The 57,671-nt window shown below is 54.7% G+C and carries 47 protein-coding genes (2 of these 47 only partly in view); 20 read left to right on the plus strand and 27 right to left on the minus strand.

Going from position 1 to position 57,671, the window contains the following annotated elements; translation table 11 throughout:
• The 6 genes from puuE to DS878_RS11785 form a co-directional block, all read right to left on the minus strand.
• Positions 1-150 carry the 5' portion of an allantoinase PuuE gene (gene puuE / locus DS878_RS11760; RefSeq protein ID WP_113816132.1) on the minus strand. 801 nt of this gene lie to the left of the window's left edge, so 150 of the gene's 951 nt are visible here — the first part of the coding sequence; its start codon is at positions 148-150; its stop codon lies beyond the left edge, outside the window.
• Positions 147-836: a TetR/AcrR family transcriptional regulator gene (locus DS878_RS11765; RefSeq protein ID WP_113816133.1), complete on the minus strand. Its 690-nt coding sequence runs from the start codon at positions 834-836 to the stop codon at positions 147-149. The genes puuE and DS878_RS11765 overlap by 4 nt, the downstream gene beginning before the upstream one ends.
• A gap of 69 nt (positions 837-905) precedes the next feature.
• Positions 906-1,682 (minus strand): outer membrane protein OmpK, encoded by a 777-nt coding sequence (locus DS878_RS11770; protein WP_113816134.1) that lies wholly within the window; start codon positions 1,680-1,682, stop codon positions 906-908.
• Positions 1,683-1,745: 63 nt separating this feature from the next.
• On the minus strand, positions 1,746-2,666 hold the full coding sequence (locus DS878_RS11775) for an ABC transporter permease (RefSeq protein ID WP_113816135.1): 921 nt from the start codon (positions 2,664-2,666) through the stop codon (positions 1,746-1,748).
• 1 nt (position 2,667) lies between these two features.
• On the minus strand, positions 2,668-3,774 hold the full coding sequence (locus tag DS878_RS11780) for an ABC transporter permease (RefSeq protein ID WP_113816136.1): 1,107 nt from the start codon (positions 3,772-3,774) through the stop codon (positions 2,668-2,670).
• Positions 3,761-5,296 carry an ABC transporter ATP-binding protein gene (locus DS878_RS11785; protein ID WP_113816137.1) on the minus strand — a complete coding sequence of 512 codons (1,536 nt, stop codon included), beginning with the start codon at positions 5,294-5,296 and terminating at the stop codon, positions 3,761-3,763. The genes DS878_RS11780 and DS878_RS11785 overlap by 14 nt, the downstream gene beginning before the upstream one ends.
• Before the next feature lie 236 nt (positions 5,297-5,532).
• Here DS878_RS11785 and xdhA point away from each other — a divergent pair, with 236 nt between their 5' ends.
• From xdhA to DS878_RS11820, 7 genes are read left to right on the plus strand one after another with little or no spacing between them, the layout of a single operon-like run.
• Positions 5,533-6,996 (plus strand): xanthine dehydrogenase small subunit, encoded by a 1,464-nt coding sequence (xdhA, locus tag DS878_RS11790; RefSeq protein ID WP_113816138.1) that lies wholly within the window; start codon positions 5,533-5,535, stop codon positions 6,994-6,996.
• The gene (gene xdhB / locus DS878_RS11795; protein WP_113816139.1) at positions 6,989-9,343 is read left to right on the plus strand and encodes a xanthine dehydrogenase molybdopterin binding subunit; all 2,355 of its coding nucleotides are present in this window, start codon (positions 6,989-6,991) and stop codon (positions 9,341-9,343) included. Before xdhA ends, xdhB begins: the two co-directional genes overlap by 8 nt.
• On the plus strand, positions 9,343-10,206 hold the full coding sequence (gene xdhC, locus DS878_RS11800) for a xanthine dehydrogenase accessory protein XdhC (protein WP_113816140.1): 864 nt from the start codon (positions 9,343-9,345) through the stop codon (positions 10,204-10,206). Before xdhB ends, xdhC begins: the two co-directional genes overlap by 1 nt.
• Entirely contained in the window at positions 10,203-10,703 is a 501-nt protein-coding gene (uraD, locus tag DS878_RS11805) for a 2-oxo-4-hydroxy-4-carboxy-5-ureidoimidazoline decarboxylase (protein WP_113816141.1), read from the plus strand. The genes xdhC and uraD overlap by 4 nt, the downstream gene beginning before the upstream one ends.
• Positions 10,700-11,044, plus strand: a complete 345-nt coding sequence (gene uraH / locus DS878_RS11810; protein ID WP_113816142.1) for a hydroxyisourate hydrolase — start codon at positions 10,700-10,702, stop codon at positions 11,042-11,044. Before uraD ends, uraH begins: the two co-directional genes overlap by 4 nt.
• 23 nt (positions 11,045-11,067) lie before the next feature.
• Positions 11,068-12,432, plus strand: coding sequence for a guanine deaminase (gene guaD, locus DS878_RS11815; protein WP_113816684.1), 1,365 nt, complete (start codon positions 11,068-11,070; stop codon positions 12,430-12,432).
• Positions 12,433-12,435: 3 nt separating this feature from the next.
• On the plus strand, positions 12,436-13,638 hold the full coding sequence (locus DS878_RS11820; protein WP_113816143.1) for a urate hydroxylase PuuD: 1,203 nt from the start codon (positions 12,436-12,438) through the stop codon (positions 13,636-13,638).
• A gap of 62 nt (positions 13,639-13,700) precedes the next feature.
• On the opposite strand, the gene DS878_RS11825 is transcribed toward DS878_RS11820, so the two are convergent.
• Positions 13,701-14,738: an isopenicillin N synthase family dioxygenase gene (locus tag DS878_RS11825; RefSeq protein ID WP_113816144.1), complete on the minus strand. Its 1,038-nt coding sequence runs from the start codon at positions 14,736-14,738 to the stop codon at positions 13,701-13,703.
• A gap of 552 nt (positions 14,739-15,290) precedes the next feature.
• Here DS878_RS11825 and DS878_RS11835 point away from each other — a divergent pair.
• Complete coding sequence (locus DS878_RS11835; RefSeq protein WP_113816146.1) at positions 15,291-16,652, plus strand: amidohydrolase family protein; 1,362 nt, start codon at positions 15,291-15,293, stop codon at positions 16,650-16,652.
• 60 nt (positions 16,653-16,712) lie between these two features.
• On the opposite strand, the gene DS878_RS11840 is transcribed toward DS878_RS11835, so the two are convergent.
• The gene (locus tag DS878_RS11840; protein ID WP_113816147.1) at positions 16,713-17,780 is read right to left on the minus strand and encodes a BMP family ABC transporter substrate-binding protein; all 1,068 of its coding nucleotides are present in this window, start codon (positions 17,778-17,780) and stop codon (positions 16,713-16,715) included.
• Between the two features lie 368 nt (positions 17,781-18,148).
• Between DS878_RS11840 and DS878_RS11845 the strand changes: the two genes are divergently transcribed.
• Positions 18,149-18,541: a globin gene (locus DS878_RS11845; protein WP_113816148.1), complete on the plus strand. Its 393-nt coding sequence runs from the start codon at positions 18,149-18,151 to the stop codon at positions 18,539-18,541.
• Positions 18,542-18,648: 107 nt separating this feature from the next.
• The gene (locus tag DS878_RS11850; protein WP_113816149.1) at positions 18,649-20,394 is read left to right on the plus strand and encodes a SulP family inorganic anion transporter; all 1,746 of its coding nucleotides are present in this window, start codon (positions 18,649-18,651) and stop codon (positions 20,392-20,394) included.
• Positions 20,395-20,402: 8 nt separating this feature from the next.
• On the opposite strand, the gene DS878_RS11855 is transcribed toward DS878_RS11850, so the two are convergent.
• From DS878_RS11855 to dctP, 8 genes are all read right to left on the minus strand, one after another.
• A complete protein-coding gene (locus DS878_RS11855) occupies positions 20,403-21,605 on the minus strand; it encodes a multidrug effflux MFS transporter (protein ID WP_261977794.1) in 1,203 nt (400 codons plus the stop codon).
• Between the two features lie 268 nt (positions 21,606-21,873).
• Positions 21,874-23,082, minus strand: coding sequence for a glycolate oxidase subunit GlcF (gene glcF / locus DS878_RS11860; RefSeq protein ID WP_113816151.1), 1,209 nt, complete (start codon positions 23,080-23,082; stop codon positions 21,874-21,876).
• A gap of 161 nt (positions 23,083-23,243) precedes the next feature.
• The gene (gene glcE / locus DS878_RS11865; RefSeq protein ID WP_113816152.1) at positions 23,244-24,311 is read right to left on the minus strand and encodes a glycolate oxidase subunit GlcE; all 1,068 of its coding nucleotides are present in this window, start codon (positions 24,309-24,311) and stop codon (positions 23,244-23,246) included.
• Positions 24,304-25,776, minus strand: coding sequence for an FAD-linked oxidase C-terminal domain-containing protein (locus DS878_RS11870; RefSeq protein WP_113816685.1), 1,473 nt, complete (start codon positions 25,774-25,776; stop codon positions 24,304-24,306). The genes glcE and DS878_RS11870 overlap by 8 nt, the downstream gene beginning before the upstream one ends.
• A 10-nt stretch (positions 25,777-25,786) precedes the next feature.
• Positions 25,787-26,212 carry a GlcG/HbpS family heme-binding protein gene (locus DS878_RS11875; protein ID WP_113816153.1) on the minus strand — a complete coding sequence of 142 codons (426 nt, stop codon included), beginning with the start codon at positions 26,210-26,212 and terminating at the stop codon, positions 25,787-25,789.
• 19 nt (positions 26,213-26,231) lie between these two features.
• Entirely contained in the window at positions 26,232-27,767 is a 1,536-nt protein-coding gene (locus DS878_RS11880) for a TRAP transporter large permease subunit (protein WP_113816154.1), read from the minus strand.
• Positions 27,764-28,468, minus strand: a complete 705-nt coding sequence (locus DS878_RS11885) for a TRAP transporter small permease subunit (RefSeq protein ID WP_113816155.1) — start codon at positions 28,466-28,468, stop codon at positions 27,764-27,766. The genes DS878_RS11880 and DS878_RS11885 overlap by 4 nt, the downstream gene beginning before the upstream one ends.
• 103 nt (positions 28,469-28,571) lie before the next feature.
• Positions 28,572-29,597 (minus strand): TRAP transporter substrate-binding protein DctP, encoded by a 1,026-nt coding sequence (gene dctP / locus DS878_RS11890; RefSeq protein WP_410003481.1) that lies wholly within the window; start codon positions 29,595-29,597, stop codon positions 28,572-28,574.
• Between the two features lie 377 nt (positions 29,598-29,974).
• Here dctP and DS878_RS11895 point away from each other — a divergent pair, with 377 nt between their 5' ends.
• From DS878_RS11895 to astE, 6 genes are all read left to right on the plus strand, one after another.
• The gene (locus tag DS878_RS11895; protein ID WP_113816686.1) at positions 29,975-30,733 is read left to right on the plus strand and encodes an FCD domain-containing protein; all 759 of its coding nucleotides are present in this window, start codon (positions 29,975-29,977) and stop codon (positions 30,731-30,733) included.
• Between the two features lie 155 nt (positions 30,734-30,888).
• Positions 30,889-31,659: an ABC transporter ATP-binding protein gene (locus tag DS878_RS11900; protein WP_113816157.1), complete on the plus strand. Its 771-nt coding sequence runs from the start codon at positions 30,889-30,891 to the stop codon at positions 31,657-31,659.
• 85 nt (positions 31,660-31,744) lie between these two features.
• Entirely contained in the window at positions 31,745-32,497 is a 753-nt protein-coding gene (locus tag DS878_RS11905; protein ID WP_113816158.1) for a transporter substrate-binding domain-containing protein, read from the plus strand.
• Between the two features lie 55 nt (positions 32,498-32,552).
• Positions 32,553-33,260: an ABC transporter permease gene (locus tag DS878_RS11910; protein ID WP_113816159.1), complete on the plus strand. Its 708-nt coding sequence runs from the start codon at positions 32,553-32,555 to the stop codon at positions 33,258-33,260.
• Complete coding sequence (locus tag DS878_RS11915; RefSeq protein ID WP_113816687.1) at positions 33,260-33,982, plus strand: ABC transporter permease; 723 nt, start codon at positions 33,260-33,262, stop codon at positions 33,980-33,982. Before DS878_RS11910 ends, DS878_RS11915 begins: the two co-directional genes overlap by 1 nt.
• Before the next feature lie 162 nt (positions 33,983-34,144).
• Positions 34,145-35,182: a succinylglutamate desuccinylase gene (gene astE, locus DS878_RS11920; RefSeq protein ID WP_113816160.1), complete on the plus strand. Its 1,038-nt coding sequence runs from the start codon at positions 34,145-34,147 to the stop codon at positions 35,180-35,182.
• Positions 35,183-35,206: 24 nt separating this feature from the next.
• Here astE and DS878_RS11925 read toward each other — a convergent pair whose 3' ends face one another.
• Both DS878_RS11925 and DS878_RS11930 read right to left on the minus strand, forming a co-directional pair.
• Complete coding sequence (locus tag DS878_RS11925; RefSeq protein ID WP_113816161.1) at positions 35,207-38,233, minus strand: efflux RND transporter permease subunit; 3,027 nt, start codon at positions 38,231-38,233, stop codon at positions 35,207-35,209.
• On the minus strand, positions 38,233-39,312 hold the full coding sequence (locus DS878_RS11930; RefSeq protein ID WP_113816162.1) for an efflux RND transporter periplasmic adaptor subunit: 1,080 nt from the start codon (positions 39,310-39,312) through the stop codon (positions 38,233-38,235). The genes DS878_RS11925 and DS878_RS11930 overlap by 1 nt, the downstream gene beginning before the upstream one ends.
• A 133-nt stretch (positions 39,313-39,445) precedes the next feature.
• Between DS878_RS11930 and DS878_RS11935 the strand changes: the two genes are divergently transcribed.
• Positions 39,446-40,084, plus strand: coding sequence for a TetR/AcrR family transcriptional regulator (locus DS878_RS11935; RefSeq protein ID WP_113816163.1), 639 nt, complete (start codon positions 39,446-39,448; stop codon positions 40,082-40,084).
• 16 nt (positions 40,085-40,100) lie between these two features.
• Here DS878_RS11935 and astB read toward each other — a convergent pair whose 3' ends face one another.
• The 5 genes from astB to DS878_RS11960 are packed head-to-tail and all read right to left on the minus strand — an operon-like array spanning position 40,101 to position 46,288.
• On the minus strand, positions 40,101-41,441 hold the full coding sequence (gene astB, locus DS878_RS11940; protein WP_113816688.1) for an N-succinylarginine dihydrolase: 1,341 nt from the start codon (positions 41,439-41,441) through the stop codon (positions 40,101-40,103).
• Between the two features lie 19 nt (positions 41,442-41,460).
• On the minus strand, positions 41,461-42,939 hold the full coding sequence (astD, locus tag DS878_RS11945; RefSeq protein WP_113816164.1) for a succinylglutamate-semialdehyde dehydrogenase: 1,479 nt from the start codon (positions 42,937-42,939) through the stop codon (positions 41,461-41,463).
• 36 nt (positions 42,940-42,975) lie between these two features.
• Positions 42,976-44,040, minus strand: coding sequence for an arginine N-succinyltransferase (gene astA / locus DS878_RS11950; protein WP_113816165.1), 1,065 nt, complete (start codon positions 44,038-44,040; stop codon positions 42,976-42,978).
• The gene (locus DS878_RS11955; RefSeq protein ID WP_113816166.1) at positions 44,034-45,065 is read right to left on the minus strand and encodes an arginine N-succinyltransferase; all 1,032 of its coding nucleotides are present in this window, start codon (positions 45,063-45,065) and stop codon (positions 44,034-44,036) included. The genes astA and DS878_RS11955 overlap by 7 nt, the downstream gene beginning before the upstream one ends.
• A gap of 8 nt (positions 45,066-45,073) precedes the next feature.
• The gene (locus DS878_RS11960; protein WP_113816167.1) at positions 45,074-46,288 is read right to left on the minus strand and encodes an aspartate aminotransferase family protein; all 1,215 of its coding nucleotides are present in this window, start codon (positions 46,286-46,288) and stop codon (positions 45,074-45,076) included.
• Between the two features lie 408 nt (positions 46,289-46,696).
• Here DS878_RS11960 and DS878_RS11965 point away from each other — a divergent pair, with 408 nt between their 5' ends.
• A complete protein-coding gene (locus tag DS878_RS11965) occupies positions 46,697-47,827 on the plus strand; it encodes a DcaP family trimeric outer membrane transporter (protein ID WP_113816168.1) in 1,131 nt (376 codons plus the stop codon).
• A 65-nt stretch (positions 47,828-47,892) separates the two neighbouring features.
• On the opposite strand, the gene DS878_RS11970 is transcribed toward DS878_RS11965, so the two are convergent.
• The 3 genes from DS878_RS11970 to aceE form a co-directional block, all read right to left on the minus strand.
• On the minus strand, positions 47,893-48,411 hold the full coding sequence (locus DS878_RS11970) for a DUF2478 domain-containing protein (protein ID WP_113816169.1): 519 nt from the start codon (positions 48,409-48,411) through the stop codon (positions 47,893-47,895).
• A gap of 155 nt (positions 48,412-48,566) precedes the next feature.
• Positions 48,567-50,222: a dihydrolipoyllysine-residue acetyltransferase gene (aceF, locus tag DS878_RS11975; RefSeq protein ID WP_113816170.1), complete on the minus strand. Its 1,656-nt coding sequence runs from the start codon at positions 50,220-50,222 to the stop codon at positions 48,567-48,569.
• 10 nt (positions 50,223-50,232) lie between these two features.
• A complete protein-coding gene (aceE, locus tag DS878_RS11980; RefSeq protein WP_113816171.1) occupies positions 50,233-52,893 on the minus strand; it encodes a pyruvate dehydrogenase (acetyl-transferring), homodimeric type in 2,661 nt (886 codons plus the stop codon).
• 654 nt (positions 52,894-53,547) lie between these two features.
• Between aceE and DS878_RS11985 the strand changes: the two genes are divergently transcribed.
• Positions 53,548-54,912, plus strand: coding sequence for a KamA family radical SAM protein (locus DS878_RS11985; RefSeq protein WP_113816172.1), 1,365 nt, complete (start codon positions 53,548-53,550; stop codon positions 54,910-54,912).
• Positions 54,913-55,253: 341 nt separating this feature from the next.
• Complete coding sequence (locus DS878_RS11990) at positions 55,254-57,245, plus strand: hypothetical protein (RefSeq protein ID WP_113816689.1); 1,992 nt, start codon at positions 55,254-55,256, stop codon at positions 57,243-57,245.
• Between the two features lie 76 nt (positions 57,246-57,321).
• Here DS878_RS11990 and DS878_RS11995 read toward each other — a convergent pair whose 3' ends face one another.
• Positions 57,322-57,671 carry the end of a helix-turn-helix transcriptional regulator gene (locus DS878_RS11995; RefSeq protein WP_113816173.1) on the minus strand. Its footprint extends 793 nt past the window's final position, so only the last 350 of its 1,143 coding nucleotides appear in the window; its start codon lies beyond the right edge, outside the window — the gene reads right to left on this strand; it ends in the stop codon at positions 57,322-57,324.

Below are 57,671 nucleotides of genomic sequence, written 5' to 3' on the forward strand. Positions count from 1 at the left end.
TTCGTCTCCGTGAAGCACGCAATTCTCTCCACCTTCTTCGTAATTAAGTACAAACTGAACAGCTACCCGGGCATTTCCGGGCCAACGGGCATGGGGAGGGTACTCACCATAACCACGCATATCTCTCGGATATGAGGCGTTCTCATTCATGTTGGACTCTCAAGGCCGCACCCCCGCAGGATCATGCCAGTCAGGAAGTCGGCCGCGCGGTCAAAATCACGCTTCTCATATTCGGCCTTGTTCTCAACCATCAGGATCTGCACCTGGAAGTCGGCATAATGTTGTGTGGATGACCAGATCAGGAAAATCAGCTGCACCGGATCCACTGGAGCCATCCGGCCATCGTCTATCCACGACTGCATGACTTCAGCCCTGCCCCGGACCCACTCACGCATGTTGGTGCGCAGATGGTCCACAAGAAAAGGCGCTCCCTGGATGATTTCCATGGCGAACAAGCGGGAAGACAAGGGGTACTTTCGTGACATCTCGACTTTGGTCCGGATGAAAGTGGCCAACGCCTCTGCAGGATCATCCTCCGGCCGGATATCCGTAAACACCTTGTTCCAGCGCGCCAGAATGTCATCAAACATGGCGCTATACATTCGTGTCTTGTTACTGAAGTAATACAGAACGTTGGACTTGGGAAGCCCGGCTCGTTCGGCAATGCTTTGGATCGTAGCGCCTTTGTAGCCGTTAAGTGCAAACTCTTCCTCGGCAGCAACCAGAATTTTCTCTCTGTTGCGTTCCCGGATCCTGCCCGGCCGATATTTTTTACCTTTTGCGCCCTCAACTGCTTTATCTGAAGCGACACTGTCTGCAACTGAATTTTTAGTCATGAGCCTCTCACTTGTTATCCATTTGTTCAGGAGTCCGACAGGATGATTCTGCCGGACTCCTGCACCGGATCAGAAGTGGAATTTCACCAATGCACTGACTGAGCTCTGATCGTCCATCAAAGTGTCACCCAGACCATACTTGTTGTTCCAGTACTGATACTCGACACCGGCGTAAAGAACGCCAGGCGAGCCCCAGAAGTTACCCACGTCCATTTTGACCTGTGGAGTGAACTGGAACTCGGACTTATGATCGGATTCTGCAGAGGTCCAGTCGATGTAACCATCGATGAGGAATTTGGCAGCACCAATATCGAACGGATAGGCCCAGGTTACTGTCAGCTGCTTCTCGTCAGCGACCTGCTCATTATCAACATAGTAAACGCTGGTATTGAAATACATGAAGCCAGGAATGTCCCATGCCAGACCGATACCGCCCATATAGTTATTTACCTGGGTGCCGCCGCCAAACTCGTACTGGGCCGCCAGGCGTACGTCTTTGATCGGACCAAAGCTGAGATCTTTACCAGTCAGCCAGCTGCCGCTCACGTTGGGCGCGAATTCCCCGTATACGTTATCCGCCCCTTCTACTGAACCCTGACCCTGGTCACGGTCGATGAAGAAGAAGGTGCTGCCCCAGTTGTGGGCGGTGGCATTTTCGAAGGTGAAATAAGTCGCCTCGTATTCAAAACCACCATTGCCGCCTGCGTCGAACTGGACCCCCTGATACTGGTTACTGTGCAGTATGGAGATACTGGAGCCTCCGAAGAACTTCTCAGCGTGAGCAGCAGGAGCGAAAGATGCGGCAGCCACACAGCTGGCAATCAATGTTTTACGAAGTGCATTCATGGTTAATCCTCTAGGGTTACTTTCTTCATTACGTTAGGGTTGGAACTCTTCAGATCATTATTGTTAGCATCCCGGCCGGTATGGCTGACCGAGGGAAAGTGGAGTATTGAGTCGGGTTCGGGCCGGGTTCCAGGACAGTAGAACCAGCATCAGAATGGTCACCAGATAAGGCAGCATGGCCAGCAACTCCGTGGAGCTTTTCCAGCCCAGCCCCTGAAGCACCAGGTGCAGGATACTGGCCGCACCAAACAGGTAGGCACCCAGAATCAAGCGCTCCGGCCGCCAGGTAGCGAACACCACCAGAGCCAGGGCTATCCAGCCACGGCCGGCTGTCATGTTTTCCGTCCAGAGCGGGGTATAGGCCAGGGACAGATATGCACCTGCAAGCCCGGCCATAGCACCACCAAAAGCCACTGCCAGGTATCGCACCAGCAAAACCTGAAGCCCATTGGCGTTAGCCGCCTCAGGATCCTCGCCAATAGCTCTTAAAAGCAGACCAGCCCGGCTGTAACGCAGAAACAGCGCCACGCCTGCGAAGGCAATAAAAGAGACGTAAACCAGTGGATCCTGATCGAAGAACACACGACCCAATACGGGAATATCACTCAGCAACGGAATGGCCACCCGGGAAAAGCCCTCAATGGATGAGCCCACAAACCCCGCCCCGAGAAATGCACTCAGGCCAGTGCCGAATATGGTCAGAGCCAGTCCTGCTGCGTATTGGTTTGCTGCCAGAGTGACCGCCATGAATGCAAACAGCAGGGACATACCAATACCGGCCACAATGGCTGCAACAACCCCAACCAACAGGCTCCCACTGGACAGCGCGGCTGCAAATCCAGCCACCGCGCCCATCAGCATCATGCCTTCCTGCCCCAGGTTTAGAACTCCTGAGCGCTCACAGATCAGCTCGCCCAGGGCTACCAGTAACAGCGGGGTTCCGGCAACAACAGTTGCGGCAAGGACATTAACTATCAGTTCCATTTCAAGCCTCCTGCGACGCAGTTGTGACTGCCGCACTTAGGGGTTGCAATGCCGCTTTCCTGCGCCGGATCCGGTAATGGATAAAGGCATCGCATGTGAGCAGATAAAACAGCAACAGCCCCTGAAACAACCCCGTAACAGCCTTCGGCATATGCATGGCAATCTGCAGCATTTCTCCACCTATGAAGGTCAGCGCCAGCAAGGCACTGGCCGCAACAATGCCCAGAGCATTCATCCTCCCCAGAAACACAACAATGATCGCGGTATAGCCGTAGCCAGGAGACACCTGAGGCACCAACTGACCAATAGGACCAGTTACTTCAGAAGCTCCCGCCAGCCCGGCTGTGGCGCCGCCGATCAGAAATGCAAACCAGGTCAGACGGCGAACACCAAAGCCGGCAAATTCTGCCGCCCGGTGATCCTGACCAACGACATTCAGCTGGAAGCCAATAAAACTGCGGGCAAACAGAACCCACACCGCCACCGCAGCCAGCAAGCCGAACGCCAGTCCCAGATGCAAACGGGTACCCGGAATCAGGGCCGGCAGCAGTGCCGAATCGGAAAACATGACTGACTGAGGAAAACCGAACCCGAATGGATCCTTGAGTGGTCCGTGCACGGTGAACAAGAGAAGATTCAATGCAATGTAATTGAGCATTATGGTCGTGAGGATTTCATTGCAGTGCAGATGGGTTTTCAGCCCTGCTGCAATCGCGGCCCAGACCATACCGGCGAGAACACCTGTCAGCAGTACAAGAGGCAACACCCAGAACCCACTGGATTCCGAGAGTTGTATGGCCATCACGCTGGCACCCAGAGCCCCCATCAGGAAATGGCCTTCAGCACCAATATTCCATACCCTGGCGCGGTAACACACCGTCAAACCGGCCGCGCACAACAGCAACGGCGCCATTTTCAGGCCCAGCTCCGAGAGCCCTGACAGATCACTGACCGGTGTTATAAAGAAGAATTTCAGGCCTTCCACCGGATCTTTTCCCATCACCAGAAACAGCACAAAGCCGGTAATGATGGTCAGAACCAGGGCCAGCAAAGGTGAAGCCCAACGCATCAGTGACGATGGAACAGGACGGCGCTCAAGCAACAGCATGGGCAACCTCCCCGGATTCAAATTCCCCTGCCATCCACTGTCCAAGCTGCTCAATGTTCAGCTCCGACGTGGGGGCCAACGGAGACAAACGGCCATCGCAAAGTGCGCCAAGGCGATTACACAGCTGATAAAGTTCATCCAGATCTTCAGAAATCAACAGAATGGAGGCGCCTTCATCCCTCAGCCGCACCAGGGATTCATGGATAGCAACAGCTGACCCCACATCAACACCCCAGGTAGGATGGGATGCCACCAGAAGACGGGGATTCTGAAGAGCTTCCCGACCAATAATGTACTTTTGCAGATTGCCCCCGGACAGACTTCCGGCAGTGTTGTTTTCACCAGTGCAGCGAACGCCAAACCGACGGATTACTTCACGGGAAAACTCCCGGACCCGGCCAGAACGAACCAGGCCCCGACTTACCAGACCCTCCCCGGAGGCAGTCAACAGAGCATTATCAGCGAGTGACATGTCGGGCACAGCACCTCTCCCAAGGCGCTCCTCCGGCACAATCGCCACGCCCAGTTTCCGACGCTGATCCGGAAACAGGTTAGCGATATTCACCCCGTCCAGAGTGATAGTTCCGGTTCCTGTGCGGATTTCCCCGGACAAGGCTTTGAGAAGCTCGTCCTGGCCATTACCGGCAACCCCGGCAATACCGACAATTTCCCCTTTGTGTAAATCCAGATTCACATTACTGAGACTGGTCCCAAAGGGATCCTTACTCTTCCAGCCAAGACCTCTGATCTCTATCAGAGTGGCTCCCGGTTCTGCTGCAGTAACCTGGGTAGAAATCGGAGTATCGTCACCCACCATCAGCCGCGCGATGTCGTTAGCTGATATGTCCGCAGGCTGACAATCACCACTAACCCGCCCCTGACGCAACACCGTAGCTGTGTGACAGAGGCTACGCACCTCTTCGAGTTTGTGGCTGATAAACAGAATACTGCAGCCTTCTTTCGACAGCTTTCGCAGCGTCGCAAACAGGGTGGAAACTTCCTGGGGAGTGAGGACCGATGTCGGCTCATCCAGAATCAGCAGGGTCGTTTCCTGAATCAGGCAACGAACAATTTCCACCCGCTGACGCTCCCCCACCGACAAAGTGCTCACGTAACGTCTGGGATCCAGAGCCATACCGTAGCGCTCGGAAACTTCGCGTATACGCTGGTTCAGCCTGGCGCGGTTGCGAGCTTCATCCGGAGGAAGACTGAGCGCAATGTTCTCGGCTACGGTCAGCGTCTCGAACAGTGAGAAGTGCTGAAACACCATACCAATACCCATACGACGAGCCTGGGCGGGGTTATCCACCCGCACTTCGTGGCCATTCCAGACAATCCGCCCCTGGTCCGGCTGGATCACGCCATAGATCACCTTCATCAGAGTGCTCTTGCCAGCACCGTTCTCCCCCAGAAGCGCGTGAATCTCTCCCGCGCCTACCGTGAGGTCAATGCCGTCATTGGCCCGGCACCCCGGGTATTCCTTGACGATGTTTTCCAGTTTCAGGCGTATCGCCGAAGTCATACACAGTCCCGTGTTCGTTCTAATGTACCTGGCCAGAATTCATAAACTGACCAAACAATCAACATTTGAGGTACCAGCAATATGCTTGCCAAAAATTAATAAACATCAAAAATCAACGAAACAAACCAATTGGTCAGCTTTTTGCAGAAACCTGACAGGACACATTGAGCAGCCTGCCTGTAGCCAAAGGCAGGACACCCCGAAACACCGCAAACAGACTGCTAGCGGAGAGAGCTGTGATCGAATTCCTTCTAAACGGTCAAATTGAAAAACTTGACCAGGCCGACCCAAATTTGAGCATCCTGGAATGGTTACGCACCAAAATGCGACTTACCGGCACCAAGGAGGGATGTGCCTCCGGTGATTGTGGGGCCTGTACTGTCATTACCGGTACACCTGACCAGAGCGGGAGCATCCGCTATCAGGCAATAAACAGTTGCATCACCTTGCTGGGCAGCCTTCACGGCAAGGAACTCATCACTATTGAAGCCTTCCAGCAGGAGCCGGGGCACCCAGTACAGAGCAACATGGTAGAAATGCACGGAGCCCAGTGCGGCTTCTGTACACCAGGTATTGTTATGTCCCTGGCCGCACTGCACGCCAACCGTAAAGAAAGTGAGACCAGCAACGGCCAGATTCTTGAGGCCTTGTCCGGCAACCTGTGCAGATGCACCGGCTACCGGCCCATTATTGAGGCAAGCCACCAGGCAATGGTGGAGGAATGGAAGCCGGATTCGGATCATCCAGCCGTGGGAATGGCCAGCAGGCTCCCGGCACCAGAACTGGGGGGCATTCACCAGGACAGCTTTACCCTGAGCTCACCCCAAGGTGCACGCTATGACTCACCTGTAAGTCTGGAAGAGCTTCGCACCCTGCGCCGCGAAGCCCCTGACGCTCGGCTGGTAGCAGGCGGCACAGACCTGACGCTGGAGATTACCCAGCAGCTCAGAACCCTGGACCACCTGATAAGCCTGGAGCGCATACCCGAACTGCAAGGTTGCACCCTGGACGGAAAGGAACTGGTGATCGGCGCTGCCACAACTTACCAGCAGTTCCGGGAACCCCTGTGCGCACTCTGGCCGGCTTTTGACTCAATGCTGGACCGTCTGGGATCACTTCAGATCCGTAACAGGGGCACGCTGGGTGGCAACATCGCCAATGCATCGCCGATTGGTGACATGCCCCCTCCACTGATCGCACTCGGCGCGACACTGGTACTGGATGGCCCCGAAGGCGAACGTCGCCTGCCGTTGGAAACGTTCTTCCAGGGTTATAAACAGACCGCTCTCCAGCCTGGCGAGTTCATTCGCTCTGTGCGTGTGCCCGTACCCGAAGCCAACGAAAGTCTCTACATCTACAAGGTATCCAAACGCCTGGATGATGATATCTCGGCGGTTCTGGGAGCCTTCCGGCTGACGATCGACAAGGGCGTTGTCCGTGACTGCCGCCTGGCCTTCGGTGGCATGGCAGCCACCCCTGCGCGGGCTGTTCAGGCAGAGGCCGCCCTGACCGGCCAGCCCTGGAGTGAAGAAACCCTGGAGACCGCAATTGCAGCCCTGGACAGTGATTTCTCGCCTCTGAGCGATGTTCGTGCCTCCTCCGGCTATAGACTGCAGGTTGCTGGAAACCTGTTAAGACGCGCCATGCTGGCGTCTACCTCTCTGCCCGGCGAACAACTGATGGTGACCGACTATGCGTAAACTCCCCCTGAACACACCGGCTCCGGCGCATAGCGCCCGCGGGCTGGCTGGCCATAGCGTGAAGCACGACAGCGCCTGGAAGCATGTCAGTGGCCAGGCACGCTATATTGATGACTTGCCCACCCCCGAGGGCATGCTCCACGCAGCTGTGGGCCATAGCGAACAGGCTCATGCCCGCATAGTGTCCATGGATCTGGACGCAGTTCGCCAGTACCCCGGTGTTATTGCCGTGCTTACCGCAAAAGACGTACCCGGACACCTGGATATAGGGCCGGTTTTTCCAGGCGATCTGGTACTGGCTGACGATATCGTTGAATACATCGGGCAGCCGGTCTTCGCCGTTGCCGCAACCTCCCATGAAGCGGCTCGCAAGGCAGCAAAGCTGGCGAAGGTTGAGTACGAGGCCCTGGATGCTGTCGTTACCGTTACCCAGGCACTCGACAAAGAATTCTTTGTTCGTCCCAGCCAGACACAACAACGAGGCCAACCGGAGCAGGCGCTGACACAGGCACCCAATCGCCTCAGCGGAGAACAGTTCGTGGGTGGGCAGGAGCACTTCTACCTGGAGGGCCAGGCGTCGCTGGCCGAGCCAACCGAAGACAGAGGCATGTTCGTTCATACCTCCAGCCAGCACCCTTCTGAAGTTCAGAAACTGGTGGCTGAGGTACTGGGACTGCCCATCCACGAAGTTCATGCAGAAGTTCGCAGAATGGGCGGAGGCTTTGGCGGCAAGGAAACCCAGGCGGCCCCCGTAGCCTGCATCGCAGCGTTGCTGGCCAACGCAACCAACCGGCCGGTGAAATACCGACTGTCCCGCGCAGATGACATGATCCAGACCGGCAAACGACACGACTTTTACAACACCTACGACATAGGCTTTGATGACGATGGCCTGATCCTTGGTGCTGACCTTATGGTTGCCGGGCGTTGCGGAAATTCCCCCGACCTGTCCGACGCCATCGTTGACAGAGCCATGTTCCACGCCGACAACGCCTACTACCTGGATCAGGCAAGGGTCACCGGTCACCGCTGCAAAACCCACACGGTTTCCAATACGGCGTTCCGGGGTTTCGGCGGCCCTCAGGGCATGATGATCATCGAACACGCCATGGACGACATTGCCCGCCATCTCGGCCGGGACCCACTCGACATCCGCAAACTCAACCTTTACCGGCCGGGGCGGGATACGACCCACTACGGCCAGACAATTGAACAGCACGTACTCCCGGAACTTGTCGAAAAACTCGAAGCAAGCTCCGACTATCGCAAAAGGCGCAGCGATATCAAGGCTTTCAATCAGTCCAGCCCGGTACTCAAGCGCGGCCTGGCTCTGACACCGGTTAAATTCGGGATATCTTTCACCGCCAAACATCTCAACCAGGCGGGCGCCCTGGTAAACATTTACACCGATGGCAGCATCCAGGTAAACCACGGTGGTACCGAGATGGGACAAGGCGTGTACATCAAGGTGGCGCAAGTGGTGGCATCAGCCTTTCAGGTCGATATTGAACGTGTAAAGGTATCCGCAACCCGCACCGACAAGGTGCCCAATACCTCGCCCACGGCTGCATCGTCAGGTTCTGACCTGAACGGCATGGCAGCGCTGGATGCCTGCGAAAAGCTTATGGCGGGCCTGACAGAGTTTGCGGCCAGCCACTGGTCCGTAGCGCCAGAGGAGGTGACTTTCACTGATAACCAGGTGCAGATCAACGACCTGAGGATGCCCTGGGCAAACTTCATCCAGACGGCATATATGAACCGGGTCCCCTTGTCCTCATCCGGTTTCTACGCCACACCGAAGATTCACTACGATCCCGAAACAGGCACGGGGCACCCGTTTCTGTACTACTCGAACTGTGCAGCCTGCTCCGAAGTAGTGGTGGATACATTGACCGGGGAATACCGGGTCATGCGCACCGATATCCTTTTCGATGCCGGGCGTTCGCTGAATCCGGAGATCGATATTGGCCAGATTGAAGGCGGTTTCGTTCAGGGTATGGGCTGGCTCACCACCGAAGAACTGGTTTACAACGATGACGGCAAGCTGCTGACCACAGGCCCCGCCAGTTACAAAATCCCTGCGGTATCCGACTGTCCGCCGGATCTGCGCGTCGAGTTGCTGCCAGACAGCCCGAACCGTGAAGCTACGATATTTCATTCCAAGGCTGTGGGCGAACCCCCGCTGATGCTGGGCATCGCCGTATGGAGCGCGCTTCGCGACGCGGTTTCCAGCCTTACCGGCTACCGCTTCAGCCCACCGCTGGATACCCCTGCAACACCAGAACGGGTTCTGGCTGCAATCACCGCGTGCAAGGCATGGCAGGAACAGCATAGGGAGAGCGCCTGATGGATCGCCGGCTTAACTGGTACCAGGCCGTTGCCCTGTGTGAAGACCAGGGCGAACCCTATGTTCTGGTGACGGTACTTGGAGTTACAGGTTCGGTACCCCGTGAGCCCGCCAGCAAGATGGTGGTCACGGGCACGCAGAGCTACGACACCATTGGCGGCGGACACCTGGAATACCGGATCTGCCAACAAGCAAGGGAACGTCTGGCCAGGAAGGAATTCATCAGCGAAATGGCCAACTTCCCTCTGGGCGCGAGCCTTGGCCAGTGCTGTGGAGGAAGTGTTTCGGTTCTTCTGGAAGCTCACCCGGGATGCGAACAGGAACTGGTCATTTTTGGTGCCGGTCATGTAGCAAAAGCCCTGGTGACCATTCTTGGCGGGTTACCCTGGAGAATAACCTGGGTAGATGAACGTGCCGAGCAGTTTCCGGCTGATTGCCCGGGGAATATCCGCATTCACCACACAGATGATCCTGTCGGTGATGCTCCTGCATTGTGTGCCGGCAAACAGGTGCTGATTCTGACCCACAACCACCAACTGGACTTTGACCTCTGCCGCACCCTGCTGACCAGCGGAGACTGCGCAGGTATTGGCCTGATCGGCTCGGACACCAAGGCCGGGCGGTTCCGCAAACGACTGGATCACCGGGGCTTCAGTGCTGCCGACATTAACAGCATTCGCTGCCCGGTGGGGCGCGCCGATGTACCCGGAAAACGCCCCATGGAGGTCGCCGTTTCCATCAGTGCCGAACTCCTCAGCCTGACCGCCTCTCATGCTCAGACAACACCAGCACGCAGGGGCCTGGCCTGGAAGGAGCTCAAGGGATTGATCAAAAATACTGAGACAGGAGATATCTCGGAATGACCACAGAGACACTCAACACAATGTCCCGGGATGAAGCAGAAGCTCAGCTGCGCAACTGCTGCGCCGCTGAAACCTGGGTAAAGGGTATGCTGGAAGGCCTGCCCTATCGTGACAAAAGCGCCCTGATCACCCAAAGCCGTGACCTGTGGCCGAAGCTGACTGAACAGGACTGGCTCCAGGCCTTCAGCGCACACCCGAAAATAGGTGATATCGACAGCCTGCGAGCGAAATACGCCAGTACGCGGGCAATGGCCAGTGGCGAACAGGCAGGTGCCCGCCAGGCCCCGGAGGAAATTCTGCAGCGCCTTAAGGCCGGTAACGATGCCTATCAGGAGAAATTCGGCTTTATCTTCATTGTGTGTGCCACAGGTAAATCCGCCGGGGAAATGCTGGAGCTTCTGGAATCACGCCTGACACAAACCCGGGCTCAGGAACTTGCGACGGCGGCAGACGAACAGGCAAAAATTACCGAACTACGACTGGAGAAACTGCTATGAGCCAGAAGAGCCCCGTGACCACGCACATTCTGGACCTGGGGAGTGGTACTCCCGCAGCCGGCGTGAACGTTTCACTGTATCGGATCATAGGCCAGACCGAGACTCCCATCGCCCAGGGCACTACCGACGCTGACGGACGCGTGATGAACTGGTTCGACACCCCCATTGAACCCGGCCACTACCGGCTCCGGTTCGCCACCGGCGACTGGTATCAGTCACGTGGTCTGGACACTTTCTTCCCCGAGGTCTGTCTGGATTTCCAGGTCAGTGACCCGGACACCCACTACCACGTCCCTCTGCTGCTGAACCAGTGGGGCTTCTCAACCTACCGGGGAAGCTGATGAGTATATTCTCCGACACAACACTGCCTATTGGCTGCGAAGTGCATCGTGGAGCCTTGCTCCATTTCCTGGATAATCCCGGCAATAACCCGGAACCCAGCCCGAACAGCATGGAGTACTTTGAGGACGGCGTGCTTGTTGTGCATCAGGGCAAGGTGCTTGCCGCAGGCGCAGCCAGCGAATGGCTCCCACGGTTACCCGCCTCCACCCAGGTTACCTGCTGGCCTCACGGCCTGATTGTTCCCGGTTTTATCGACACACACGTCCATATGCCACAACTTGGCGTTATGGCCAGCTATGGAACACAACTGCTCGATTGGCTGGAAACCTATACCTTCCCCCACGAGGCACGTTTCAGCGATGCCGACTGGGCCAGGGTCGAAGCCCGCCGGTTCACCGACCTGCTTTTGTCTCACGGCACTACATCGGCACTGGTGTTCTGTACCTCACACCCGGAGTCGGTCGACGCCTTGTTCGAGGCGGCCGAAGAGCGTGGCATGGGACTGACCGCCGGTAAGGTCATGATGGATCGGCATGCACCGGAAAACCTGAAAGACACAACCTCCGGCAGCTACACCGACAGCCTGGAATTGCTGGAAAAGTGGCATCACCGTGGCCGCCAGCGTTATGCCATTACGCCCCGCTTTGCCGCCACGTCAACTCCGGAGCAACTTACCCTGGCCGGTCGACTGGCATCGGAATACCCGGATGCCATGGTGCAGACCCACTGGGCCGAGAACATCGGGGAGATCAAATGGGTCGGCGAACTCTTCCCCGAACGCACAAGCTATCTCAACGTCTACGACCACTATGGACTGCTCGGTGATCATACGGTGCTGGCCCACGGAATTCACATCAACGATGAGGATCGCCAGCGACTGGCAGATACCGGCAGCAGGATTGCCTTCTGCCCTACATCCAACACCTTTCTTGGTAGTGGCCTGTTCGATTTCAGGGCCGCCTGTGAAGCCGATGTATCCGTTGGTCTCGCCTCTGATGTTGGCGGAGGCACCAGCCTTTCGATGCTTGCCACCATGGCCGAAGCCTACAAGGTCTGCCGCATGCGCGGGCAGACCATGACGCCCTGGCAAGCCTTTTACCTGGCCACTCTGGGTAATGCCAGGGTTCTGCACCGGGATAAAGAATGCGGCAACTTCGAGCCAGGAAAAACTGCTGATTTTGTCGTACTGGATCACCACGCCTCGCCGATGCTCTCCATGAAAAACCTGTTTATCAACAACCTTTCAGAAACACTCTTCAACCTGATGATCCTGGGAGATGACCGGGCCATCGCCGCTACCGTTGTGACCGGACAACTTCAGTATCAACGAGCCGCCCTGCCTCAGTCCGGAACTTCGCCCACCCATTCTCACACGCAAGGAGCCTGACCCATGGAAGCATATCTGAGCGAATGGCTATCTCTTCTCGTTCGCTGGTTTCATGTTATTGCCGGAGTCGCCTGGATCGGTGCCTCATTCTATTTTGTCTGGCTGGATAACCATCTCCGGGAGCCGCCGGAATGGAAAAAGAAGGAAGGCATCAAGGGTGATCTCTGGGCCATCCATGGTGGCGGTATCTATGAAATAGCCAAGTACAAGCTCAGCCCCAGGGAGATGCCCGATGAACTTCACTGGTTCAAATGGGAAGCCTACTCAACACTGTTAAGCGGCCTGGCCCTGCTGTTCGTTGTCTACTACATGGGCTCACCCGGTTACCTGATTGACCCGACAAAAGCAGACATCAGTGTGGGCACTGCGATGGCCATCGGGCTAGGCACCATTGCTGTCGTGCTGGCTATATATGAAGCACTGATTCGCAGCCCGCTGGCAGACAACGGCAAGGCCTTTGGCCTGATTCTGTTTGCCATTCTTTTAGTGGCAGACTGGGGCCTGTTTCAGGTATTCACCGGGCGCGGTGCTTACATTCATGTGGGCGCCATAATCGGAACCATCATGGTGGCCAATGTCTTCCTGGGGATTGTCCCCTCCCAGCGAGCGCTGGTAAGTGCCATAGAGAAAGGTGGTGATCCGGGTGCGCGGGTAGCCCGCCTGGCTATGCTGGCCAAGCTGCGCTCCACTCACAACAACTACCTTACCTTGCCGATCCTGCTGATCATGATCAGCAACCACTACCCGCTGCTGTATGGTCACCCCTATGGCTGGGCGGTTCTGGCGGCCATAGGATTCATCGCGGCTTTTGCCAGGCATTACTTCAATCTGCGGCACAGAGATATCAACCAGCCATGGATACTGGTTGTTGCGGCAATTCTGACCGCTACGTTAATCTGGGTTATCGCCCCGGCTCCGGTCACATCAGAAGCTGCCGGCGGTCAGACTGTAAGCGACGAAACGGCCAGTGCAATCATCAGTACTCACTGTGTAGCCTGCCACTCCAGCGCCCCCAGTCATCCGGCATTCCAATCGCCGCCAGCAGGTATAATGTTTGATGAGCTGTCACTGTTGGCCAATCACGCTGGCAAGGTTAAACAAGTGGCCGTTGACTCCCATTATATGCCTCTGGGCAATGTTACCGGCATGACCGACGAGGAACGCCAGCAACTGGGACAATGGCTGATGAACAACCAGCCTGAGTAAGCAAGCAAAACAAAAAGGCCTCCAACAGGAGGCCTTTTCCGGACTATGATTTTACTTCATGGCTATTGCTGCTTCATCGCTTTGGCTGTTTTCTCCGCCGCATCGAAATTGGCCTGAATGCGTTGCAAGAGGTAATCACGGGCAGAAATCGGAGGATATTTCTTTTCCGGGCCCTGGATGATCTTGTCCTTGTTGGCCTGGCAGAAGAACGCCATGCTGTAGCGGGGACCGTTGTAGTCTCCCGGTTTTGGCATCCGCACCCTGTGCAGGGTCGATTTCAGACGGTCATCACTCCAGCGCATCAGCATGTCGCCGATATTGCAGGTAATACGCTCTTCCTTCGGAGTAACAGTGAACCACTCACGTTCATCACCTTTGCCTTCAGCGTCCTTACCCGGACTCACCTGCAAGCCGCCCTGGTTCTCCTGCTGAAACACCATGGTCAGGCAGTCGAAGTCGGTGTGTGCTCCCGCCCGCCAGATTGATTCGTCCGGAGTTGTGCCTTCAGGTAGCGGCAGGTAATGCAACAGACGCAGCGTGCTCTGGTACTCTTCCGAGCTCCGGTCATGGGCATGGGTGAAGAACTCCCGCTCGAAACCCAGTCTCTCGGCAAAACACGACAGGATCTTCATACCCAGCTGCCAGGCCCTGTATTCAAAATCCAGCATAACCCGCTGGAACTCGGGCACCACAGTCTGGTTTGGCCACAGGTCATCCATGTGTGGCAGGGTAATCTGGAAGGATTCCTTGTCATCTGCGGTACCTGTGGAAGGCCGCACCTGTGATCTGAACTCCCAGCCTGAGTTGAGGCCCTTTTTGAGTGGGTAGCGCTGTTTCTCTGACTCAGGTAATGCAAAGAACTGTTCAGACAGACCAAAAGCCTGCTTTATCAACGCCAGATCCAGACCGTGCCCTGACAGCTGGAAGAAACCGACTTCCGTGGCGGCCTGCCACAGTTGATCAGTAATGTCTTCCCGGCGCTGCTCGAAGTCAGTCAGGTCAATTACGGGGACATCACACTCAATCTCCTTCCCCATACCACCGAAGGTAGTTTCCAGGTTCAGTTCCTTGAGTGCGTACTTTTCTTGAGGATTAGTCATTGGGCCTCCCGGGGCACATCATCAGAAGATAAACAATGTCCGGAGGCAAACTGGGCGTGAAAACCAGGCGGTCAGGCAAGTTCATAGCCGTCGCCGCCAATCACGCCTGTTGCGCATCCGATCAGCGACTGAGCAATGACCCGAAACCCCTTTTACAGAGGATCCCTGACAGCTTCTACTCAGAGTGGCAGGCTATCAATCTGCAGCCTGCCCTAACCCCGGAAATGCAGCAGGATCCATGCCAGCATAATTGATTTAGCGCCTGCCCCGATAACGCCTCTCGCAGCGCCAACCCGGCACACAAACCACCTACCACCGAACGGCAAAAACGAACCAATTCAGGGCAGGCCCCGGATTTCTGCCCCAATACAGTACTCTCCTGTAAAGGTTCCCGGGCACAAAGCATTGCCCTGACCATACGGTCAATAAATGGAAGAGTTCTTGCATCCGAATCTGGGTCAAATACCCAGCAAAAGAGTAGAAGCGGTCAGAGGCGCTGCAGATTAGCGCCAGCCTCGGGACATTGCTCTTGGTAACATGAAGGAGCAAGCATTGAACTACCTGATTCAGAACGCCAAAGCCATAGCATCCGAAACAGCCCCGGACGCCCGGGATATCCGCATTCGCGACGGCCGAATTACCGAAATGGGCCTGAACCTGGCGCCGACGCCGGAAGACCCGGAAACCCTTGTTGATGCTTCCGGCTGTGTTGTATGGCCCGGCCTGGTCAACACTCACCACCATCTTGCCCAGTCCATCATGAAAGGTGTTCCGGAAGGCCTCAACCACAACCTTGGGGAATGGCTGAGCAGCGTACCTTTTCGCTACTGGCCCAGGGTAACGCCTGACATGATGTATCACGCTGCACGCCTCGGCCTGTATGAGCTGATCCGGTCCGGCGCCACAACCTGTGCCGACCACCATTACCTCTACCACAACACCACCAGCCCCGAGCTTGAGGAAGCGGTCTGGCAGGCTGCCGAGGAACTGGGGATTCGCATGGTGCTCTGCCGTGGCAGTGCGACGGAGGCCGGATCCCATGAAGGCATGATAGAACACGGGATTGCAGCAGAGACCATAGAACAGATTATTGACCGTCTTGATGCCACCCGGAAAAAGCATCATCAAGCCGGCCCCGATGCCATGAAGAAACTGGTGGTCGCGCCCACCAGCCTGATTCATTCAAGCTCGCCGGAAGGGCTTAAAGCCCAGGCCCGGTGGGCCAGAGAAAACAACCTGAAAATGCACTCCCACCTGCTTGAGGTAGGCTTTGACGAAAGTCAGGCCCGGAGCAAATACGGCATGAGCGCCATCGACTACGCAGAGTCCTGTGAATGGCTGGGGCCGGATGTCTGGTATGCCCATCTGGTGCACAGCGATCCCCATGCCATCAGCCGTCTTGCGGCCACAGGTACAGGCATTGCCCACTGCCCCACATCAAACTGCCGGCTGGGCAGTGGCATAGCTCCAGCCATTGATATGGAGGCTGCGGGCATACAGATAACTCTGGGTGTGGACGGTTCGGCGTCAGCGGAGTCGGGCTCCATGCTTCAGGAGCTCAACCTTGCCTGGCTCATCCACCGTGCGCTGAAAGGGCCAAGGGCCACCACATTGGAACAGGTACTTGAATGGGGCAGCCGCAACGGCGCTGAACTGCTGGGGCTGCACGACACCGGCACTCTGGACGTGGGCAAAGCCGCCGACCTGGTTCTGTACGACATAGACCAGCCCCGCTTCGCCGGTGTCCACAGCCCTCTGATGGCTCCACTTATGTGTGGCGAACCTGTGCACGTGCGGGACAGCTTCGTTCAGGGGCGGCAGATAGTAGCAGGAGGCCAGGTAAATGGTCTGGATGAATCCGAACTGACCCGAAACGTTCAGGACTGCGTGTCCCGGCTATTACGAGAAGCCTGACACGCAAAAGGCCGGCAGGATTCGCTCCTGCCGGCCCGTATAGCCCGTTAACAACCAGCCTTATTTGGACAAGGTGGCAGTCATCCCTTCCACGTACCAGTCCATACCTGCCAGTTCTTCATTCGTCATGGAAACGCCTGCAGGAACACGCAGCTCACCCGACTGATCTTTGAGCGGGCCGGTAAATGGATGGAACTCGTCGTTGGTCAAGGCATCAATCACCGAATTGACCTTCTCCTGTTGCTCGGCAGACAGACGTTCACTCAGTCCTACAACCTCAACAGTACCCTCAGACATTCCGCCCCAGTAATCTGCAGGTTCCCAGGTACCATCCATAACAGACTGCACGGTGTCGATGTAATAAGGCCCCCAGTTATTAACAACAGATAACAGGTGTGCATCTCCGCCAAACCCGCGCATATCAGAGGCCTGACCTACTCCCCATGCACCGCGTTTGTCGGCAGCAATCAGAGGAGCCGGGCTGTCCGTATGCTGAACAATGACATCTGCTCCCTGATCCATCAATGCATTCGCTGCATCGGCCTCTTTAGCGGGATCAAACCATGTATTGACCCAGATAACTTTTAGCTCAATATCCGGATTCACTTCCTTGGCACCGAGATAAACAGCATTGATGTCACGGATAACTTCGGGAATCGGGAAAGAGGCAATATAACCAAGGGTATCAGTCTCTGTTACCAGACCAGCGGCAACGCCTGTTGCATAACGCCCCTCATAGGTAACAGACAGATAGGTTCCCAGATTTTCGTCTCTTTTGTACCCGGTGGCATGCAGGAATGTTATGTCCGGATACTCTTTCGCAACCCGTAGAGTAGGGTTCATGAAACCAAAAGACGTTGTGAAAATGATATCGTTACCTGCCTGTGCGAGACGCCTTATTGTGCGTTCAGCATCAGCGCCCTCACTTACGTTCTCCACGTAGGTCGTTGCAACTTTTTCACCGAAATGATCCTCTAGAGCGAGGCGGCCCTGATCATGCTGATAACTCCAGCCGTGATCCCCGATAGGGCCAACATAAACAAAACCAACTTTCATGGGATCATCTGCCAGAACAGATGTGGGCAGCGTCAGTATCGCAGCGAGCACCAGACCAGACTTGAGTGTCATTGAACTTCTCCTTGCGGATTGCATCTCAGATAGTTTCTGAAGTGAAAATGCTTCAAAAGGTCTTTTGCAAAAAGCTGGCCAAGAGTTCAGTTTTTGCCAGGGGGCGCTGATAGCAGGTGCAGCCTGTAGGAAAAGCCGACAGTTTGCGAAATTAACTTAAACCAGAGGTTGAAACGCACCAAACTGAGACAGTTGCTGCACGGTTCTGTGCCAATGACAGGAAGTTGGCCATGATGTGTGATATTCAATATTCACGGAGCCAGAGACTGCCTTCACGTTAACAAAATTCAACAGAAGACATTGCACGCAACCACTATTCTTGGAGGCTTACCTAAATATTTTTAGTTTCGCAAGGACATTTATTGCACATGAACGACACAGATCTGGTTTTCCAAAGCTATGGCCGCTGCTGTAACCGAGACGAGTTTTTTATCGATTTTTACGATCATTTCATGTCAAGCTCGGAGGCGATCAAACAACGCTTTGTGAACACTGACATGGCCGCACAGAGACACCTGCTGCGCAACGGGGTACTGCAACTGATTCTGACGGCAAGAGGCATGCCAGACCGCAAGCTCAGAGCGCTTGGTGAAAGCCACAACCGTTCAAATTATAATATCCAGCCTGAATGGTATCCATTGTGGCTTGATGCATTATTGAAAACTGTGCGCCGCCATGATCCCGAATATACCAGGGATCTCGAAAGAGCATGGAAAGAAGTACTGACACCGGGAATTAACCTGATCCGGGAAGCCTACTGAGCGCAGCTCACCAGAGGGCGGCCGGACAGAAACTGATATCCCTTGATTCAGCCTGTTGATTTCCACACACTTGCAGACCGGCCCGCCCTCAAACGAAAACTGCTTTTATGTTCTATAAATTGCTGCCCGGTCTGCTTTGGTTGCAGGGATATACAACCCATACGCTAAAACGGGATGTGATATCAGGCCTCGCCATTGGCGTCATGCTCATTCCACAAAGTATGGGCTATGCTGTACTTGCCGGCCTGCCACCGGAGTTCGGGCTCTACGCTTCAATCTTCCCGCCGCTTTTATACGCCTTACTGGGAACCTCCAACAAGATCTCCGTCGGGCCAGTCGCTCTGGATGCCATACTGATCCTATCCGGCCTCAGTGTGCTGGCCGAGCCCGGGTCAGACCAGTACCTTCAGCTTGCCATCGAGCTGACCCTGCTGGTAGGGCTGATCCAGTTCCTGTTCGGGCTTCTTCGGTTTGGTTTTATTGTCAACTTTCTCTCCTACCCGGTTGTTGTTGGTTATACCTCTGCTGCAGCTATCATCATCATTGGCAGCCAGCTCCAGAACCTGACCGGCGTTCATGTAGATAGTACCAATGTGCTGGATCTCTGCTGGCAGCTGTTAACAAGCATAAGCGACTGGCACCCGGTTACGGTGGGAATCGCAGTGGCCAGCTTACTCTTTATTTTTTTCTGCAAACGCCATGCGCCAAAATTCCCTAACGCCCTGATGCTGCTTGTCGGCACCATGCTGCTCTCAGGGCTTTTTCATGCCGGCCAGGCAGGTGTAGAAGTAATCAATTCTGTGCCAAAGGGTTTCCCGGCACTTCAGATACCGGATATCAGTTTTGCGAAGCTTGGAGAGTTACTGCCGGTGGCCTTTACAGTGGCCTTTATGGGGTTTGTGGGAACTATGTCGATCTGCAAATCGCAGGAGTCGCCGAAGGACAAACATAGCGTGCAGCCTAACCAGGAGCTGGTTGCGCTTGGTCTGGCCAATGCACTGGGCGCGATGTTCCGCAGTTTCCCGGTATCCGCCAGCTTTTCCCGCAGTGCAGCTTTGCGGGAGGCAGGAGCCCTGACTCAGGTATCTGCAATCGTATCGTCTGGCCTGATCGCTGTTACAGTTGTCTGCCTGACACCGCTGTTTACCGATTATCCCTTACCTAAAGCCGTTCTGGCAGCCATCATCGTGATGTCGGTACTGGGACTGTTCAAATACAAAGAAATGAAAGCCCTGTTCCAGCAGGACAGAAAGGAGTTTGTGATCCTGCTGGTCACTTTCCTCATCACACTGTTACTGGGAGTTCAGCAGGGGTTGCTTGTGGGCGTGGCAGTATCACTGTTGCTGGTTATCTACAACAGCACAACTCCTCACATCACAGAGCTTGGCAAAATCGATGGCGAGGACCTTTACCGGAACATCCACCGTTTTGAAAGTGTGAGTGTGCGCAAGGATCTGCTGATTTTCCGCTTTGATGCGCCGCTGTATTTTGCCAACAAGGACTATTTCAAATCACGGCTGTACAGCATGATGAAGCTGCGTCCAGAGGGCTCCCTTAAGGCAGTCATACTGGATGCACAGGCTATCAGCAGCATAGACAGCACCTCGCTGATCATGCTGGAAAGCGTGATCGAAAACCTGCAGAGTCAGGGTATCCAGCTTTACCTTGTAAGCCTGATCGGCCCGGTTCGTGACACCCTCACGCACTCAGCGGCGTTGCGGGAGTATTTGCTGAACGAGCACATGTTCCCTCAGATAACTGATGCCGTTCTGTACATTGACCAGGGCATCAGCTCCCGGGCTTCAATCGCCAGGCAAAGTAATGCCGCAAAAACCCGACGGCGCCAGAAGTGATGTTCTGACTATGCCCGGCTTTCCCGCTCGACTGCCCCAGGCCCACCTGCGGCCAGTATGGCAGCACCAAACACACAGACAGCCATCACCATCACAATGGGCAGCAGCGCTCCACCGGCCAGAGTGGTCGATAGGGCGCTAATGGCGCCGGCGATGGTGAACTGCGCCGCCCCGAGCATCGCAGCAGCTGTCCCCCCGAGATGGGGAAAGAATTCCAGCGCGTTGGCCATATTGTTGGGAACGATTGCCCCCATGAAACCAACGGACATAATCACGCAGATAGCAACAACCCAATAGGGCGCACCAGCCCAGGCACACATCACCAGCACGCTGACGGCAACAGCCTGCAGAAACACGCAGGCTCTGAGTATCCGTACCGACTGATAGCGCTTGAGTAAGCGGCGGTTAAGCAGATTCAGGCTTGCCATGGCGACAATATTAGCGGCGAACAGAGTAGAAAAAGTGGCGTTTGAGAGCCCGAACCATTTCTGATAAATAAAGGATGCGTGCGTGATAAATACGAGCATTGCACTGAAGCACAGCGCTTGTATGCCAACAAACCGCATAGTTACGCGATGGCGGAGTACCAGCCCATAATTGGTAACCAGAGTAGACAAAGGCGTCTGTTCCTTTTTCCGGGGAGGCAGCCGCCGGAATAACACAAAATGAAGAACAACAGCCAACAGCACGCCATAGCACGCCAGCGCTATAAAAATAGTATGCCACTCGCTCAGATATAACAGCAGAGTTCCAATTGAGGGTGCGGCTGCAGGCGCTATGAACATCACAAGGCCAATCAACCCGAACAGACGTGCAGCATCCTGCCCGTGGGTCTGGTCACGCACGATAGCCGGCACAGACACCGCACAAAATGCCCCGCCAATCCCCTGCACAATACGCCAGCCAAGCATCTCAGGAAGAGTCTGGGCCTGGGCAATCATGAAGGCAGCACAGGAGAACACCGCCAGGCCGGTGAGCAGAATCTGTTGTCGGCCATAACGATCAGATAAGGGGCCGCCCAGCAGCTGTGCAAGCCCAAGGGCACCAACATAAGCACTGAGCGTCAGTCCGACATTTCCGTGGGCAATACCCAGCTCAGCAGCAATCAGAGGGAAGGCGGGCAGATATGCGTCTAGCGCAAGCGGGCCAAGCGCAACAGTCATGCCCAGAAGGATGGCTAGCTGGAAATGAGATAAGGGTGTTGTTTTCAAAGCGGTATTCGAACTGAAAGTTGAACAGGGAAGATCAGAAAAAGCATGAAAAACCTTACATTGTCAGGGTGTTTACCAGGAAACCAATCCACAAGATCAACGCAAAATACACTCCCGGCTCAAAGCCTGGCTGATATTGCGGCGTTTATGGCACAACCAACCACTCCCTGTGATGAGGTTAATTGCCGAAGCAGTATAACGCGCACAACAGAGAATGGCATGAGGTCTTTCAGAGGCTGACACACAGTGCGGGACACTGCCATGACATTTATTGGTCGAGCAGCTCTACCCAGTGCTGTACCGGCACCTTTGATTTCGTCTCCAGGTGCATCTGGCAACCGATGTTGGCGGTTACGATACGATCAGGATCGTCTATGGTCAGGGCCTTGAGTTTGTTGCCCAGCAGCTTCTGGCTGAGCTCCGGCTGCAGTACCGAGTAGGTGCCTGCCGAGCCACAGCACAAATGCTTGTCTTTGGTAATAGCCAGATTGATGCCCGCTTTGGTCAGGACCTGCTCTACAACGCCACTCTGTTTCATTGCGTGCTGCAAAGAACATGGGCAATGAAAAGCCACCTTGCCAGGGCTCTGTTTGACCTTGAGAGACTCAAGATCCTGTTGCAGCAGGAAGGCACCAAGGTCCGTACACAACTCACTGACCTTCTGAGCTTTCGCTGCATACACCGGGTCGTCTCGCAGCAGGTGTCCGTAGTCCTGAACCATGGCCCCGCAACCAGACGCTGTCATCACCAGAGCCTCCGCCCCCGCTTCGATAGCTGGCCACCAGGCATCAATGTTCTGGCGCATACGTTCCAGGCCTTTTTCATGCTCGGAAAGGTGATAATTCACAGCTCCGCAGCAACCAGCTTCCGGCGCTTCAACCATGGTAATGCCAAGCCTGTCCAGAACCCGGGCTGCAGCTGCATTGGTGTTTGGCGTAGCAGATGGCTGGACGCAGCCGGCCAGAGCCAGAACAATCCGGTTGTGGCTTGCCGCCGGCCAGGGGCTTGCCTGTTTTCTGGGAGGAACTTTGGTACGCAGTTTACCGGGCAGTACGGGAGAAAATGCCTGCCCGAGACGCAGCATGAAGCTGAACAGTGCACGGTTGGGAAGCACCCGTGCCAGAGCCCAGCGCATCCATTTGTCTTTCGGAGCCCGGGGCAACTCTTTATCGATGAGGTTTCGGCTGATGTCCACCAGACGGCCGTACTGCACCCCGGAAGGACAGGTGGTTTCGCAGCTGCGGCAGGTGAGGCAACGATCAAGATGCTCTCGGGTTTTTTCAGTAACTTCGGCGCCTTCAAGGAACATTTTCATGAGGTAAATGCGGCCACGGGGACCGTCTCGCTCATCGTTCAGCTCCTGATAGGTCGGGCAGGTTGCGGTGCAGAAGCCGCAGTGAACGCAGGCTCTGAGGATAGATTCTGCCTCCTGCCCTTCCGTTGTGTTGGCAAATTGTTGAACCAGGTTAGTTTGCATGTTTTACCTGCTAAAGAATCTTGTTCGGTGGTGTCGCGATCAGGCAGATGTGTCTCTGAAACACGCTGTGAATACTTCCCTGTACGCTTGGCTGCGCCATCCATGGCTTCGCACAGTTTCAGAGACACATCTGCCCGATCACTCATCTGACCTTGGCGAGCTTACATCCAGCTATACAGTCGACCGGGATTAAATATCCCATCGGGATCAAACGAGCTTTTCACTCGCCGCTGGATCGTTTTAAGGGCATTGGGTTGGCTATGCATTACCTCACCGGTGCGATCACCACCCCGGAACAGGTTCACCTGCCCGCCGGCGGCGCGAGCCTGAGTCTCCATGTCGCTGAGTTCTCCAGCTCCACGGAACCAGCGCTGGGAGCCGGCCCAGTCGATGAACCAGTCACCCTCCAGGCCTGGGTTATCAGCAGTGGAGCCCACAGAGAAGCGCCAGAGCGGTGCATCTTTCTCAGCAAAGAATTCGTGTTGCATGTCCTGCACTGAACGCCAGAAAGCCTGTCCATCTTTCATGACATCGCCGCTCCACTTTTCAGCGGTTGCTTCAACGGCTGTTTTTGCGCCAGAGAGCCGCAGGTAAACCTTACCGTCGACCCAGCAGGCGGCGGTGATCGGCTTGGGCTCAGCCGCTCGGCTATTCATGTAGTGCAACACTTCATCTATTGCCATGTCCTGCACCAGTGTCAGACTGGCTGCAGGACTGGGCATGACTTTCAGGCTGATCTCAGTTATTACACCCAATGTTCCCAGTGCACCGGCCTGAAGCCGGGAAACGTCGTAGCCGGCAACGTTCTTCATGACTTCGCCGCCAAAACGCAGATGCTCGCCTTTACCATTGATCAGGCGTATACCCAGCACCTGATCCCGCACGGAGCCGGCCCAGGGTCTTGCAGGTCCGGAGAGGTTGCAGGCGAGCGTTCCGCCAATAGTGGAACCCGCACCAAAGTGCGGAGGCTCAAAGTGCAACGCCTGGCCTTGCTCTGCGAGTGCGGCTTCGATATCCACCAGAGGCGTGCCCGCACGCACCGTCATCACCAGTTCGACAGGGTGATAGTCCACGATCCCTGTATGCCCGCTCATATCAAGAGTACCGGCACCCGGGCTTGGTTCCCGGCCCATAAACGTTTTGCTGCCACCACCAACGATGTTGAGTTTTTCTCCGCTGGCGCGGGCCTGGAGCACTTGCTCCTGAAGTTGTTGAGAGATATCAGCCATGTGCGGCTTCCGTATGTTCATGCTTGTGTTGTTTGTGCTCTAGCGAGCGATATTCCTGGCAGAATTTCAGTGCGGGTACGGCTTTACCCGGATTAAGAATGCCTGTCGGATCAAAAGCGGCCTTCAGATCATGAAACTGCTGGAGCTCCTGGTCGTTGAACTGAACAGCCATCTGGCGAATTTTCTCCACGCCCACGCCGTGCTCTCCCGTAATACATCCTCCGACATCCACACACATTTTCAGAATAGCGGCCCCGAAAGCCTCTGTACGTTCGAACTCTCCCGGTACGTTGGCATCAAAAAGAATCAAGGGATGCAGGTTGCCGTCGCCGGCATGGAAGACGTTTGCCACACGCAAACCAAACTCTTCAGAGAGCTTCTGCATGTCTGTCAGTACCTGGGCAATATGGCGACGCGGAATCGTACCGTCCATGCAGTAGTAGTCCGGAGAAATACGCCCGACCGCCGGGAAGGCGGATTTCCGGCCCAGCCAGAGAAGCGCCCTTTCCTGCTCGCTTTGAGACGTGCGAACAGAGGTGGCCCCGAGCTTGCGGAAAACAGCCTCAGCCTCGGCAATATGTTCGTGCACTTCTTCTTCAGTGCCATCCACTTCGCATAACAGCAAGGCTTTGGCCTCGCGGGGATAGCCTGCACCGGCAAAATCATCGGCAGCTACAATGGCGTGGCCATCCATCATCTCCAGGCCACCGGGAATAATTCCGTGGGCGATAATCCCGCCAACCGCATCACCGGCCTTCTGAACACTGTCAAAGCCAGCCATCACCACCCGGGCGACTTCAGGTCTGGTCAGCAGTTTTACCTTCACCTCTGTTACTACGCCCAGCAGGCCTTCCGAGCCAGTCATCACAGCGAGCAGATCCATGCCACAGTTATCCAGGCCATCACTGCCCAGGGTGACCAGGTCACCTTCAGCGGTGACCATTTCGACACTGAGAATATTGTGCACAGTCAGTCCGTATTTCAGGCAATGAACACCGCCGGAGTTTTCCGCCACATTACCGCCGATCGTGCAGGCAATCTGCGACGAGGGATCAGGCCCATAGTAAAGGCCGTACTGAGCCGCCTCTTCGCTGATGGCAAGATTACGGACACCGGGCTGAAGCCTGGCAGTCCGTGCCAGCGGATCAATATCCAGGATCCGGTTGAACTTGGCCAGCGAGAGCACCACGCCTTCTTTGTTCGGCATAGCCCCCGCGCTCAGGCCGGTTCCTGCGCCCCGGGCAACCACCGGAACCCCGTGTTCGTGACAGATACGCATTACTCTCTGCACCTGGGCAACGGTTTCCGGCAGTACGACCAGCAATGGCATCTCACAGTACATGGACATGCCATCGCATTCGTAAGGCTTCATGGTTTCGTCATCTATGATGACGTAATCCGGATCTATAAAGGTCCGGAACTGATCAGCCAGCTCGGCTTTGCTGATCTCTGGTCTGGTTGTCATAACGCCTCTCTCAACCACGTTGAGTTTCAAAATAGTCTATTCCTGCCTGGGCACAGTCCATATCCTGCTGCGGCGTGCCGGAACTGAGCCCTATGCCGCCGACAACCTCGCCATCAACAATCACCGGCAGACCACCCCCAACCGAACTTATGCGACCACCCACTTCTGTGTGAATGCCGAAGGCCAGACTGCCAGGCACGTTAGCCGCATTGTATTCGTGGGTAGCCTTTTTTGCGGCCGCAGCAGTAAACGCTTTGTCCTGAGCAATAGTAACACTGCTGGTCTTGCCGCCGTTCATGCGCTCAAACGCAATCAGGTTGCCAGACTCATCCACAACAGCGACACACATGGGAACACCAATATCCCGTGCCTTGGCTGCAGCACCTTCAATCAGCAACCTCGCCTCGGCAAGATCAAGCCTCTTTATCGTTAACATACTATCTACCTCTGGATATTCAGCCGTAAACAAGCCCTGGCAACCAGGTCACTACACCCGGAATGAGGATGCAGACCATCAGGCCAAAGGCCTGAATGGCGAGAAACACCAGGGAGGATTTGAAAATGGTGCCCATGGATATCTCGGGTGGACACACACCACGAATGTAAAACAGTGCATAGCCGAAGGGTGGACTGAGGAAGGACATCTGCATGTTGACCAGATACAGGACGCCGAACCAGAGCACCACATCGTCACCGTTTACCGGTGGAAAACCAAAAAGCCCGTCGAACGTCAGCGCCTTTACGATCGGAATAAAAATCGGAACTGCCAGCAGGAGAATACCGACCCAGTCCAGGAACATACCTAGCACAACCAGTAACACCATCAGCAGGAACAGGATGCCGTAGGAGGACATTCCAGTACCAAGAATGGCGTCTGTCACAAACTGCTGGCCACCCTGAAGGATGTAAAACCCGACGAACACCGAGGCGCCAAACATGATCCAGAGCACCATGGCAGAAGCTTTAGCTGTGGTTACCGAGGCTTCACGCAGGCCGCCAACAGAGAACTTTCCATGCATCATGGCAACAACGATGGCGCCGAACGAACCTATCCCCGCAGCTTCAACCGGTGTTGCGATACCTCCAAACAGCAAGCCAAGAACCAGACCTACAAGGATCAGGGGCGCAATGAGGCCTTTGAGAAGAAGCAGCTTTTCCCGTAAAGAAATACGCTCCTCTACCGGCACGGGTGGCCCAAGGCTAGGGTTGAGCCAGCTCCGGATAAGCACATAGGCAATATAGAGGCTGGACAGCATAAGCCCGGGTATCACAGAGCCCAGATACAACTCGCCTACGGACTGCTGCGCCACAACTGCATACAGAATGGCGAGAATGGAAGGCGGAATCAGAATGCCCAGGGTGCCACCAGCCATAATCGAGCCAAGGGCAATCTTGTGATCATAGCCGCGCTTGAGCATGGCGGGCAGCGCAATGATACCCATAGTCACAACCGCAGCGCCGATAACTCCCACCATGGCGGCCAGAAGGGTAGACGCCAGAATGGTCGCGGTTGCCAGACCGCCGCTGAGCCCGCCCATCCATTTGTAGACTACACTGAACATTTCCTCGATCAGACCGGCCCGCTCAAGCATGGACGCCATAAAAATAAACAGGGGGATCGCCGCCAGATCGGAGTTGGTCATCATCGGGAAGATCCGGCTCGGCACGATGTTAAGCATCATCGCATCGCCAACCAGATAGACAAACAGCACCCCGAGACCGCCTGTCACAAAGGCCAGCGGCAAGCCCATCATCAGAGCGACCAGGAGTGAGCCGAACATCAGATAGGTCAACGGACCTATATCTACACTGGCCAGGCTACCTGCCAGCCTGAACAGGAATTTCTCATCACTGAACGGGTCGTAGAAAAGAATGTTGATCATCTCGACACAGATAATAAATCCGAACCCCACAGTGGCCAGGATCATCAGCCATGTGCCAAGTTTGCCCGTCATATTCGGGCCTGACGCAGTTGCTGTATTGACTGTCATGCAACACGCTCCTGTCCCAGACGAACGAAGAGAACTATGTCTTTTATGAGTTTGGAAATACCCGCAAGCAAAAGCAGAGTAGAACCAACAAGCATCATGCCTTTGACAGGCCAGTACTGAATGCCCCAGGTCTCAACCGTGGTTTCATTCATGACATAGGAGTTCTCGAAAAAGGTCCATGAGGTATGCATCAGCACCAGAGCAAATACGAAAAAGAACATAGAGGTAAAAATGTCCATGCCAATCCTGCCGCGAACCGGTAAAAGGTTGTACATCACATCTACACGCACGTGGGCGCCATGAAGCATTGCAAATGCCCCTGCCAACAGGTACTGCATACCCAGCAGCAGAAAGCTGGCTTCATGCACCCAGATGGTTGGCTGGTTAAACACGTAACGCATAACCACTTCAAAAAAGTAGAAAACGACGGCGTTAATCGTCCAGAAAGACACAAACTCCCCGGATTTTTCGCTGGTCCAGTCAATAGCGCGAGTGAACCAGTTACCCTCAAACTCCAGATAGATCAGAGGGTCATCTTCCTCTGCCTGAAGCTCACCAGGAGTCTTTCCCGGCTCTACAGGCTCTCCCTCCCGGGCTTTGGCCCACCGGTCCCACGCCATCATTATCAGTGGCATCACCGCCAACCAACCCCAGTAAAACCAGTGCGGCATTACAAATCCGAAGCCTTCTAGTTCAGACATGTTGTTACTACCTCAGCCACAAAACGGGGAAGGAGGAGGCCCTTTCCGGAGCATTCCCTGCCCTTCCCCGATGTGTTTTTTATTGTTGTCAGATAACGCAGGCTTACTTGCCTTCCACGCCTTCTATATCAGCTTCCGTCACATAACCAACGGTATCGTTCATCATGTACTTCAGCTGCATATCAAATATTGCGCGCGCATCCTCATCCTTGTTAGCCCACTTGTACCAGATGGGGATCGCTGTGCGGCGGAACTCAGCAAGATCAGCCTGGCTGAGACGGGTCACCGTATCGCCATCTTTTCTGAACTTCTCCATAGCTTCGATATTGCGTTTCTGAATGGTGAGATAATGACGCTGGGAGTAATTCCGGACTTCCTCTTCCACCAGCTTCTGCAGTTTCGGATCCAGGTTGTTCCAGTTCCGCAGGTTGACTGTGAGATCCATCAGATCCACCGGCTGATAGATAGACATGACGCCAGGAGGTCCGAACATGATGTAATCAGTAACCTGAGAGAAACCCAGCTCGTAGTTCACTGCCGGACCCACATAGTCCGCCGCATCAATGGTGCCCTTCTCCAGAGCCGGGAAAATATCGGATCCTGGCAGGCTGACTGTCGAGACCCCGAACTGCTGGAACACTTCCGCGACCATGCCACCTGGCACACGCATCTTCATGCCCTTGAGGTCATCAAGACTGTTAACCGGTTTTTTGGAATGAATGATGTTGGCATCGTGCTGAATAGGTCCCACATAAAACAGGCCATATTTTTTATAGATTTCCCGGGTCTTCTCCAGCATTCCCAGCGAATAGAACATGGTATCCCACTGGTGTGGCTGGTCCGGGCCTGCCGGATATGAAGACAGGAACACAGATGCCGGGATCTTTCCAGACCAGTAAAGAGTAAACGGATTCATCCCCTGCAACACACCATTCCGAACGGCTTCAAACAACGCATTGTTATCAGCGGCAACGGCCTTGGCTGGGAAGGGTTTGAAAACAAGCTCGCCACCACTCTTTTCTTCAATGCTCTCGCACCACTCTTCAAACAGATCGTAACCGACAGTACCAGCGTCCCATACGGACTGAATTTTCCATGTAGTCGCAGCGTGTGCCTGACCAGCCCCCATCATCAACGCCCCGGCAAAGGCAGTGCCAAGAGCAGCGGTCTTCAGAAAGCGCCTGCGCGGCGAGTCAGCACCGGTTTTGCAATTATTTGTTTTGTTTTTGCTCGGTTTCATCGAAACGTCTCCACTGATAATTGTTTTTATAGAGTTCAGAGCAACACGGGCCTAATTCCCCGGTATCAACCCAGATATTCGTGGGCAGTCCCGGTTTAGTCCAGCTGACAGAGCACTGGTCAGACCAGTTTTTAAATTCAGAAAAATGGACGAACTTCCCTGAATGGGCCATATTTACAGGGCTGAAGCCTGTTCAAACGCCAAAGCTGGCTAACAATAAATACAGCAAACACTGGTCAGACCAGTGCGCACACAAAGGCACCCTGATGGCTATTTCCCAGGAAATCTCATACCGTCTGGAACGCATGATCCTCGATGGAGGCTTGGCTCCGGAGCAAAAAATACCTTCGGAGCGACAACTGGCCGAACGCTTGCGAGTGTCGCGATCGGTTATCCGTGAAGCGCTTCATGAGTTGCAGGGCCGCGGTGTAATCGAAACCCGGCATGGCAAAGGCTCCTTTGTATCCACCATGGTGCCGGGATCCGCTGACCTTGGTACGCAAGGCCCTTTGATGCACCTCTTTGAAGGGCACCCCCGCACCCTGTATGACTTGCTTGAAGTCCGGGAGCAGCTTGAAGGCCAGGCCGCCTTCCTGGCAGCGCAACGGGCGACCAGTCTGGACCGTCACCGGATAACAAAAGCCTTCCGGGCTCTGGAAGAAACCGATCCATTGAGCAACGCCCGACCGGATCACGGCTTTCATCAGGCCATTGTGGAAGCGTCCCATAACCCGATTCTGGTTCACGTGCTCAACAGTCTCAAAAACATGATGCTGATGACCGTGCAGGCGTCGGTTGCCAACCTCAACCCCCGTGCCGAGATGCGCAAGAAGATTGTTCTTCAGCACCGGCAGTTGTATGAAGCCATTACATCAGGCCGGCCGGCCAGCGCCCAGAAGGTTGCCATGGCCCATGTACGCTTTGTCAGCAAAGCCATGCGCGATATGGAGAAAGAAGGCAGCACACTGATCCGTGTTCCGGTTGAACAAATGACCTCGGGCGACCACACGGATACACATGGATGAAACTGGCAGAATACTTGCTTTGAGCATCCACTACGCCACAATAAGTTGCGGATATCGATGCAAAAAAATCGTAAAACTGTGTATGTAAGGTATTGATTTCCACTTCCACAGTCCGTAAAACAATCGCCTTTGAACGACAGCCTCAGGAGCCATCCATGGCGGACCAAGCACCTTTGATCTGCAGGGACATACACAAAACCTTTGCTCAGTTAGAGGTTCTCAAAGGTATTTCACTGGAGACGCGCAAAGGTGATGTCGTTTCCCTGATCGGCAGCTCCGGCTCCGGCAAAAGCACCTTTCTGCGCTGTATCAACCTGCTGGAAACCCCCACCTCCGGCGATATTATCGTGCATGGTGACCCAATCCGGTTCACCACCAACCGCAAGAAGGAGCGGATTCCCGCAGACAACAAACAGGTGGAGCTGATCCGGGCCAGGCTGTCCATGGTGTTCCAGGGCTTCAACCTCTGGTCCCATATGACTGTTCTGGAAAACATTATCGAAGCGCCCATTCACGTGCTCAAGGTACCCCGTAAAGAAGCCATTGAACGGGCCGAAGCCTATCTGCACAAAGTGGGTATCTACGAACGTAAAGACTACTACCCGGCCCAGATGTCCGGCGGCCAGCAACAAAGGGCAGCCATAGCCCGGGCCCTCGCCATGGAGCCGGAAGTCATGCTGTTTGATGAGCCCACATCAGCACTGGATCCGGAGCTGGTGGGAGAAGTGCTGAAAGTGATGCAGAGCCTCGCCGAAGAAGGCCGCACCATGATTGTGGTCACCCATGAAATGGCGTTTGCCCGGGATGTATCAACCCAGGTACTGTTTTTGCATCAGGGCGTCATCGAAGAACAGGGTACCCCTGAAAAAGTGTTTGATAATCCGGAATCGGAACGTATGCAACAGTTCCTGGCTCCCAAGTTCTGACAACCAGTGCTATCGTAACTGGTGTTGGACATTCAACGTCCTGAAAAATAACGCCCATAGAGGCGATATACTGGAGAAGTGACTCATGAAGAAGCTGATAATTGCAGCGAGTTGTGCACTGGCTATGTTCGCCAGCGGTGTCCAGGCGGAAGACCGTAACCTGCGCATTGCTTTCGATGTGCCTTACGAGCCGTTCGAATATAAAGATGAAAACGGTAATCTGACCGGTTTCGAAGTGGATCTGGCTACGGCCATGTGCGAAGAAATGAAGGCTGACTGCGAGTTTGTTATTCAGGCATGGGACGGAATGATCCCGGGTCTGGTGGCTCGCAAGTTCGACCTGATCATGTCATCCATGTCGATCACCGCCGAGCGTGCAGAACGTGTTCTCTTCTCAGAGCCCTACTACAACACACCAGGCGGCTGGTTCGGCCCTGAAAACTTCACAGCTGATGTTACCGACATGAACACCATGAAAGGTAAAACAGTAGGCGTTCAGCGTGGCACCACCATGGACACCTTCGTGACTGAAGAAATGGCCGACGTTGTAACGATCAAACGCTACACCACTGCCGACGACATGGTTCTGGATCTGGAAGGACAGCGTCTGGACGCAGTATTTGTAGACTACCCTGTTGGCGAACAGACCGTTCTGACCAAAGATGGCTTCAAAGAAATTGGCAAGCCCGTCAAACTGGGTGAAGGCGTTGGCGTGGCCATGCGCAAGCGCGACAAAGCCATTGCTGATGAAGTCAACGCGGCACTGCGAAAGCTTAAAGAAAATGGCACCTACGACGCCATCATGAAAAAGTACTTCGCTTACGACATCAAGGTCTGATAAAACGAGCCTCAGGGGCAGTCACAATGGCTGCCCCTGATCACCGGACACTCCCATGCTTGATCTGAAAGGCTATGGTCCGGCCCTGTTGAACGGGGCAGTTGTCACCATAGAACTCGCCTTCCTGTCTCTTGCCCTTGCACTGGCCCTCGGGTTGATCGGCGCGGCTGCCAAGTTGTCAAACAACCGGATAGCCGTCGGAATTGCCACCTCCTACACTACCCTGATTCGTGGTGTTCCCGATCTGGTGATGATGCTGTTGTTTTACTACGGCGGCCAGGTGGGTGTGAACATGCTCTCGGATTATATCTGGGAGGCCTACGAGGTAGATTTTTTCTTTCAGTTTGACCCGTTCATCTCCGGCGTGGTTACCATCGGACTGATTTTTGGTGCCTATATGACGGAAACCTTCCGGGGTGCCTTTCTGGCAGTTGAAACTGGTCAGATCGAAGCTGCACGGGCTTACGGTTTCAGTAGCTGGCATACTTTCCGCAGAGTGATGGTTCCGCAAATGCTGCGCCACGCCCTGCCAGGCATCGGTAACAACTGGCAGGTGCTGCTTAAAACCACGGCACTGGTTTCTATTATCGGCCTCACGGATATGGTTCGTGTGGCGGAAGAAGCGGCCAAGGCAGAACGCATGCCTTTTCACTTCTTCATCCCAGTGGCTTGCGTGTATCTTGCACTCACTGCAGGCTCAGAGCTTTTCATCAAGTGGCTCGATAAGCGAGCCAATGTTGGCGTGATTCAGGAGAATGGATGATGCCTGATTTCCTCGCCTCCTGGCTCGACCAGAACGATATATTCAACGCCATGACTATCATGGAATACTGGGATGGGGCGGTTACCACCGTACAACTGGTATTCGTGAGCCTGATTATCGGGCTTGTGTGTGCGGTCCCTCTTGCCATTCTGCGCACGGTCAGAAATCCCTTCGTGTCCGGGCCTGTCTGGCTTTACACCTACCTGTTCCGCGGCACACCGCTGCTGATTCAGCTCTATATCATTTACTATGGCGTGGCCCAGATCCCCGGTATTCAGGAGACATTCTGGTGGGAGATCTTCCGGGAGCCCTTCTACCCTGCCCTGCTGGCTTTCGCCCTGAACACTTGCGCCTATACTACGGAAATTATTCGTGGTGCGATTATGTCCACGCCCCACGGAGAGATCGAAGCCGCGAAGGCTTACGGCATGAACTGGTTTATGCGCATGCGGCGGATTGTGCTTCCGAGTGCCGCAAGGCGTGCGGTTCAGGCGTATTCCAACGAGGTTATATTCATGCTTCATTCGAGTGCGATCGCAAGCGTTGTGACCATCGTGGACCTTACCGGCGCAGCACGGAATATTTACTCACGGTTCTATGCGCCGTTTGATGCATTTATCTTTGTGGCGCTCTGCTACATGGTGCTGACGTTTATTCTGGTGTTTGCTTTCCGCAAGCTTGAGAATCATCTGTTGCGGCATCAGCGGCCTGTGGGTTCCTGATTAAAGACATCGACTGAAACATTGAGCCTGGGCGGGCGGTTATAGCCTTTCCGGGAGACGCTACGAGCACATCCATGTGCGCTTGACTGAAGCCATCCATGGCTTCAGACACTCCCGGAAAGGCTATAACCGCCCGCCCTTCGACCTTTTCGGGGAGCCTTCATGACAGAAAACGCACCAAAACACTTATTTGATGCCCACCCTGACTGGCTGTCGCACACGCTTGCCAAGGCCACATCGAACCTCACGGAATCTAACATCAGGCTTTCTGACGGAACTCGCATAAGCCGCAAAGCTGTTGGTGTTTTACACCTAACCCCTCCGGCCAGTCGCGCCAACCCTAATCAGGAGGCGCTGATTATCTCCGCCGGCATTCACGGGAATGAAACCGCACCTATTGAGGTTCTGAACGCTCTGGTCAGTGAACTGTTGAACGGAGAATGGCGGTTAGCCTGTCCGCTTCTGCTGATTCTGGGGAACCCGCCGGCTATGGTGGCCGGGGAGCGGTTTCTGGAAGTAAATCTTAATCGGTTGTTTAACGGTGCCCATAGCAGACCGGAATATGACGGACTACCCGAGGCAGCCCGGGCAAAGTTCCTGGAGAAGGCGTGCCATCAGTTTGCCATGACGCATCCGCAGGCTTTGTCCCATTACGATTTGCATACGGCTATAAAGCCGTCCAGGCGGGAGAGGTTTGCACTTTATCCTTTTGTGGAGGGCCGGCAGGTGCCGGAGGAGCAGTGTGATTTTCTGCTGGAAGCAGAGGTGGACACCTTGCTGCTTCAGCATAAGGTTGGCACTACGTTTTCTTCGTTTTCATCCTCTGTACTCGGCGCAGAGAGCTTTACCATAGAACTGGGCAAGGTCCGGCCTTTTGGAGAAAATGATCTGGCGCGTTTTGAGGGAATCAAAAAGGCTTTACGGAGACGCTTTTGTGGCGAGCCGTGCCCGGGAAAGCAGCCTCAGCCGGAGCATTTCACAGTCTATGAGGTAGTGCATGAGATCCTGAATACCGGGAAAAACTTCCGCTTTCATATTCCGGATGACATTGCCAATTTCACTGAATACCCTACAGGCACCGTCATCTGGGAGGATGACGATACCTGCTACAAAGTGGAGCACTCGCCTCAGGCAATTGTATTTCCCAACAGGGATGTGCCGGTTGGCCAGAGAGTGGGCCTGATGATCAGGGCAAGGTAGTTCACACCAAAGATACCGGTACTGTCAGGCTGGAGCGTTTTCCGGTTCCGCAACCCGGGCCTTGATCAGCTGGGTGCACACAGCCGGAATTACCAGCAAGGTCAGCACTGTGGACGCCAGCAGCCCTGAGATTATCGCCCAGGCCATAGGAGGCCAGAGTGTAGAGCTTGAGAACGCCAACGGCAGCAGGCCAGCTACAGTTGTTGCGGTGGTCAGCAGGATTGGGCGGGTTCGCTGCACAACCGCTTTGCGCATGGCTTCGTGAATGCCCTCACCGAGCTCTAATTCTCTGTCCATCACATCGAGCAGCACTATGGCGTTGTTCACCACAATGCCTACCAGTGCGATTACTCCCAGCAACGACTGGAACCCGAAAGGTGAACCCGAAAGCACCAGCCCCGGAAAAATACCAACCGTCGCCAATGGAACTGTCAGCAGGATGATGCCAACACGCCGGAACGAGTTGAACTGCAGCAGCAGGAAAAAGAGAAGCAAAAGCACACCAATGGGTGCAGCGGTTAACAGAGCACCATTGGCATCACCGGAACCCTCCGCATCGCCACCCATTTCCAGGCGGGTACCCTCTGGCAGAGGATTCTCGACCAGGGCGTTTTTCAGGCCATCCAACGCCTGACTGAAGCTATAACCCGTAAGCAGATTCGCAGTAACGGTATTAAGACGGGTTCCGTTACGCAGATAGCGCGCCGCCGGCTCCCAGGTCGTTTCCACGCTGGCCACAGCAGAAAGAGGAATCGCCTCACCGCCATCATTATAGATATTTACTGAGAGGAGACGCTCCAGGGGCAATGATGTTCCTTCCTGGGAGCGCAGCACCATCGGTATCGGATCTTTTTCCTGGCGATAACGCTCAGCGACCACACCAAAACTCTGGCCATAGAGGCTCTGCGCCACATCAGCACGGGTTAATCCATATCTTGCAGCGGTAGCATCATCTACGTTGATCGCAATACTGGGCACCCCGATATCCAGATCGTGACGAACATCCACGGTACCCTCAACCTGACGCAGCGCGACAAAAAGCTGCTCCACCGCCCGGGTACGAACCTGATCATCTGCGTGATACACACGTACTTCTACCGGGGCAATCCTCGGCGGCCCCTGCCCGAGAACCCCAACACTTATATCCAGCTCCGGCATCTGCTCATTCACGTGGGCACGAATCCAGCGGATCATATCTGTTGTGTGCTCAAGCGTTGGCGTGGTCACCACCAGCCGGCCGCGATTCGGCGCCTGCGGTGCACGCTGGAGATTGTAATAGAAAGTAGGGCCGGTAAATCCAACGAAGCGGTGAATCTCAAGTGCATCAGCACGGGTTCGTATCGCCCGTTCCAGATTCGCCGCAGCTTCGGCTGTACGCACCTGATCCGTGCCTTCCGGCATAAAGATTTCCACAACAACCCGTGGCCTGTCGGCATCAGGAAAGAACTGCTGTGCCATAAAGGGCGTCATCGCCAGGCTGATGACAACCAGCAAAGCTCCAGCCGCAATCAGGCGGCGCGGATGACGGTATACCAGACCGCCCAGAAACCGCGCCAGTCCGATCAACCGGTCAGCCTCGGCATTACGACGGGGTTTCAGGAACCGTGCCGCCAGCAGAGGAACCACCGAGATTGCAAGCAGATAACTGACAGACAGGGTGAGCATGATCATCACCGGCACACCCCGGGTGAAATCAGCGGCGCCCCCTTTAGCAAGCAGCATGGGAGCAAAGGCCGCAAGCGTCGTGCCGGTGGATGCGCCCAGTGGCCCGGCAAGTTCGCTGACGGCCTTGCGCAAGGCGTCCATACGACGCATACCTTCATCCAGATGGCCCTGAATGTTTTCAACAATCACGATAGCGTTGTCAATCAGAATGCCCAGAGAGATCACCATGCCGATCACTGCTATCTGGTGAAGAACACCGCCGCCGAGATCGTAAAGCCCGATGCTGATCAGTGCCACCATTGGCAGAATTGACGCAACCAGCAGGCCCATCCGGATACCCATACCGGTAAATACTACCGCCACGATAATCAGAACAGAGAGCACCAGGCTCCAGGCAAGGTTATCCAGCCGCTCTGAAACTTTATCCGGCTGGAAAAACATCTCACGAATTTCATAGGGCTCAAAGTCTGGCTGTATCTGTGCGATCCGCTCCCGCACGCGCTTACCAAAGCGAATGGCGTCGGTCGTACCCTCTTCCATAATCAGCGAGAGCAATACAACCCGTTCCCCATCAAACCAGGTTTCTGGCTGGCGTGGCTCGACCGGGCCACGCCATACGTCTGCGGCCGCCGCCAGCGGCACCTGGGAGCCATCAGGGAGCTCAATAGGCGTCGCGCGAATGGCGTCAATGTCAGCAAATTCTGTATTGGGAAGTACCGATAACCGGCGTCCGTCAACTACCACAAACCCACCGGGAGTGGTCTGGTTGCGCTGGGCCAGGGTTTCCAGAATCCGCGCCGGCGAGATACCCAGCCGGTAAAGTGCGGCATCGTCCAGAGCCAGAGTAATCTGTTCATCAGCGTCCCCTTCCAGCTCAATGCGGGACACACCGGAAATATCCGAGAGGTTCTGTTTGAGGCGTTCGGCCACTTCCGACAGTTCACTCACCGACGGTGCCCCACTGATTGCCAGCACAATAGCAGGGTTATCGATCAGCCGGTCATCCAGAACCATAGGACCAACGTCGTCAGGAAAATCCTGTTGCGCGCGCTCCATCGCCTGGCGAATTCGGTCCCAGGCCGGATCTGTATCATAAATGTTGTCTTTGAGGCGCAGCCTGACCAATGCCACACCGGTACGGGCAGTGCCCTGGGAAAAGTCCACCTCTTCCACCTGGCGTAGCTCGTCAGTCAGAGGCCGGAGCACCAACCGCTCTACGGCATCAGCACTTGCACCCGGATAGTTCACGCTGATCAAACCGGCCCTGTAGGGAAACGAGGGGTCTTCCTGGCGCGGCATGGTACTGTATGCGGCAACCCCCAACAGACAAAGCATGGTAACCACCATGCCCAGTAAACGCTGATAGTTGAGCAGCCGGCGCGTCATTAACGCACCTCCACGGCATCACCGTCTGCCAGCCGGGTTATCCCGGAATAAACTACCTGGTCGCCTGGCTCCAGCTCGCCTGTGCGTACGACAACACGCTCGCCCACCACACGTTCAACTTCTATCGGCACTCGCCGGGCTATGCCGTCGCGTACCCGGAATACCGTCATGCCCCCGGCTCCACGGATGACCGACAACAGTGGAACCGTGATGGCTGAATCCCTGAGCGGCGTAATGCCAACTTCAACCGGCTCGCCGACATCAAGGGTGCCCGTAGGCAGACTGACCAGAACCGGATGCAGCTCTCCACGGACCGAACCGGCCTGGGCAATTTCGACAACGGAGCCCGTCACCGGAGCCCCATTGCGATCGCGAACAGACCACACGGGCAGGTTCTGATCGAGGGCTACATGAGCCAGAAGATAAGCCGGCACCCGCACCTCGACTTCCTTACCCACGGGGGAAGACAAACGCATAACCGGCTGACCAGCAGCCACAAATTCATCCTTTTCTACCAGCAGTGCTTCAACTCGCCCGGAAAATGGCGCGTGCAATGTGCTTTCTTGCAGCAGCTGTGTGGCCTCGGAGAGTGATGCCCGGGCCGTGGCAACGCTGGCTTCAAGGGAATCGCGGCGGGCCGCCAGCTGTTCCAGGCTCTGTTCTGATACCACTCCACGCTCATGCAAGCGGCTGGAGCGGTCCCATTCCCGTTTGGCCTGCTCGTATCCGGTTATCAGTTCGTCCAGTTTCGCCTTGGCTGAATCCCGCGCTGGTTCCAGTGCCGGGTTGTATACACGGGCAAGCACATCTCCGGCTGCAACAGTCTGGCCCAGCTCAACCGCACGCTCTTTCAGAGTGCCACTGACCTGGAATGTCAGCGTCGCTCTCTGGGTAGACCGAACAACACCGGAAAAGCGCAGGGTTATTTCCTGAGCCTGCCCCCCGGTAACTTCGGCAACGCGCACTGACACCCCATGCCCGGCTGATGCCACCGGCGCGTCCCCGGCCTTGCAACCAGAAAGAAAAAGGCCGGAGACAGCGAAAAAAATCACGGCAACAGGGATACGGAATGAGGTCATAGAGTGTCCTTTCATCCATGCTTGTGTTTTGTTGATACCGCATCCTGCGGAAATCCGGTTTATTGGTTGCGACATAATGTCATTCTTTGACATTATGTCAATATAGTACAGAAACTCCTGAAGAGAACACCAGATGACTGAAGCACTGAAAACACGCCGCGAACGGGAAAAACAGGCCCGCTACGACGCCATTCTGGACGCTGCCGAGCGAGTCTTCTCGGAAAAGGGTTATGAACGCACCTCCATGGACGATATTGCACGCAATGCCAGCCTGAGCCGGGCGCTTCTGTATGTCTATTTCAAGGATAAGGCTGCTATCCAGCGTGGCATCATGCTGCGAGCTGGCCATAGCCTGTGTGAGCGTTTCCGGGCAGCCAGGAAAACTGCCGGCACCGGGCTGGCACAAATAAGGGCGATGGGAGAATCCTACTACCGCTTTTATGCAGAGGAGCCGGACTACTTCTCGGCGCTGACCAAAGCCTCAACCGCCATGGCAGAGGCGGACGAGGCCCAGGCAATGGAAATGCTGTGTTCTAAATCAGAACTTATGAAGCTGATGACGGATGCCATCAAACTGGGGCTTGAAGACGGAACCATGAGCCGGCAGCGCATAATAAACCCGGAGCAAACCGCTCTTTACCTGCGCGGAGCACTGCATGGAACCATCCTGCTATGCCAGTCGGAAACAAGCGAGAGCCAGAGCGATTTTCCCGCCGAGAGTCTTATCCGCCACACCATGGATATGCTGAGCTCATCTCTCGCTGCCTCCTGAGAGACTTCAGGAACGCCTATAGCTGGAAGTCATAGACAGAACCCAATCCAAGAATACCGGTCAGTTCATCCAGCGCTTTGCGCACTTCATCCAGCAACATCGGATCGGCCAGATCTTCCTGCGTCAGCTCATCGCGGTAATGGGTTTCAACCCAGAGAGTCAGGCGCTCATACAGTTCGTCGGTAAGAATAACGCCGCGATGCATGGCCTGCAGTTCATCATCATTCAGAACAACACGTAAACGCAGGCATGCGGGGCCACCACCATTACGCATGGACTGTTTCACATCAAACACTTCCACCGCCGTAATCGGCCCGTTCGCAGCAAGCAACTTATCAAGATACCGGCTGACAGACTCCACCTCCCTGCACTCGCCTGGCACTGCCAGCAACATTCCATCAGGCGTATTCAGCAACTGACTGTTGAACAGGTACGAAGCCACTGCGTCCTCAAGCGGCACCTCTGCGGTACTTACACGAACAGCCTCAAGCTCAGCTCCTGTCAGGCGTGCACGGATATCTGACAGCACCTTCTCTTCATTCAGAAAAGCCATGTCGTGATAGAACAGAGTGTTGCCATTACCCACTGCAATGACGTCGTTATGAAACACGCCCGCATCAATGGCTACCGGGTTCTGCTGGGCAAACACCCGGTTCGCGTCTTTCAGCCCATGCAGGCGAGCGACGGCCTGAGAGGCTTCGAGGGTCTGCCGGGCCGGGTATTTTTGCGGAGCCGGAGCCTGTTCATTAAAGGCCGCCTGGCCATACACGAACAGCTCCACCCCTGGCTCACCGTAACGCCCGCAAAGCCGGGTATGGTTAGCCGCACCCTCGTCGCCAAAATGGCTGACCGAAGGCAGTGCCGGGTGATGAGCAAAATAACCATCATCCGCAAAGATCGACTTAAGCGTTCGTCCGGTCACGCCATGCTCAATGGAGCGGTGGAACTTGGCGCTCAGGTTGGCAGGGGTGAAATGTACCCTGTGGTCTGAAGTATCAGCACTGGGCGAAACGGTTGCAGCATTCGCCGTCCACATTGCCGACGCAGAGGATACGGCAGCCAGAATAGCCGGGCTGGATTCAGCTGTCTGTTCCAGAATCTGTGCATCTGTACCCCGGAACCCCAACGCCTTGAGCGAAGGGACATGAGGGCGCTCATGGGGCGGCAGGACACCCTGAACATAACCCCGGTCGGCCAGGCGCTTCATTTTTGCCAATCCCTGCAGCGCCGCTTCCCTGGGGTTGGACACCGCATTCACATTGGATTTTGACGCCACATTGCCCCAGGACAGACCTGCATAATTGTGGGTGGGGCCAACCAGCCCATCAAAATTTGCTTCTACCGCATGTCTTGTCATGGCTTCGGGTTCCATAATTTCAGGCGTCAAAATTCAGCCCTGGTGCCAGGCCATCCGGCATTTCGCTTTTACCGGCTTCAAGGGAGGCCATGGGCCAGGCGCAGTAATCCGCCGCATAATAAGCGCTCGCGCGATGGTTGCCGCTGGCTCCTACACCACCAAAGGGCGCTGCACTGCTGGCTCCGGTCAAGGGACGGTTCCAGTTGACGATTCCGGCCCGCGCTTCTTCCAGCAAACGCTCGTATAACTTGCGGTCATCCGAAAGAATCCCGGCGGAAAGCCCGTAGCGGGTATTGTTAGCCAGTTCCAGAGCATCATCAAAGCTCTTGTAGCGACAGACCGTAAGCAGTGGCCCAAAGAACTCTTCATCAGGCATTTCCAGTCCGGTCACATCCACAATGCCAGGTGAAAGAAGGCCGGTACCAGGCTTCAGCTGTTTCATTTCCAGCAGGGACTTCGCACCTCTCTCCAGCATGGAGGACTGGGCAGCCAGCAGTTTTTCCGCAGCCTGCACCGAAATAACCGACCCCATGAAAGGTTGAGGGGTGGCATCAAACTCTCCCACCTGAATGCGCGCAGACACAGTCACCAGCCGATCCAGAAATTCGTCGCCTTTTCTGCCTTTGGGAACCAGCAACCTGCGAGCGCAGGTGCAACGCTGGCCCGCAGACAGAAATGCCGACTGCAGGGCATGATGTACAGCACCGTCAAGATCCGAGACATCCTGAACAATCAGCGGGTTGTTGCCGCCCATTTCCAAAGCAAGAATTTTCTCGGGCTGCCCCCCAAGCTGCTGGTGTAACAGATGGCCGACCGTGGAGCTGCCGGTGAAGAACAGACCATCAATCATCGGATGGCCTGCAAGTGACCTCCCCGTATCGGAAGCACCCTGAACCAGATTGATCACACCTTCTGGCAGCCCGGCCTTTTCCCAGAGCCTGACCGTGAGTTCTGCCACCCCGGGGGTCAGTTCACTGGGTTTGAACACAACGGTATTTCCAGCCAGCAAAGCGGGCACAATATGACCATTCGGGAGATGACCGGGGAAGTTATAGGGGCCAAACACCGCAACAACTCCATGGGGACGATGCCGGAGTACCGCATGACCGCCAGCCATATCGGATTCGGAATACCCTGTGCGATCATTGTAGGCTTTGACAGAGATGCCTATCTTGCCGATCATCGCCGCAACTTCCGTGCGGGATTCCCATAACGGCTTACCGGTTTCCAACCCGATCTGACCGGCAAGCTCCTCCTTGTTTGTGTCGAGCAACTCACCAAAGGCTTCAATAACCGCCTGGCGTTCGGCAAAGCTTTTCCGGCGCCATTTCAGGAAGCCTGCCCTGGCGACACGTACCGCTGCATCCACGTCTGCAAAGCCGGCACCACATCCATCCCACACAATCTCGCCAGTGACTGGCTGAACCGACTCAAACGCTGTGCCGTGCCCCTGAAGCCAAAGACCCCCGATAAAAAGTTCGCCTGTCAGGTTTGCCATATCACTACACCTCCCGTTACTGGAATTGCAAAGATTTCAGCCTGTCGTCTTTACCGATGTTTTGACTCTGTCTTTCAGGGGAGCCAGCCGGACCAGATCACCTGATTCAATCTGCAGGGCTTCTGCCACAGCCGGTGGCAGGGTGACTGTATCAGTGTGAACGCAACTGGCAGGCACAGTCGTTACACGGAAATTGCGGAACGAGCGATTGGACACCATCACCCGTTCTGCCGCCGGCACATCCAGGTTGACAGCCTTGCTGGTGATCATGGCGTATCGGTTGCTGCTGTCGCGTATGGTGCGGATAGTACGCACGAAGGCTTCGACCACCGGGCCACCATCGAAGATGTCCACAAGACCGTTGAAGTTAAACCCTTCCGCCTGCAACATCTTCAGTGCAGGAGCCGTATTACCATGAACCTGGCCGATAACCGCGCGCGCCGAATCTGGCAACATGGGCAGATATATGGGGAATTTAGGCATAAGTTCCGCAATGAAAGCTTTATTGCCAAGCCCGGAAAGCATGTCAGCTTCCGTATACTTCATATCAAAAAACTTGCGACCCAGAGCATCCCACAAGGGGCTCAGCCCCTGCTCGTCAGATACCCCACGCATTTCCGCAAACACCTTCTCCGAGAAATACTTACGGAATTCATCCATGTACATAAAACGACAGCGAGAGAGCAGTAGCCCGTTTCCGCCTCCCTGATAGTCACTGGAGAGAAGCAGAGAGCATATCTCGCTGGTATCTGTCATATCGTTTGTAAGGTGCAGTGTCGGAGTGCGCACGTGAACGCCCAGCTCTTTGGACGCATTTACCGTCTCGCTGAGCCTGTAATTATAGAAAACCTCATCCAGGCCCACTCTCGCCTGTATACCGCTGATACCTACAAGCTTCCCGGCTTCCGTATCTTCCAGAGCAAACAGGTACAGGCCCGCTTCCGGAGCACAGCTCTGGTTAAAGGTTTCCCGGGCAAGGCTGATCTTGCGCTGCAACAGGCCCTGGTCTGCAGGCAGTGTTGTCAGCCCTTTGCCCGCCTTCTGTGTCATCGCATAGAGATCGTCAAGGTCCGTTTCCTGAAGTGGGCGGATTATCAGCATGGCGCTATCCTCACTTCATCACCTGCCGTTTTACCCAGAGCTTCCCAGACACCAACTGGCACCTTGAGTGTACCTTCAAGCGTATTCGCAACCCTGGCCAGAGTGCAGCGGAACCCGGAACCTTCTCCCGCAGAAATCAGCCAGGTATCCCCGCATTCTTCGAAAGCACCATGAAGCGTTTTTGGCTGACTGGTAACCAGTGTGCGCAAGGCATCCGTGCGCGCTTCAAGAACGGGCCCACCATCGAAAATATCCAGGTAGCAACCGGCCCGGAACCCTTCACGCTGCAGGAGTTCAAGGTTCGGTACAGTCTGTTCATGGGGCTGACCAAGTGCCGCCTGAGCTGCTTCTGAAAGCAGAGTTACATATATAGGGTTAGGGGGCATGAGTTCAGCGATAAAGGTTTTGCTGAGCAGGCCGGAATACTGATCGGCGGTTTCAAAATCCATATTGAAAAAATGACGCCCCAGACTGTCCCAGAAGGGAACGCTTCCATCCGCAAGCTGAACACCCTGAATCTCGACCGCAATATTCGATGTAAACCAGTCACGGTGTCCGGCAATGAAAAGTATCCTGGCTCTGGATAGCAGCTCAAACGCTTCAGTGTTGCGCAGTTCAGGTGTAATCGAGAATGAACAAAGCAAAGTCTGATCAGTCAGCGCATGGCTTGGGTAGAGGACATCAACCCGGCTGGAAATCCCAAGTTCGTGGGATGCATGGATCAGTGCATCACGGCGGTAGTTATAAAACGGCTGACTATTACCTGCCCGGGCATCAATACCTGCAGTGCCATGAATCCTGCCCGTAGATGTGGATTGCAGTACAAACAAAAACCGCTTTGGCCGGCCATCCCCTGAGGTGATATTGCAGGCCAGAGAGGCTATGGAATGATCTATTTTTTCCGCAAGAACATCACGCTGCCTGGGTAGCGTGGAGGAGAGGCGGGCCGTTTGGGAACCGGCCGCACCCGCAATCTCAAGTATCTGGTCCACATCATCCGGCAATGCCGGGCGTACCAGCCACATAAAAACTCCTAGGCTGTGAGTTTCTTCACCGCCGCTTCAAAGCGTTCAAGCGCTTCATCAATATCTGTATCCGGAATAATGAGAGAAGGCGCCAGCCTGATCACATTGGCACCGGCAATCAACACCATCACACCTTCATCCAGCCCTGCATTCAGGAAGTCCTTGGCCCTGCCCTGCCATGCCTCTGTCAGCACGCAGCCCAGCAGAAGCCCGGCCCCGCGAACCTCACTGAACACCCCGTAACGCTCTCCGATATCCATCATACCTTTACGCAGGTGCTCAGAACGGGCTTTCACGCCTTTGAGTATTTCTGGCTGACTTACCGTATCCATCACCTTCTGAGCGACAGCGCAGGCAAGCGCATTGCCTCCGTAGGTGCTTCCGTGCGTTCCTACCTCAAGACTCGCTGCAACCTTTGCTGTAGTCAGCATGGCCGATACAGGGAAACCACCACCCAGCCCTTTGGCACTGGTGAGAATGTCAGGTACCACATCGTACATTTCATAAGCATAAAGATAACCTGTGCGACCCACACCAGACTGAACCTCATCAAATATCAGCAGCGCATCGTTGTCGTCGCATAGCTTGCGCAGCCCTTTCAGGAATTCCGGATCTGCCGGCACTACGCCACTTTCGCCCTGAATCGGCTCTACAACCACAGCACAGGTTTTCTCTTTCGAGATCAGTTTCCTGACCGATTCGAGATCATTGAAGTCTGCATGGTGAATACCCCCCGGAGCCGGCTCAAAACCTTCAAGGTATTTCGGCTGCCCGCCGACGGCTACGGTGAACAGAGTGCGACCATGGAACGCATTTTTAAAGGAAATAATCTCATGCTTTTCAGGGCCGGTATGCTCCCAGCTGTAACGGCGGGCCAGCTTGAAAGCCGCTTCATTAGCTTCACCTCCGGAGTTGGCAAAAAATATGCGCTCTGCAAACGTCAGGTCACACAGAGTTTTCGCCAGTCGCAAGGCCGGTTCGTTGGTCATCACATTGGAGAGGTGCCAGACTTTCTGCGACTGTTCCTGCAGCGCCCCGATCAGCCCGGGATGCGCATGTCCGAGACAATTCACAGCAATGCCACCCTGCAGATCTATGAACTCGCGGCCATCCTGATCCCATACCCGGGAACCCTCACCTCGCACCGGAACTATCGAACCAGGGGCGTAGTTGGGTACCATGACTTCATCAAACAGTTCGCGGCTGACAGGTTCTTTGTTCATGGATCTCTCTCAGAAAAGCAGTTAAGCCTACAAAATAGTAGAGTTGCCGGCGTGGGCAAGTACGTAGGTATTCGGATCGATTGACTATAATACGTCACTCACGGCCCGAGCACATCTGCCTCGCCCGAGGCAGATGCAGATTTCGCGAACCCGGCCCACGAATCCACCGCAGTCAGTAGCCGCAAACGTGGAAAATGCGAATGTAATTTGCGCCCGGGCACCATTTTTGATGCGCCATGAACCGACGTTAATCCCCGAGAAAGCTCGCAGATACCTGTATCGAAACAGAAAGCTTTCCTAGACCTTTGTCTAAGCGTGATACAAATTTATTTGAATTGTCATGCAATGGTAACTATCTTGTCCGTGGGTCCTACAAAAATAATTGTCTAATGTGTGGAGACAACAACAATGCAAAGCAACAAATTGAGAATGGCCATTCGTGCGACCGCGGCCGTGGCAGTATTTGGTATGGCAGGTCAAGCAAGCGCTGTAAGCTTTGACGCGGGCGGCTGGAACACCAGCATTTACGGTTACGCAAGCCTCAAAGCCAGCTACGATATTGATGAGAATGCCGCATCATCAACCCGGTCATTCAACTACAACGCCATCAACGTAGGCGCTGCTGAAAACAACGAGCCAACGGGTTATTTCGGTGCTGACGCTTTCCAAAGCCGTATCGGCGTGAAAACAACCAGCCCAGAAGGCGTTACTTTCAATGTTGAAGGCGATTTCCGCGGCGGCGGCGGCGGCTCTCTGCGTCTGCGCCACGCTTACGGTTCATACAACGGCGTTCTGGCGGGTCAGACCTGGTCTAACTTCACCAGCTTTGTCGGCAACACCTCTACCCTGGACTTTGACTCACTGCCTGGCCTGGCTGGCTATCAGTCCCGTACCGCGCAGCTGCGTTATACCACCGGACCTTTCTCTTTCTCTGCAGAGCAACCACAGAACTCACTTGCTGGCGGCGTGAAAAAAGATGGCATGCCAGCTCTGACTGCGCGTATCGAAGATAGCTCTGGCGGAATGTCCTACTCTGCAGCCGTCCTGGCCCAGCAAGTAGGTTATGACACTGGAACAACCGATGACAGCACTATGGGTTTTGCAACCTTCGTAGCTGGCAAACTCGCCGTTACTGACATGATCACTATCCAAGGCACCCTGAGCTACACAGATGGCGCTAGCAGCTACCTGTACCGCTCTGGCACCGCCAGCGCATATGTTGACGGCAGTGGCGACGTAGAAGCCATCTCCGGCTACGGCGGCAGCATTGGTGCTGGCTTCAATATCGGCAACGGCCGCAGCATCAACATCGGCTACGGCATGGTTGAAGTAGATCTGGATGACGCTGTTGCAGACTCAGGCGGCGCGATTACTGCTGGCGACACCGAATCAGTATCAGCGGTTATGGCAAACTACAAGTGGACTCCGGTCAAGAACGTCATGATGGGCGTTGAATACCAGTATGGTATGCGCGAAGTTCAGAATGGCGACGACGGCGATGCAAGCCGCCTGCTGTTCGCAGCTCAGTACAACTTCTAAATCGTACTGTTCAGCTAGCTAGTACAGATACGCCCCGGTCTTCCGGGGCGTATCTGTTTCTGGCCTTAGCTTTTCAACACCTCATCACACCACTGCTGCACTGCTGCTTCAGAAAACGGAAGATCAACCGCTTCCCCACCAGAAAACTCCTGCCACTGCTTCAGAAATTTGCGCCTTACTACTGTCAGCACAGGTATGCCCGCATCAAGTAACTGAAGAAACTCGGCACGACACCCTTTGCCATCTATCTCCTGCTGCCCAAACCGGTTCACGACAGCCAATCCGGGGGGATGAGTCAGCAAGGCACGCAACACACCTGTCGCCTCTGCAAGACCACAAGGGTCAAGGCAGCAGGATTGTGATTCAGCCCCCAGGTTCTGCGCAATGGGATATTCACATCCGGTCTCCAGATCCTGCAACGCCATAGGCTCACGCCGCAAACCCTGTTCATTTATCGCCATAGCCAGTCCGGCCACCCTGTGGCCACGACGATTCAGATTGGCAGCAAGCGTATGCAACAAGGCATCTACGGGCTGATCATCCTTGTCGTAAATAATCGCTGCCAGGTTCAGTTCCCTGCTCATATGGACTCCCGACAGGAAAACCCTGCCTGCTCTCTGCTGACACGATAGAAAAAGGGGTGCAGATTGCTCTGCACCCCTGATCTTTTTTCAGATTACGAGTTTAACGGGTTTCAGCCACCGCTTGTTGAGCCGGATCAGAAACCAGTATCACCCCCTTACAGCAACAAGGTGCGAATATCCCCAAGAAGCTGTGCAAGCAACGATGTGAATCGCGCTGCGTCAGCCCCGTTCACCGCCCTGTGATCGTAGGACAGCGACAGAGGCAGCATCAGCCTTGGTTGGAATTCACTGCCATCCCAGACCGGCTTCATCGCCGCCCTGGAGACACCTAGAATCGCCACTTCCGGCGCATTCACAATAGGCGTAAACGCAGTGCCACCAATACCTCCCAGGCTTGTGATAGTGAAACAGGCTCCTTGCATTTCTGCGGGCTTCAGCTTCTTGTCCCGGGCTTTCTGGGCAAGCTCAGCACTTTCTGCCGCCAGCTCCCAGAGACCCTTCTTGTCCACATCGCGGATCACCGGAACCATCAATCCGTTGGGAGTATCAACAGCAATACCAATATGAATGTACTGCTTGCGAATAACCTCTTTGCGCTCCATATCCAGAGACACATTGAACTGAGGCAACTCTGCCAGCGCTGTTGCGCAAGCCTTCAGCAGGAACGGCAGAGGCGTCATCTTCACGCCTTTCTTCTCACCGGCAGCTTTCTGCGATTTGCGGAACGCCTCCATATCGGTGATGTCCGCATCTTCAAACTGGGTGACGTGGGGCACATTCAGCCAGCTACGCTGCATATTCGCAGCTGTAACAGCCATCATCCGCGACATGGTTTCTTTCTGAATGTCGCCAAACTGGCTGAAGTCCGGCAGCTTAATACCCGGAATACCAGAGCCCGTAGCCACAGAACCGCCCTGTTGGGCCCGTTGCAGCTGGCTCTTCACATAGGCCTGAACATCATCTTTCAGGATCCGGCCTTTTGGGCCAGACCCCTTGATGCGCGTCATGTCTGCCCCCAACTCCCGGGCCAGCTTGCGCACTGCAGGGCCAGCATGAACCTTGGCGCCCGGTGCAGGCGGCTCGTAAACCGAACCCGGTGACTGTGGAGCAGGCTCTTTGACCTGGGCTTTCCCCTCAGCTTTGGCTTCAGATTTTTCATTCTGAACGGGAGCTGCCTCAGGCGCTTCATTCCGTTCTTCGTCTTCGCCCTCGTCGCCTGCAACCATAAGCTCAAGCAACTTGTCACCTTCGGACAGCTTATCGCCTTCTGCCACCAGAACCCTGACTACTTTACCGCCGTAGGGTGATGGAATTTCCATGGACGCCTTGTCGGATTCAACGGTCACCAGCGCATCATCAGCCTCAATGGTATCGCCTTCGGACACGTTGATTTCGATAACCGGTACCTTTTCCATTCCATCCAGCGGCGGAACAAGCACGGTTTCCGTCCGGGAACCACCAGACTTTTTCGCTGCAGGCTTGCTTTCCTTGCTGGCTTCCGGCTCTCCTCCCGCTTTCTGTTGAGGCTGGCTGCCCGAGTCTTCCGCAGCACCAACATCTCCAGCAGAATCGCCACTGGACTCCATGGTACCCACAACATCGCCTTCCTTGACCTTGTCACCCACCTTTACGGTGAGCTTGATGATCTTGCCCGCGCCGGGGGATGGTAATTCTACAGAGGCCTTGTCAGTTTCAACTGTCAGAATCGGATCTTCTGCTTCCACCGAATCCCCGGCACTGACCAGAAGCTCAATAACCTCAACTTCATCTGCCCCGCCAAGATCCGGGACCCTGATTTCCTGTTCGCTCATAGCGGTCTCCTTAGCGGTGCGCGGGGTTCGGTTTGTTTCGATCGATTCCGTACTTGCGCATGGCCTCAAGAACCAGCTCGTGCTTGATTTCACCGTCTTTAGCCAGAGCGGACAAAGCCGCTACGGCAACGTGGTAACGATCAACCTCAAAGAAATCACGCAGTTTGTCACGGGTATCGCTGCGGCCAAAGCCATCTGTACCCAGCGTCAGGAAAGTTTTGGGGATAAACGCCCGCAGCTGCTCAGAGTGCAACTTGACGTAATCGGTAGACGACACCACCGGGCCAACCTGATTTTCCAGACACTGGGTAACGTAGGCCTTGCGACCCTTGTCATCCGGATGCATCAGGTTCCAGCGCTCCACATGCTGACCATCGCGGGCCAGTTCGTTGAAGCTGGTAACACTCCATACATCAGAGCTTACCCCCCAGTCGTCTTTCAACAGCTCAGCCGCCGCAGTCACTTCGTTCATGATGGCGCCGGAGCCCAACAGCTGAACCCGCAACTTGTTTTTGCCTTTTGCTTCAACCGAGTTGAACTTGTACATGCCCTTGATAATGCCCTCTTCACACCCTTCAGGCATCGGCGGCTGCACGTAGTTCTCGTTTTCGATAGTCAGGTAGTAGTAGACATTCTTGTTGTCTTCATACATTTCCTTCATACCGTGGTGGATGACCACCGCCATCTCGTAGGCATAAGCAGGATCGTATGCTTTACAGTTAGGAATGGTGTTGGCCAGAATGTGGCTGTGGCCATCCTGGTGCTGCAACCCTTCACCGTTCAGCGTGGTGCGCCCGGCGGTACCACCAATCAGGAAGCCCCGGGCCTGTATGTCCCCGGCAGCCCAGGCCAGATCGCCAACCCGCTGAAAACCGAACATTGAGTAAAAGGCATAAAAGGGTATCAGCGGGAAATTATTGGTGCTGTATGATGTAGCAGCCGCAATCCAGGCCGCCATCGAGCCACCTTCGTTGATACCTTCCTGCAGAATCTGACCCTTTTTATCTTCACGGTAATACATGATCTGGTCACGATCCTGCGGCACGTACTTCTGACCTTCCGAGGTATAGATACCCAGCTGGCGGAACATACCTTCCATGCCGAAGGTACGAGCCTCATCAGGAACAATCGGCACAACCCGCTTACCCACGCGTTTGTCTTTTACCAAAGCACTCAGAATACGCACAAACGACATAGTGGTGGAAATTTCACGGTCATTGGACCCTTCCAGAACTTGCTTGAAAATATCCAGATCGGGGATTTTCAGCGGCTGACTGTCTTTGCGACGCTTGGGATAGAATCCACCCAGGTCCTGCCTGCGCTTCTTCATATATACCAGCTCGGGGCTGTCCGGCGCCGGGCGGTAATAGGGTACATCCTCAAGCTCTTCATCTTTCAGCGGAATCGCAAAACGATCACGGAAAGATTTCAGGGTTTCAACATCCAGCTTCTTCAGAGAGTGGGCTGTGTTAGTGGCTTCTCCTGCCGCACCAAAGCCATAGCCTTTGATAGTGTGGGCCAGAATAACAGTGGGCCTTCCATTCGCTTCGGTAGCTGCCTTTTTATAGGCCGCATAAACTTTGTATGGATCGTGCCCGCCACGGTTAAGCTTGTTGATATCATCATCGGTCCAGTTTTCAACCATCTTGGCGAGCTTGGGATACTTGCCGAAGAACTGCTTTCGCGTGGCTGCCGGGCCGGCGTTGGTGAAGCTTTGCAACTCGCCGTCAACCACTTCATCCATGGCGCGCTGCATGGTGCCATCTTCATCCATCTCGAACAGCGGATCCCACATGCGGCCCCAGACCACTTTGATTACGTTCCAGCCCGCACCGCGGAAGGAACCTTCAAGCTCCTGAATAATTTTGCCATTTCCGCGGACCGGGCCGTCCAGGCGTTGCAGGTTGCAGTTCACCACGAACACCAGATTGTCGAGTTTTTCACGCCCGGCTTTGGAGATACAGCCCAGGGTTTCAGGCTCGTCACACTCGCCATCGCCAAGGAAACACCACACTTTCCGGTCACCCATCTCGACCAGCTCACGGCTGTCGAGATACTTCATGATGTGCGCCTGATAAATACCCTGAATCGGCCCCAGCCCCATAGATACTGTGGGGAACTGCCAATAATCCGGCATCAGCCAGGGGTGTGGATAGGATGACAAACCGCCGCCATCAACTTCTTCACGATATTTATCCAGCTGCGATTCATCAAAACGGCCTTCAAGGTAGGAACGGGCATAGATACCCGGTGCAGCGTGCCCCTGAAAATACACAAGGTCTGACTCGCGGCTCTCATCACCACCATGAAAGAAGTAGTTAAAGCCCACATCGTACAGGGTGGCCGCTGACGAGAAAGTGGAGATATGCCCACCCAGATCACCCGGGCGCTTGTTGGCTCGCACAACCATCGCCATGGCGTTCCAGCGGATTAACGAACGAATCCGTCGCTCCATAAACAGGTCACCCGGCATCCGCGCTTCCTGGGTTGCAGGAATAGTATTTCGGAATGGCGTCGTTATTGAATAAGGCAGCTCGGTGCCGTCCCGACTGGCACGCTCCGAGAGCCGCTCAAGAATGTACTTTACCCGGTCTATGCCCTCGTTCTCTATCAGTGACTCGAGTGCATCAAGCCATTCACCGGTTTCAATGGGATCATCATCCTGGTACATCAAACCTCCCCCTTTGTACTTCAAAAAATGCGGCAGGTGCCAAGGCCGGCCCCGCACTCGCGGTATGAATGAGCTGTGAAACACAGCCTCGTCAGTTATGAACAACCCGCCAGAAAACCAACCCGCCAGCGGCATAGCATGCGTTCACCAAGCATAGAACAGCTTTAATACTTTTACCGCCCGGCTAGACAGACTGGCCGGTTTCATGTCAGAAACCGGCTGAACGACCAAACCAGAGCCATAAATTCTGTAGTATTTTTACTACAAATAAATGCACATCCCGGCCCAAAATCGGATCATTACACTAAACAACAACCATAATTTCGATTAGTTACGTAATAGTGCCCTTTTTTCGATCACCCGACAACCAGACTCAGACCAACGTCTTAGTCGCTGTAACAGCCCTTTTTTAATTACCGTGCTAAATTAAATAAGAACGATTTACCAAGACCAAAAATAAACAAATTCCCAATAGTTACAATGCGTTGGATTATGCGCCCGCACAAACAAAAGCGCTCCGGCCAGAGTTTTTTAATTAGACCTGAAACTAAACAACAATTTATGTATACTCGCCTGCCTAATTTTTGACCATCGAAGCGACAGTAATTTTGTCCTTCTGTTCATTCACACGTGCAACCACCACAGAGGTGAACCATGAACTCCATCGTCACTTTTCCAGACCGGATTCCCGCTACCGAATTCGAGGAACGACGCTTCAAGGTTTACACAGACCGGCAGCTAGACAAGATCGAGGTTATACAGAGCCTCCCCGAAGACACCCTGTTTGAAATGAAGGTGGTTGCGAGCGTGCTGCCCTTCCGGGTAAATGAATATGTGATCAATGAACTGATCAACTGGGACAACGTACCCAACGACCCCATATACCAGTTGGTTTTTCCGCAAAAAGGAATGCTCAAAGACGAGCACTTTGAGCGCATGGCCCGGATGCACAGAGATGGTGCAGAAAAAAAAGAGATTCAGGCCGTTGCAAAAGAAATCCGCGATGAACTGAACCCCCACCCCGCCGGCCAGATGGAAATGAATATGCCGGAACTGGACGGCAATGTTCTCGACGGCGTGCAGCATAAATACCGAGAGACGGTATTGTTCTTCCCGGCTCAGGGACAGACCTGCCACTCTTATTGCACCTTCTGTTTCCGCTGGGCACAGTTCGTAGGCGACAAAGACCTGAAAATGTCGAGCACCGAGGCAGACAAGCTGCACGGTTACCTGCAGGAGCACACTGAAGTAACCGATTTGCTGATTACCGGCGGCGACCCCATGGTGATGAAAACCAAGAGCCTGGCCCAATACCTTGAGCCTCTGCTACAGCCTGAGTTCGACCACATCCAGACCATCCGCATCGGCACCAAAGCCCTGACATTCTGGCCATACCGCTTCGTGACCGACAAGGATGCCGACGATCTGATTGACCTGTTTGCCAGACTGGTAGACGCAGGCAAGCACGTCGCCATCATGGCGCATTACAACCACTGGCAGGAAATCACTACCGACATAGCCGAGGAGGCCATTCGCCGCATCCGTGCCACGGGCGCCGAAATCCGTGCGCAAGGCCCACTGATAAAGCATGTAAACGACAATGCAGACGCCTGGGCCAGACTGTGGAAAAAAGAAGTACAGCTCGGAATCATCCCCTACTACATGTTTGTAGAGCGAGATACTGGCGCCAAGAACTACTTTGAAGTCCCCCTTGCGGAAGCCTTCCACATTTACCGCGAAGCCATGAAAAAGGTCAGCGGCCTGGCGCGCACCGCACGCGGCCCCAGCATGAGCGCCGGCCCGGGCAAAGTGGAAATTCAGGGGATTACCGAAGTGAACGGCGAAAAGGTCTTTGTACTACGCTTTTTGCAGGGCCGAAATCCGGACTGGGTTCAGCGCCCCTTCTTTGCCAGGTACAGCGAGACAGCAACCTGGCTGCATGAACTGGAGCCCGCCTTTGGCGAAGAGAAATTCTTTTTTGAAGACGAGTTTGAAGAGATGCAAAAAGGAAATAACTAAAGCTTCCGCCATATAGCGACAGCTATTGAGAAGAAGGCCAGATGCCCCTCCATCTGGCCTTTTTGCTTTTCGGAATCCATTCCGACCGTATTCAGGGGCTATATCAGGGTGCAAAAAACCGAAGAAAAAGGTCAGAACAAGTAAAATTGTGTTTCTTTATATGTCGGCGACTCACCCACCAAGACAGGCCAAAGCCAGGCCCTCCGCGGGTTTGCGTGTTTTTTACACACATCCCCCTTCAGGCACCGCAATCCCACCCCCCCTTATATGGGGGCATGCGCAAAAAAGAACTCATGCTAACGTTTTTGGCACCATCATTGGCAGTTCATAAGGAGTTTTCGGTGATTAAAATAAAACACATAGCTATCGCAGGGGCACTATCCTCATCATTGCTGGTTGCTGGTTGTGGCGGATCGTCAGGCAGTAGCAGCTCGGCAACCAACAGCCAAACCGGCTCACTGGAGATTTCAGGCACCGCCTCGGCACCAGCGGGCACAGTTGCATACTATGAGGAGCAGAATGCATTCGAACTGGCCCTCAACTTTTTCGTGCCTTCACTTTCGGCTGCCGTTACCGGGCTTGAGCCGATCGAAGGCGCAACAGTTGAACTGATCCGGGTCGACAATAACGGCAACCAGGTAGGCGATGTATTGGCGACAACGGCTACGTCAATTACTGGTGACTACACCCTCACACTTCCTGAAGACGTCAACCTCGCAGGCAACCTGATTGTCAGAATCACGGGCCAGAACAACAGTGCCCTGCGCGCCCAGGTAGTAGAGCAGGACGCTGACATTTCACCCGTTTCAGAGTTTGTACTGCAAAAGTTCATTAGCCAGGGCGCCGCTCTGGACCAGCTGGTTGTATCCGATGTCGTCAAACTTTCGGGCCGGGTGGAAGAATTTGATATCACACTATCCGGTGCCGCGAATCTGGATGCTGCGTTTTCCGTCCTGGAAGACCAGATCGGAGATTTTGTTGAAAGCGAAGTAGCTGTTGCAGCTTCCTCAAGCGGCGACGCTGCAGGCATTGCAGGAGACTACCGTAGCTCCGCCTTTTCCTTCGCACTGCATGATGGCGACAACGACAATGTCGGTACCTATGCCACCGACATCTGGGCCGGCACATTCACGTTTGCAGATAGTGGCAATGGCAGCGTTTCCATAACTCATACCAAGGAAGACAGTTTTTACGGCAGTCTCTCCGGTTCCGCGCTGAATCAAAGCAGTGTTTATTATGAATCAGAAACAGAAAACTTTAACGAAGTGCTTCCCGCAACGCTGACCACCAGCGGCATTCTGTCGATTACAGGCGAGTTTGAAGAAGACATTGACGATGACTACGGCTGGCGATATCCCGCCCATACCTACAATCTGCAACGCGTGGCTGACACCGGTATATTTTTCATGGTGTCAAACGAAGGTGCTGTCAGGTATGCAACCATAGATACCAACAATGATGGTATCAAAGACGCCATCGACCCTCAGGCCAAAGAGGGCGACGAAGCCTTCCGCTCACTGGAAGTTTTCAGTCGGCAACCCACCGCATTCACCAATAGCGACCTGACAGGCAAATTCGGTCGGGTATTTCTGGAGTCCTGGGTAACAAGCGGCACCATTGAGGTTCAAACTGAAATCAATACACTAACCTTTGATGGTGCAGGGAATTACGATTACGGCGCCGTCGAAGGCCACCTGATCAGCCTGGCGTCAGGGGGAGCCTCTTACACCCCCATCACAGAGACTGCCGAGACAAGCCAGCCTATGGTTATCACCGCTGATGGCGACATCACCTCAGCCGGTGGCGAGCCATCTGACGGCTTCATTAACGACACCTTTGACCTCTTGGTATTCGCCGAAGCCGACGGCACCAATCAGCAAGAAGCTGAAACCAACAAAACACTACTGGTAAAACTGCCTGCAACTGCCCCGACGGTTACCAACAACAAATACCGCATGCTGCTGATGTCCATGAAGCTGGACGCTGGTGAGGAACTGTTGATGACTTCAAGCAAGTTCAACACCTTCCTGACGATGGCATCGGAAACCAGCGGCACTATTGACGGCGCATTTTTCGAAGTTCAAAAAACCGGCCTGGGAGGCGAGATTGCCGTTTCTACCGAAACCGCCGAATCCGTCGAAGTGGATGTTAGCCTGGGCGGCTCTGGAGTAAGCACACTGACGATTTCGGGAGAGGACGGAGGCACAACCACTATGGAGGGCTTCTTCAACGAAAACGCGACTCTCGGCGTCTTTACGCTGAGCTACACGGAAACTGCAAGCAGCGATCCGGATGAACTGGGGCTGGTTGTCCTGGTAAAAACCGGTAACTGACAAAACTGATACAGGGCACACCCTCTGCGGTGCGCCCTGTACCTCTGCAATCACACCCCCGGCCCCTTACCCTTCTCTATCTTAATAATGCTGAAAGAATCGTACTGATCAGCTGGCCCTGACGTGACTGCCCGGTTTTATAAAAGATCTGCTTCAGATAACTCCGAACCGTTGCTTCGCTTTTATGCCGTTTCTCTGCAATCTCTTTCAGACTCAACCCCGCAACGAGGTCCTCACAAACCTGAGCCTCCGAAGGCGCCAGGGAAAAATACTCTGAAATCACAGCAGCGTCTGGAAGCACTCGCGAAGTTGAATCGACTATCGTTATCAGCACTCCACCTGTAAGTAATTCGTTATACTCAAGCGGCCGGATCGTCATGACCAGCGGCGGTGCTGCCTCTCGGTTAATAATCAATGTTTCCGGGC

This window comes from Marinobacter sp. F3R11, assembly GCF_003318275.1.
GTDB lineage: Bacteria > Pseudomonadota > Gammaproteobacteria > Pseudomonadales > Oleiphilaceae > Marinobacter.

Bases quoted from the DNA above. Each gene is read 5' to 3' on its own strand.
- DS878_RS11765 (WP_113816133.1), bottom strand. From the start codon at position 836: ATGACTAAAAATTCAGTTGCAGACAGTGTCGCTTCAGATAAAGCAGTT.
- DS878_RS11770 (WP_113816134.1), bottom strand. From the start codon at position 1,682: ATGAATGCACTTCGTAAAACATTGATTGCCAGCTGTGTGGCTGCCGCA.
- DS878_RS11775 (WP_113816135.1), bottom strand. From the start codon at position 2,666: ATGGAACTGATAGTTAATGTCCTTGCCGCAACTGTTGTTGCCGGAACC.
- DS878_RS11780 (WP_113816136.1), bottom strand. From the start codon at position 3,774: ATGCTGTTGCTTGAGCGCCGTCCTGTTCCATCGTCACTGATGCGTTGG.
- DS878_RS11785 (WP_113816137.1), bottom strand. From the start codon at position 5,296: ATGACTTCGGCGATACGCCTGAAACTGGAAAACATCGTCAAGGAATAC.
- xdhB (WP_113816139.1), top strand. From the start codon at position 6,989: ATGCGTAAACTCCCCCTGAACACACCGGCTCCGGCGCATAGCGCCCGC.
- xdhC (WP_113816140.1), top strand. From the start codon at position 9,343: ATGGATCGCCGGCTTAACTGGTACCAGGCCGTTGCCCTGTGTGAAGAC.
- uraD (WP_113816141.1), top strand. From the start codon at position 10,203: ATGACCACAGAGACACTCAACACAATGTCCCGGGATGAAGCAGAAGCT.
- uraH (WP_113816142.1), top strand. From the start codon at position 10,700: ATGAGCCAGAAGAGCCCCGTGACCACGCACATTCTGGACCTGGGGAGT.
- DS878_RS11820 (WP_113816143.1), top strand. From the start codon at position 12,436: ATGGAAGCATATCTGAGCGAATGGCTATCTCTTCTCGTTCGCTGGTTT.
- DS878_RS11825 (WP_113816144.1), bottom strand. From the start codon at position 14,738: ATGACTAATCCTCAAGAAAAGTACGCACTCAAGGAACTGAACCTGGAA.
- DS878_RS11840 (WP_113816147.1), bottom strand. From the start codon at position 17,780: ATGACACTCAAGTCTGGTCTGGTGCTCGCTGCGATACTGACGCTGCCC.
- DS878_RS11845 (WP_113816148.1), top strand. From the start codon at position 18,149: ATGAACGACACAGATCTGGTTTTCCAAAGCTATGGCCGCTGCTGTAAC.
- DS878_RS11850 (WP_113816149.1), top strand. From the start codon at position 18,649: ATGTTCTATAAATTGCTGCCCGGTCTGCTTTGGTTGCAGGGATATACA.
- glcF (WP_113816151.1), bottom strand. From the start codon at position 23,082: ATGCAAACTAACCTGGTTCAACAATTTGCCAACACAACGGAAGGGCAG.
- glcE (WP_113816152.1), bottom strand. From the start codon at position 24,311: ATGGCTGATATCTCTCAACAACTTCAGGAGCAAGTGCTCCAGGCCCGC.
- DS878_RS11870 (WP_113816685.1), bottom strand. From the start codon at position 25,776: ATGACAACCAGACCAGAGATCAGCAAAGCCGAGCTGGCTGATCAGTTC.
- DS878_RS11875 (WP_113816153.1), bottom strand. From the start codon at position 26,212: ATGTTAACGATAAAGAGGCTTGATCTTGCCGAGGCGAGGTTGCTGATT.
- DS878_RS11880 (WP_113816154.1), bottom strand. From the start codon at position 27,767: ATGACAGTCAATACAGCAACTGCGTCAGGCCCGAATATGACGGGCAAA.
- DS878_RS11885 (WP_113816155.1), bottom strand. From the start codon at position 28,468: ATGTCTGAACTAGAAGGCTTCGGATTTGTAATGCCGCACTGGTTTTAC.
- dctP (WP_410003481.1), bottom strand. From the start codon at position 29,597: ATGGGGGCTGGTCAGGCACACGCTGCGACTACATGGAAAATTCAGTCC.
- DS878_RS11895 (WP_113816686.1), top strand. From the start codon at position 29,975: ATGGCTATTTCCCAGGAAATCTCATACCGTCTGGAACGCATGATCCTC.
- DS878_RS11900 (WP_113816157.1), top strand. From the start codon at position 30,889: ATGGCGGACCAAGCACCTTTGATCTGCAGGGACATACACAAAACCTTT.
- DS878_RS11905 (WP_113816158.1), top strand. From the start codon at position 31,745: ATGAAGAAGCTGATAATTGCAGCGAGTTGTGCACTGGCTATGTTCGCC.
- DS878_RS11910 (WP_113816159.1), top strand. From the start codon at position 32,553: ATGCTTGATCTGAAAGGCTATGGTCCGGCCCTGTTGAACGGGGCAGTT.
- DS878_RS11915 (WP_113816687.1), top strand. From the start codon at position 33,260: ATGCCTGATTTCCTCGCCTCCTGGCTCGACCAGAACGATATATTCAAC.
- astE (WP_113816160.1), top strand. From the start codon at position 34,145: ATGACAGAAAACGCACCAAAACACTTATTTGATGCCCACCCTGACTGG.
- DS878_RS11925 (WP_113816161.1), bottom strand. From the start codon at position 38,233: ATGACGCGCCGGCTGCTCAACTATCAGCGTTTACTGGGCATGGTGGTT.
- DS878_RS11930 (WP_113816162.1), bottom strand. From the start codon at position 39,312: ATGACCTCATTCCGTATCCCTGTTGCCGTGATTTTTTTCGCTGTCTCC.
- DS878_RS11935 (WP_113816163.1), top strand. From the start codon at position 39,446: ATGACTGAAGCACTGAAAACACGCCGCGAACGGGAAAAACAGGCCCGC.
- astB (WP_113816688.1), bottom strand. From the start codon at position 41,441: ATGACAAGACATGCGGTAGAAGCAAATTTTGATGGGCTGGTTGGCCCC.
- astD (WP_113816164.1), bottom strand. From the start codon at position 42,939: ATGGCAAACCTGACAGGCGAACTTTTTATCGGGGGTCTTTGGCTTCAG.
- astA (WP_113816165.1), bottom strand. From the start codon at position 44,040: ATGCTGATAATCCGCCCACTTCAGGAAACGGACCTTGACGATCTCTAT.
- DS878_RS11955 (WP_113816166.1), bottom strand. From the start codon at position 45,065: ATGTGGCTGGTACGCCCGGCATTGCCGGATGATGTGGACCAGATACTT.
- DS878_RS11960 (WP_113816167.1), bottom strand. From the start codon at position 46,288: ATGAACAAAGAACCTGTCAGCCGCGAACTGTTTGATGAAGTCATGGTA.
- DS878_RS11965 (WP_113816168.1), top strand. From the start codon at position 46,697: ATGCAAAGCAACAAATTGAGAATGGCCATTCGTGCGACCGCGGCCGTG.
- DS878_RS11970 (WP_113816169.1), bottom strand. From the start codon at position 48,411: ATGAGCAGGGAACTGAACCTGGCAGCGATTATTTACGACAAGGATGAT.
- aceF (WP_113816170.1), bottom strand. From the start codon at position 50,222: ATGAGCGAACAGGAAATCAGGGTCCCGGATCTTGGCGGGGCAGATGAA.
- aceE (WP_113816171.1), bottom strand. From the start codon at position 52,893: ATGTACCAGGATGATGATCCCATTGAAACCGGTGAATGGCTTGATGCA.
- DS878_RS11985 (WP_113816172.1), top strand. From the start codon at position 53,548: ATGAACTCCATCGTCACTTTTCCAGACCGGATTCCCGCTACCGAATTC.